Origin of the sequence: Streptomyces sp. NPDC004658 (genome assembly GCF_040609555.1) — a bacterium.
Taxonomy (GTDB): Bacteria; Actinomycetota; Actinomycetes; order Streptomycetales; family Streptomycetaceae; genus Streptomyces.
In genome coordinates, this window is sequence record NZ_JBEXKG010000033.1 from 1 (window position 1) to 57,671 (window position 57,671).

Annotated in this window: 46 protein-coding genes, 2 tRNA genes and 2 pseudogenes (1 of these 50 running past the window's edge); 39 read left to right on the forward strand and 11 right to left on the reverse strand. The window is 71.9% G+C overall.

Going from position 1 to position 57,671, the window contains the following annotated elements; translation table 11 throughout:
• The first annotated feature begins 21 nt into the window (after positions 1-21).
• The 5 genes from ABZV94_RS14505 to ABZV94_RS14525 all read left to right on the forward strand — a co-directional run bounded on the left by ABZV94_RS14505 (position 22) and on the right by ABZV94_RS14525 (position 4,756).
• The gene (locus ABZV94_RS14505) at positions 22-1,083 is read left to right on the forward strand and encodes an iron-containing alcohol dehydrogenase family protein (RefSeq protein ID WP_356340631.1); all 1,062 of its coding nucleotides are present in this window, start codon (positions 22-24) and stop codon (positions 1,081-1,083) included.
• A 188-nt stretch (positions 1,084-1,271) separates the two neighbouring features.
• Entirely contained in the window at positions 1,272-1,592 is a 321-nt protein-coding gene (gene rplU, locus ABZV94_RS14510; RefSeq protein ID WP_028422127.1) for a 50S ribosomal protein L21, read from the forward strand.
• Positions 1,593-1,606: 14 nt separating this feature from the next.
• Complete coding sequence (rpmA, locus tag ABZV94_RS14515; protein ID WP_030605064.1) at positions 1,607-1,861, forward strand: 50S ribosomal protein L27; 255 nt, start codon at positions 1,607-1,609, stop codon at positions 1,859-1,861.
• A gap of 117 nt (positions 1,862-1,978) precedes the next feature.
• Positions 1,979-3,424: a GTPase ObgE gene (gene obgE / locus ABZV94_RS14520; RefSeq protein ID WP_356340596.1), complete on the forward strand. Its 1,446-nt coding sequence runs from the start codon at positions 1,979-1,981 to the stop codon at positions 3,422-3,424.
• A gap of 228 nt (positions 3,425-3,652) precedes the next feature.
• Positions 3,653-4,756: a glycosyltransferase gene (locus ABZV94_RS14525; RefSeq protein WP_356340597.1), complete on the forward strand. Its 1,104-nt coding sequence runs from the start codon at positions 3,653-3,655 to the stop codon at positions 4,754-4,756.
• A gap of 79 nt (positions 4,757-4,835) precedes the next feature.
• Here the strand turns inward: ABZV94_RS14525 and ABZV94_RS14530 are convergent, their stop codons facing one another.
• Together ABZV94_RS14530 and ABZV94_RS14535 are read right to left on the reverse strand one after the other, a co-directional pair.
• Complete coding sequence (locus ABZV94_RS14530) at positions 4,836-8,399, reverse strand: CDP-glycerol glycerophosphotransferase family protein (protein WP_356340598.1); 3,564 nt, start codon at positions 8,397-8,399, stop codon at positions 4,836-4,838.
• A 24-nt stretch (positions 8,400-8,423) separates the two neighbouring features.
• Complete coding sequence (locus tag ABZV94_RS14535; protein ID WP_356340599.1) at positions 8,424-10,655, reverse strand: bifunctional glycosyltransferase family 2 protein/CDP-glycerol:glycerophosphate glycerophosphotransferase; 2,232 nt, start codon at positions 10,653-10,655, stop codon at positions 8,424-8,426.
• A 332-nt stretch (positions 10,656-10,987) separates the two neighbouring features.
• Here ABZV94_RS14535 and galE point away from each other — a divergent pair, with 332 nt between their 5' ends.
• The gene (galE, locus tag ABZV94_RS14540) at positions 10,988-11,959 is read left to right on the forward strand and encodes a UDP-glucose 4-epimerase GalE (RefSeq protein ID WP_356340600.1); all 972 of its coding nucleotides are present in this window, start codon (positions 10,988-10,990) and stop codon (positions 11,957-11,959) included.
• An 87-nt stretch (positions 11,960-12,046) separates the two neighbouring features.
• Here the strand turns inward: galE and ABZV94_RS14545 are convergent, their stop codons facing one another.
• Positions 12,047-12,775, reverse strand: coding sequence for a hypothetical protein (locus tag ABZV94_RS14545; RefSeq protein ID WP_356340601.1), 729 nt, complete (start codon positions 12,773-12,775; stop codon positions 12,047-12,049).
• Between the two features lie 435 nt (positions 12,776-13,210).
• On the opposite strand from ABZV94_RS14545, the gene proB reads away from it, so the two are divergent.
• The 5 genes from proB to ABZV94_RS14570 all read left to right on the forward strand — a co-directional run bounded on the left by proB (position 13,211) and on the right by ABZV94_RS14570 (position 18,443).
• On the forward strand, positions 13,211-14,317 hold the full coding sequence (proB, locus tag ABZV94_RS14550) for a glutamate 5-kinase (protein WP_356340632.1): 1,107 nt from the start codon (positions 13,211-13,213) through the stop codon (positions 14,315-14,317).
• A gap of 213 nt (positions 14,318-14,530) precedes the next feature.
• Positions 14,531-14,956, forward strand: coding sequence for a hypothetical protein (locus ABZV94_RS14555; protein WP_356340602.1), 426 nt, complete (start codon positions 14,531-14,533; stop codon positions 14,954-14,956).
• A gap of 324 nt (positions 14,957-15,280) precedes the next feature.
• Positions 15,281-16,567: a glutamate-5-semialdehyde dehydrogenase gene (locus ABZV94_RS14560; protein ID WP_356340603.1), complete on the forward strand. Its 1,287-nt coding sequence runs from the start codon at positions 15,281-15,283 to the stop codon at positions 16,565-16,567.
• Between the two features lie 117 nt (positions 16,568-16,684).
• Entirely contained in the window at positions 16,685-17,284 is a 600-nt protein-coding gene (locus ABZV94_RS14565; protein ID WP_356340604.1) for a hypothetical protein, read from the forward strand.
• A gap of 88 nt (positions 17,285-17,372) precedes the next feature.
• On the forward strand, positions 17,373-18,443 hold the full coding sequence (locus ABZV94_RS14570; protein ID WP_356340605.1) for a hypothetical protein: 1,071 nt from the start codon (positions 17,373-17,375) through the stop codon (positions 18,441-18,443).
• Between the two features lie 137 nt (positions 18,444-18,580).
• On the opposite strand, the gene ABZV94_RS14575 is transcribed toward ABZV94_RS14570, so the two are convergent.
• Positions 18,581-19,666 carry a M48 family metallopeptidase gene (locus ABZV94_RS14575; protein ID WP_356340606.1) on the reverse strand — a complete coding sequence of 362 codons (1,086 nt, stop codon included), beginning with the start codon at positions 19,664-19,666 and terminating at the stop codon, positions 18,581-18,583.
• Between the two features lie 103 nt (positions 19,667-19,769).
• Between ABZV94_RS14575 and ABZV94_RS14580 the strand changes: the two genes are divergently transcribed.
• The 7 genes from ABZV94_RS14580 (at position 19,770) to ABZV94_RS14610 (ending at position 24,203) form a co-directional block, all read left to right on the forward strand.
• Positions 19,770-19,934 (forward strand): hypothetical protein, encoded by a 165-nt coding sequence (locus ABZV94_RS14580; protein WP_132783503.1) that lies wholly within the window; start codon positions 19,770-19,772, stop codon positions 19,932-19,934.
• A gap of 167 nt (positions 19,935-20,101) precedes the next feature.
• The gene (locus ABZV94_RS14585) at positions 20,102-20,266 is read left to right on the forward strand and encodes a hypothetical protein (protein ID WP_356340607.1); all 165 of its coding nucleotides are present in this window, start codon (positions 20,102-20,104) and stop codon (positions 20,264-20,266) included.
• Positions 20,267-20,322: 56 nt separating this feature from the next.
• Positions 20,323-21,009 carry a nicotinate-nucleotide adenylyltransferase gene (gene nadD, locus ABZV94_RS14590; protein WP_356340608.1) on the forward strand — a complete coding sequence of 229 codons (687 nt, stop codon included), beginning with the start codon at positions 20,323-20,325 and terminating at the stop codon, positions 21,007-21,009.
• 16 nt (positions 21,010-21,025) lie between these two features.
• Positions 21,026-22,780 carry a LytR C-terminal domain-containing protein gene (locus ABZV94_RS14595; RefSeq protein ID WP_356340609.1) on the forward strand — a complete coding sequence of 585 codons (1,755 nt, stop codon included), beginning with the start codon at positions 21,026-21,028 and terminating at the stop codon, positions 22,778-22,780.
• Between the two features lie 124 nt (positions 22,781-22,904).
• Positions 22,905-23,348 carry a ribosome silencing factor gene (gene rsfS, locus ABZV94_RS14600; protein WP_014672675.1) on the forward strand — a complete coding sequence of 148 codons (444 nt, stop codon included), beginning with the start codon at positions 22,905-22,907 and terminating at the stop codon, positions 23,346-23,348.
• Entirely contained in the window at positions 23,348-24,016 is a 669-nt protein-coding gene (locus ABZV94_RS14605; protein ID WP_356340633.1) for a histidine phosphatase family protein, read from the forward strand. The genes rsfS and ABZV94_RS14605 overlap by 1 nt, the downstream gene beginning before the upstream one ends.
• A gap of 114 nt (positions 24,017-24,130) precedes the next feature.
• A tRNA-Ala gene (locus tag ABZV94_RS14610) sits at positions 24,131-24,203 on the forward strand.
• A gap of 85 nt (positions 24,204-24,288) precedes the next feature.
• Here the strand turns inward: ABZV94_RS14610 and ABZV94_RS14615 are convergent.
• On the reverse strand, positions 24,289-25,155 hold the full coding sequence (locus ABZV94_RS14615; RefSeq protein ID WP_356340634.1) for a helix-turn-helix transcriptional regulator: 867 nt from the start codon (positions 25,153-25,155) through the stop codon (positions 24,289-24,291).
• A 293-nt stretch (positions 25,156-25,448) separates the two neighbouring features.
• Between ABZV94_RS14615 and ABZV94_RS14620 the strand changes: the two genes are divergently transcribed.
• The 3 genes from ABZV94_RS14620 (at position 25,449) to ABZV94_RS14630 (ending at position 27,293) form a co-directional block, all read left to right on the forward strand.
• Positions 25,449-26,813: an MFS transporter gene (locus tag ABZV94_RS14620; protein ID WP_356340635.1), complete on the forward strand. Its 1,365-nt coding sequence runs from the start codon at positions 25,449-25,451 to the stop codon at positions 26,811-26,813.
• A 69-nt stretch (positions 26,814-26,882) separates the two neighbouring features.
• Positions 26,883-27,056 carry a hypothetical protein gene (locus ABZV94_RS14625; RefSeq protein ID WP_014672673.1) on the forward strand — a complete coding sequence of 58 codons (174 nt, stop codon included), beginning with the start codon at positions 26,883-26,885 and terminating at the stop codon, positions 27,054-27,056.
• 3 nt (positions 27,057-27,059) lie between these two features.
• Complete coding sequence (locus ABZV94_RS14630) at positions 27,060-27,293, forward strand: hypothetical protein (protein ID WP_030653820.1); 234 nt, start codon at positions 27,060-27,062, stop codon at positions 27,291-27,293.
• Here ABZV94_RS14630 and ABZV94_RS14635 read toward each other — a convergent pair.
• Complete coding sequence (locus tag ABZV94_RS14635; protein ID WP_356340610.1) at positions 27,283-28,494, reverse strand: glycosyltransferase 87 family protein; 1,212 nt, start codon at positions 28,492-28,494, stop codon at positions 27,283-27,285. The two genes, ABZV94_RS14630 and ABZV94_RS14635, sit on opposite strands and share 11 nt — an antisense overlap.
• Before the next feature lie 115 nt (positions 28,495-28,609).
• Between ABZV94_RS14635 and ABZV94_RS14640 the strand changes: the two genes are divergently transcribed.
• Positions 28,610-28,682 (forward strand) — tRNA-Ala (locus ABZV94_RS14640).
• 120 nt (positions 28,683-28,802) lie between these two features.
• On the opposite strand, the gene ABZV94_RS14645 is transcribed toward ABZV94_RS14640, so the two are convergent.
• Together ABZV94_RS14645 and ABZV94_RS14650 are read right to left on the reverse strand one after the other, a co-directional pair.
• On the reverse strand, positions 28,803-30,413 hold the full coding sequence (locus ABZV94_RS14645) for an NADH-ubiquinone oxidoreductase-F iron-sulfur binding region domain-containing protein (protein ID WP_356340611.1): 1,611 nt from the start codon (positions 30,411-30,413) through the stop codon (positions 28,803-28,805).
• Positions 30,410-31,693 (reverse strand): cytochrome b/b6 domain-containing protein, encoded by a 1,284-nt coding sequence (locus ABZV94_RS14650; protein WP_356340612.1) that lies wholly within the window; start codon positions 31,691-31,693, stop codon positions 30,410-30,412. Before ABZV94_RS14650 ends, ABZV94_RS14645 begins: the two co-directional genes overlap by 4 nt.
• Positions 31,694-32,109: 416 nt before the next feature.
• Here ABZV94_RS14650 and leuS point away from each other — a divergent pair, with 416 nt between their 5' ends.
• The 9 genes and pseudogenes from leuS (at position 32,110) to holA (ending at position 44,474) form a co-directional block, all read left to right on the forward strand.
• Positions 32,110-34,989, forward strand: coding sequence for a leucine--tRNA ligase (gene leuS / locus ABZV94_RS14655; RefSeq protein WP_356340613.1), 2,880 nt, complete (start codon positions 32,110-32,112; stop codon positions 34,987-34,989).
• Positions 34,990-35,126: 137 nt separating this feature from the next.
• A complete protein-coding gene (locus ABZV94_RS14660) occupies positions 35,127-35,864 on the forward strand; it encodes a hypothetical protein (protein ID WP_356340614.1) in 738 nt (245 codons plus the stop codon).
• A 72-nt stretch (positions 35,865-35,936) separates the two neighbouring features.
• Complete coding sequence (locus tag ABZV94_RS14665) at positions 35,937-36,782, forward strand: DegV family protein (RefSeq protein WP_356340615.1); 846 nt, start codon at positions 35,937-35,939, stop codon at positions 36,780-36,782.
• Between the two features lie 812 nt (positions 36,783-37,594).
• Positions 37,595-38,299: pseudogene (locus tag ABZV94_RS14670) on the forward strand (ComEA family DNA-binding protein); the annotation flags it as partial.
• Complete coding sequence (locus ABZV94_RS14675; RefSeq protein ID WP_356340616.1) at positions 38,296-41,061, forward strand: ComEC/Rec2 family competence protein; 2,766 nt, start codon at positions 38,296-38,298, stop codon at positions 41,059-41,061. The pseudogene ABZV94_RS14670 and the gene ABZV94_RS14675, both read left to right, overlap by 4 nt.
• 131 nt (positions 41,062-41,192) lie before the next feature.
• On the forward strand, positions 41,193-42,020 hold the full coding sequence (locus ABZV94_RS14680) for an arylamine N-acetyltransferase (RefSeq protein WP_356340617.1): 828 nt from the start codon (positions 41,193-41,195) through the stop codon (positions 42,018-42,020).
• Positions 42,021-42,154: 134 nt separating this feature from the next.
• Entirely contained in the window at positions 42,155-43,036 is an 882-nt protein-coding gene (locus ABZV94_RS14685; protein ID WP_356340618.1) for a YceI family protein, read from the forward strand.
• An 82-nt stretch (positions 43,037-43,118) separates the two neighbouring features.
• Entirely contained in the window at positions 43,119-43,364 is a 246-nt protein-coding gene (locus tag ABZV94_RS14690; RefSeq protein WP_356340619.1) for a hypothetical protein, read from the forward strand.
• A 120-nt stretch (positions 43,365-43,484) separates the two neighbouring features.
• On the forward strand, positions 43,485-44,474 hold the full coding sequence (gene holA / locus ABZV94_RS14695; protein WP_356340620.1) for a DNA polymerase III subunit delta: 990 nt from the start codon (positions 43,485-43,487) through the stop codon (positions 44,472-44,474).
• Positions 44,475-44,814: 340 nt separating this feature from the next.
• Here the strand turns inward: holA and rpsT are convergent, their stop codons facing one another.
• Positions 44,815-45,081: a 30S ribosomal protein S20 gene (rpsT, locus tag ABZV94_RS14700; RefSeq protein ID WP_004001350.1), complete on the reverse strand. Its 267-nt coding sequence runs from the start codon at positions 45,079-45,081 to the stop codon at positions 44,815-44,817.
• Positions 45,082-45,306: 225 nt separating this feature from the next.
• Here rpsT and lepA point away from each other — a divergent pair, with 225 nt between their 5' ends.
• From lepA to ABZV94_RS14725, 5 genes and pseudogenes are all read left to right on the forward strand, one after another.
• A complete protein-coding gene (gene lepA / locus ABZV94_RS14705) occupies positions 45,307-47,181 on the forward strand; it encodes a translation elongation factor 4 (RefSeq protein WP_356340621.1) in 1,875 nt (624 codons plus the stop codon).
• Between the two features lie 260 nt (positions 47,182-47,441).
• Positions 47,442-49,316: an AMP-dependent synthetase/ligase gene (locus ABZV94_RS14710; protein WP_356340622.1), complete on the forward strand. Its 1,875-nt coding sequence runs from the start codon at positions 47,442-47,444 to the stop codon at positions 49,314-49,316.
• Between the two features lie 187 nt (positions 49,317-49,503).
• Positions 49,504-51,324: a SpoIIE family protein phosphatase gene (locus tag ABZV94_RS14715; RefSeq protein ID WP_356340636.1), complete on the forward strand. Its 1,821-nt coding sequence runs from the start codon at positions 49,504-49,506 to the stop codon at positions 51,322-51,324.
• A 27-nt stretch (positions 51,325-51,351) separates the two neighbouring features.
• On the forward strand, positions 51,352-52,584 hold the full coding sequence (gene hemW / locus ABZV94_RS14720) for a radical SAM family heme chaperone HemW (protein ID WP_356340623.1): 1,233 nt from the start codon (positions 51,352-51,354) through the stop codon (positions 52,582-52,584).
• A gap of 60 nt (positions 52,585-52,644) precedes the next feature.
• A pseudogene (locus tag ABZV94_RS14725) lies at positions 52,645-53,147 on the forward strand (Uma2 family endonuclease).
• Here ABZV94_RS14725 and ABZV94_RS14730 read toward each other — a convergent pair.
• A complete protein-coding gene (locus ABZV94_RS14730) occupies positions 53,125-53,940 on the reverse strand; it encodes a DUF3097 domain-containing protein (protein ID WP_356340624.1) in 816 nt (271 codons plus the stop codon). The pseudogene ABZV94_RS14725 and the gene ABZV94_RS14730 sit on opposite strands and share 23 nt — an antisense overlap.
• A 67-nt stretch (positions 53,941-54,007) precedes the next feature.
• Complete coding sequence (locus ABZV94_RS14735; RefSeq protein WP_356340625.1) at positions 54,008-54,730, reverse strand: MBL fold metallo-hydrolase; 723 nt, start codon at positions 54,728-54,730, stop codon at positions 54,008-54,010.
• Positions 54,731-54,892: 162 nt separating this feature from the next.
• Between ABZV94_RS14735 and hrcA the strand changes: the two genes are divergently transcribed.
• The 3 genes from hrcA to ABZV94_RS14750 all read left to right on the forward strand — a co-directional run.
• Complete coding sequence (gene hrcA / locus ABZV94_RS14740) at positions 54,893-55,909, forward strand: heat-inducible transcriptional repressor HrcA (RefSeq protein WP_356340626.1); 1,017 nt, start codon at positions 54,893-54,895, stop codon at positions 55,907-55,909.
• The gene (dnaJ, locus tag ABZV94_RS14745) at positions 55,910-57,046 is read left to right on the forward strand and encodes a molecular chaperone DnaJ (protein ID WP_103810769.1); all 1,137 of its coding nucleotides are present in this window, start codon (positions 55,910-55,912) and stop codon (positions 57,044-57,046) included.
• A gap of 100 nt (positions 57,047-57,146) precedes the next feature.
• A protein-coding gene (locus tag ABZV94_RS14750) for a nitronate monooxygenase (protein WP_356340627.1) crosses the window boundary here: on the forward strand, positions 57,147-57,671 show its 5' portion. 552 nt of this gene lie beyond the right edge of the window; only the first 525 of its 1,077 coding nucleotides appear in the window; the start codon lies at positions 57,147-57,149; the stop codon falls past the right edge of the window.

Here is a 57,671-nt window from a genome sequence, read left to right on the forward strand (position 1 = left end):
CGCCCGCGGACGGGTGATCGCGTGCCAGTACTGACCCGGCTCATTCCCTCGCCGGTCGTCGTCGACATCCGCGCGGGTGCCCTCGACGACCTGGCGAGTGTGCTCGCCGATCAGCGGATCTCGCACTCCGGGCGGCTCGCCGTCGCCGTCAGCGGCGGCTCCGGGGCCCGGCTGCGCGAGCGCCTGGCGCCCTCGCTGCCCGGCGCGGTCTGGTACGAGGTGGGCGGCGGCACCCTGGACGACGCGGTCCGGCTGGCCGACGAGATGAAGTCGGGCCACTACGACGCGGTGGTGGGCCTCGGCGGCGGCAAGGTCATCGACTGCGCGAAGTACTCCGCGGCGCGCGTCGGTCTGCCCATGGTCGCCGTCGCCACCAACCTCTCCCACGACGGGATCTGCTCGCCCGTCTCCATCCTGGACAACGACGCCGGCCGCGGTTCCTACGGGGTACCGACCCCCATCGCCCTCCTCATCGATCTGGACGTCATCCGCGAGGCGCCGATGCGGTTCGTGCGGTCCGGCATCGGTGACGCCCTGTCCAACATCTCCGCGGTCGCGGACTGGGAGCTGGCCAACCGCGTCAACGGCGAGAAGATAGACGGCCTGGCCGCCGCCATGGCACGCCAGGCGGGCGAGGCCGTGCTGCGGCACCCGGGCGGATGCGGCGAGGACGAGTTCCTGACCGTGCTGTCCGAGGGGCTGGTGCTGTCGGGCATCGCCATGTCGATCGCCGGGCACACCCGCCCGTCCTCCGGCGCCTGCCACGAGATCAGTCACGCGCTCGACCTGCTCTACCCCAGGCGGGCGGCGAGCCACGGCGAGCAGGTGGGACTGGGCGCCGCCTTCGCCACGCACCTGCGGGGCGACACCGAGCGCGCCCTGCTGATGGCCGAGACGCTCCGCCGGCACGGCCTGCCGGTGGTGGCGGAGGAGATCGGGTTCGACGACGACGAGTTCGTCCGCGCCGTGGAGTACGCGCCGCAGACCCGGCCCGGCCGGTACACGATCCTGGAGCACCTGGAGCTGTCCCCGGAGGGCATCCGGAAGGCGTACGCCGCCTACGTGGCAGCGGTCGCCGGCTGAGCCGGAGCCCGGTTTGACCCCTACGGTCCGGGCCCGTAACCTTGACCGTCGGCGTGTCCACTGAACACGCCACATCCCCGTAAACCTCTTCCTCCCGGGCACACGGTTGGCCGGGAGAGGTCGTCCGTGGTTTTCCCGGGCGACTGGCCTGCGGGGGTGCCGTTTCTTCGAGCGAAAGTGAGATCCGCGTGTACGCCATCGTGCGCAGCGGTGGTCGCCAGCACAAGGTTGCTGTCGGCGACATCGTTGAGGTTGACAAGATTTCCACTGCCAAGGTTGGCGACACGGTCGAGCTCTCGACCCTGCTCGTTGTCGACGGCGACTCCGTGACCAGCGACCCGTGGGTGCTGGCCGGCATCAAGGTCCAGGCCGAGGTCGTGGACCACCACAAGGGCCAGAAGATCGACATTCTGCGCTACAAGAACAAGACCGGCTACCGCCGTCGGCAGGGCCACCGCCAGCAGTACACGGCGATCAAGGTCACGTCGATCCCCACGGCTGCGAAGTAAGGGACTGAGGAGAAATGGCACACAAGAAGGGCGCATCGTCCACCCGGAACGGTCGCGACTCCAATGCCCAGCGGCTCGGCGTGAAGCGCTTCGGCGGTCAGGTCGTGAGCGCGGGTGAGATCCTGGTCCGCCAGCGCGGCACCCACTTCCACCCCGGCGCCGGTGTCGGCCGCGGCGGCGACGACACGCTGTTCGCCCTCCAGGCCGGTGCGGTGGAGTTCGGTACCCACCGCGGCCGCAAGGTCGTGAACATCGTTCCGGTCGCCTGAGTCGGCTGATCGGAAGCTTTCGCGAGGCGGACCTCACTTCCCGGTCGGGAAGGCGGGTCCGCCTTTCGCGTGTTAACCCAAGACACACCCGTACGTTCCTTCTGGAGGCACCGAACCATGACCACCTTCGTGGACCGCGTCGAACTGCACGTCGCCGCGGGTAACGGAGGCCACGGCTGTGCCTCCGTCCACCGTGAGAAGTTCAAGCCGCTCGGCGGCCCCGACGGCGGCAACGGCGGCCGGGGCGGTGACGTCATCCTGACCGTCGACCAGTCGGTCACGACGCTGCTCGACTACCACCACTCCCCGCACCGCAAGGCCACCAACGGCAAGCCCGGCGAGGGCGGCAACCGCTCCGGCAAGGACGGCCAGGACCTGATCCTGCCCGTGCCGGACGGCACGGTCGTCCTGGACAAGGCGGGCAACGTGCTCGCCGACCTCGTCGGCCACGGCACCTCGTACATCGCCGCGCAGGGCGGCCGGGGCGGCCTCGGCAACGCGGCGCTGGCCTCCGCCCGCCGCAAGGCGCCCGGCTTCGCGCTGCTCGGCGAGCCCGGCGACGTACAGGACATCGTCCTGGAGCTGAAGACCGTCGCGGACGTGGCCCTCGTCGGCTATCCGAGCGCCGGCAAGTCCTCGCTGATCTCCGTGCTGAGCGCGGCCAAGCCGAAGATCGCCGACTACCCGTTCACCACGCTCGTCCCCAACCTGGGCGTGGTCACCGCCGGTTCCACCGTCTACACCATCGCCGACGTGCCCGGCCTCATTCCCGGCGCAAGCCAGGGCCGCGGCCTCGGCCTGGAGTTCCTGCGGCACGTGGAGCGGTGCAGCGTGCTGGTGCACGTGCTGGACACCGCGACCCTGGAGTCCGACCGCGACCCCGCCTCCGACCTCGACGTCATCGAGGAGGAGCTGCGGCAGTACGGCGGTCTCGACAACCGGCCCCGGATCGTCGTCCTGAACAAGGTCGACGTGCCCGACGGCAAGGACCTCGCCGAGATGGTCCGCCCCGACCTGGAGGCCCGCGGCTACCGCGTCTTCGAGGTGTCGGCCGTGGCGCACATCGGGCTGCGGGAGCTGTCCTTCGCCCTCGGTGAGCTGGTCGCCACCGCGCGTGCCGCCAAGCCGAAGGAGGAGGCGACCCGGATCGTCATCCGGCCCAAGGCCGTGGACGACGCGGGCTTCACCGTCACCCGTGAGGAGGCCGGCGGCGAGCCCCTGTTCCGGGTGCGCGGCGAGAAGCCCGAACGCTGGGTCCGCCAGACCGACTTCAACAACGACGAGGCCGTCGGCTACCTCGCCGACCGGCTCAACCGCCTCGGTGTGGAGGAGGAGTTGATGAAGGCGGGCGCCCGGGCGGGTGACGGCGTCGCCATCGGTCCGGAGGAGAACGCGGTCGTCTTCGACTGGGAGCCGACGGCCATGGCCGGCGCCGAGATGCTCGGCCGCCGCGGCGAGGACCACCGCTTCGACGCGCCCCGGCCCGCGGCCCAGCGCCGCAGGGACCGGCAGGCCGAACGGGACGACTCCCAGCGGGAGTTCGACGACTTCGAGCCCTTCTAGGCGAGCCGCTCCGGGCGCGGACGAGCGGCGCTTCGGCTGTTACAGCACCTTTACACAACGTCGCGCCGATCGTCGTACGGGTGACATCGAGCTGACGCGTGGGTGGCGTACGGTGAAATGACCGTTGCGGACGGGGAGCGGGTGACCGCGCTCCCCGCCGCCTGCACGTCGTTTTCCGTGGGGGGAAACCATATGGGCTCCGCGCCCGCCAGCAGTCCTGTCGTGTCCGTGATCATTCCTGTCTACAACGCCGTCGAGCACCTGCCGGAGTGCCTGGAGTCCATCGCCGGGCAGTCGATCGGCTTCGAGCGGATCGAGATCGTCGCCGTGGACGACGGCTCCACCGACGGCAGCGGAGACCTGCTCGACACCTGGGCCGAGCGCCACCCCGGCCGGGTCCGGGTCGTGCACCAGGACAACTCCGGTGCGCCGGGCGGCCCCCGCAACCGGGCCATCGGGATGGCCCGGGGCGAGTTCCTGTTCTTCGCCGACCCCGACGACTACCTGGGCACCGAGGCGCTGGAACGCCTGGTCGCCGCCGCCGAGCGCAACGACTCCGACGTGGTGCTGGGCAAGATCAAGGGGGTGGGGCGCAAGGCCCCGGTCACGCCGTTCCGGGAGAACGTCGACGGGGGCGACATCTTCACCTCCAAGGGCGTCTGGTCCCTCACCGCGCACAAGCTGTTCCGCCGCTCGCTGGTCGAGGAACACGGACTGCGGTTCGCGGAGGGCATACGCCTGGCCGAGGAACAGGTCTTCGTCGTGCCCGCCTACCTGCACGCGCGGTCGATCTCCGTCGTGTCCGACTACGACTGCTACTACCTGGTCCGCCGCGACGACTTCCCGCACCTGACGCGGGAGGTCCCGGACCCCGCGCCCTTCTACGCCAACGTCCGTGACGTACTGAGCATCGTGGCGGCGCACGTCCCGCCCGGCGCCCGGCGCAACAAGCTGCTGTACCGCTGGCTCACCCTGGAGATCCTCGGCCGCTTCGACGGGCGCTTCGCCGACCTGCCCGAGGAAACCCGCGCCCTGCACGTGAAGCTGGCGGGGGACCTGTTGCGCGCGTACATGCCGCAGACACTCGTGGACCAGCTGCCGCCGCTGTCCCGGCTGCGCTGCCTGCTGATCTCCCAGGGGCTCGTCGAGGAGCTCACCGCCCTCACCACGCTGGTCCCCCGGCCGGAGCCGAAGCCGCGGCAGCCGCCCGCGCCCGCCGCCGCGCCGAGCCGGCCGGCGTCTCCGCCGAGCCGGCGGCTCGGCCGCTACGCCCCCGCCCGCGTGCTCAAGGGCGTCAATCGCCGCCTGCGCCGCCTGCGCCGTCGGCCTTGACCGGCCGCCGTCCTCCCCGACGGCACAGGGCGGGGCCCGGAGGATCGACCTCCGGGCCCCGCCCTGTTCTCGTGCTCGCTCAGAGCTCCTTGGCCTGCTCCAGCATCCGGTTCACGACCCGCTCCGAGGCGTGGCCGTCGTCCAGGTCGCAGAACAGGTGGTGGAAGCGGTCGAAGCGGTCCTGGTACTCGGCGGACACGTGGTCGATGTCCAGGAGCGCGTCGATCAGCTCCTTCGACGTGAAGACCAGCGGGCCGGGCGAGTCCTGCTCGAAGTCGAAGTAGAAGCCGCGCAGGGTGTCCCGGTAGTGCTCCAGGTCGTAGGTGAAGAAGAGCATCGGCCGCTTCAGGTGGGCGTAGTCGAACATGACCGACGAGTAGTCCGTGATCATGATGTCGGCCGCCAGGTACAGCTCGGCGATGTCCGGGTACTCGGAGACGTCCCACACGAAGCCGTTGCCGGCCCCCGGCACCGCGTCCACCACGTTGGAGTGGCGGCGGATGAGCAGGACGTGGTCGTCACCCAGACGCCGCTGCGCGTCCTCGATGTCGATGCGCAGGTCGAACTTGAACTGGCCCTGGCTGTGCGCCTGGTCGTCCCGCCAGGTCGGCGCGTACAGCACGACCTTCTTGCCCTTCGGCAGGCCGAGCTGCTTCTTCACCCGCTCCGCGATGGCGTCCTTGTCCGGCGAGTACAGGTAGTCGTTGCGCGGGTAGCCCGCCTCCAGGATCTCCCCGTCGTAGGAGAACGCGCGCTTCAGGATCGGCGTGCTGAACCGGTTGGAGGACACCACCAGGCTCCACTGCTTCGCCTCCAGCGCCAGCTTCTCCTGGTAGCGGCGGTCGAAGTGCAGCGTGTCGATGTCGTGGCCGATCTTCTTCAGCATCGTGCCGTGCCAGGTCTGGACGATGACCTGGCCGGGGCGCCGCTCGATCCAGTCCGGCAGGTGGCCGTTGGTGACGATGTAGCGGCTGGAGGCCAGCGCCTCGTACCACTCGCGGCCCCACATGCGGACCCGCTCCACGCCCTCCGGCAGGAGGACCTGGCCGTCGCGCACGGCCCACAGGTGCTTCAGCTTCGAGCCGCGGGCGACCAGCTCCTCGTACATCGCCCGCGGGCTGTCGGAGAACTGCTTGCCGTTGTAGCTGAGGTAGAAGACCTGGTCCTTCAGGGGCTGCCGCCGCAGCGGCGCGTACACCTCCTCGCGCAGCTGCCGCTGGCGGTACGGGCCGCGCTCCAGGTCGTCCAGCTCCGAACGGCAGTTCAGCTGGGGGAAGTCGGCCCAGCGGTTCTCCAGCCAGTAACGGCGGCCGCCCAGTTCGGCACGGAGCGGGAACTGCGCCGCCGCGAGGCGGTCGGTGACGAACGGTACGTCGGGACCCTCACCGTCGGCCGGGCGCAGGAAGAGGTTCCAGCGGCCCGCGCGCAGCGGCACGTTGCCGTTGCCGCCGAGCGTGGAGGGGTCGAAGGCGACCTCGAAACGGCCGTCCTCGAACCAGCGCGGCTCCACGAAGCGCTCCTCGAACCGGGCCCGGGGCTTGAGCAGCAGCCGGGAGCCGGTCAGCCGGGCGTCGGTGCGTGCGCTGATGGTGATCAGGCCGTTCTCCAGGCTGACCCGGTCGATCACGGCCCGCCGGGTGCGGCCGGCCAGCTTGAGGTACCCGTTGTGCCCGCCGATCACGGCCAGTTCGCACTGGTCGGCCTGGTCGCCCAGCGAGGCCGGCAGGTCGTAGCGCCCGTCGGGCAGGCCCTCCTGGAGGACCGTGCTGAACTGGCGCTCGGTGCCCTTGGGGTCCGTGGCCACCAGCACGGTGGACCAGACGCGCTTCTCGGGCCGGGCCAGGGCGTCGACGCCCTCGTGGAAGACCAGCGCCACGTCGGCCACCGGGACCTCGACCGAGAACCGGTGCTTGCCGCCCTCCTCGGTCACGTCGACCGGGTACTCGTGGACCTCGGCGCCCTTCTGGTTCTTCACCCGCAGCGCGACGCGCTCGCCGGCGTGCAGGGGGACCCGGATGTCGCCGGTCACCCGCAGCCGGTCGCCCTCCATGCTCCAGCCGGTGATCAGCGCGCGGACCTTCTCGACACGCAGCTTGAGCGCACCGCGCTCGACCGACGGCAGCATCCGGTAGTCGGCGTCCAGCCAGCGGTACGGCGGGAAGTTGCAGGCGGCACCGCCGCTGGACTGCACGGCGGCGCGGCGCACCAGGCCGGAGGCGTACAGGCCGAGGCCGACGTGCCACAGGCCCTCCTGCCACTCACCGCCCTTGCGCAGCTTCGCCGGGTCGATGGTGACCTCCCAGCCGGCCCAGTCGTAGTTGTACCGGTCCTGGCCGGAGTCGGTGGTGCGCTCGGGGCTCTCCACGTTCCGGGTGGGCAGCACGGTGCGGCGGCGGGACTTGTCCTTGCGCAGCTGGAGGACCTTGACCGACGAGCGCTTCGAGGGCAGGTCGATCTTGTCGATCCAGGCGTGCCCGGCCAGCACGAGCCTGCCCTCGGACCAGCGGACGTCCTGGAGCGGGGCGCGCATGCGCAGGTCACGGTCGATGCGCAGGGCCTTGCGCGGGACGTCCAGGTCGGCGTCGGCCAGGGCCGGGAAGGAGGCGTACTTGCGGACCAGGCCGGTGACCTCGATGGCCTCCTTGCGCCGCTGGGAGGCCAGCAGGGTGATCAGCTCGTCGAGCTGGTGCTTGCGGACCAGCAGCCACTGCACGCGCAGGTGCGTCGGCAGCGCCATGACGACCTTGGGGTCGATGTGGTCCAGGAAGCGGTTGGCCGAGCGCAGGAACTCGGCGCGGTACTCCTCGTCGCCGTCGGGCACCACGTTGAGGAACAGCCGCAGGTCGTCCATGAGGACGCGGGTGTCGTACTCCTGCTTGAGGCGGGCGAAGGTCTCACCGGGCTGCCGGGCCAGGAAGTCGCTGATCTCCAGGACGGAGGTGACGCGGTCGCGCACACCGGCCGGGTCGGTGCGGCGCTGCGTGATGGAGGGGGCGGACTCGCCCTCGCGCAGCCGCCAGTAGTAGCAGGGCTCGGAGATGACGTCGACGGCCTCGGCGAGGTAGTGCGCCCGCATGGTGACGGGCGTGTCCTCGTACAGGCGGCCCTCGGGGAAGGCGAAGCCGTGTTTCTCCCAGAACGTCCGGCGGAACACCTTGTTGCAGGCGATCCGGTCGGCGACGAGCTTGGCGTACTGGGAGATGTGGGTGCGCTGGCGTGCCTCGCCCGCGAGCATCCGCATCAGCGGGACCTGCCAGGTCTTCTCGCCCCTGAGGTGGAAGACGTTGCCGGTGGCGAAGTCGGAGCCGGTCTCGTCGAGGCTGCTCACCATCAGGCGGTAGGCGTCCGGCGGGACGAGGTCGTCGCTGTCGACGAACGTCACGAACTCGGCCTCGGGGGACAGGTGGGCGAGGCCGGTGTTGCGGGCGGCCCCCAGCCCTCCGTTCTCCTTGCGTATCAGCCGGAACCGCGGGTCGCGCTCCGCGTAGGTCTCGGCTATCGCCGCCGAGTTGTCGGGGGAGCCGTCGTCCACCATGAGGACCTCGAAGTCCTCGAACGTCTGCGCCGCCAGCGAGTCGAGACAGGCCGGCAGATAGTGCTCGACGTCGTACATGGGGACGATGACACTGAGCCGAGGGGCCATGCTTGTCGATCTCCTTCTCGGGGGTCAGGCCCGCTCGACGGCTGCGAGCGCCTGGGCGGGGGCCGGTGCGTGGGAACGCTCTGCGAACGGCACGAAGGGCAGCGGCTCCGTCTCGCCGAGGAAGACGCGGCGCACCACGCGCTCGGCGGCACGTCCGTCGTCGAACTCGCAGAACCGACGGCGGAAGGCGTCGCGGCGCGCGGCCGCGTCCTGCCCGCGGTACTCGTCCGATCCGAGCAGGTGGATCAGTTCGGCCTGCGAGGTGGCCACCGCGCCCGGCGACTCCTGGAGCAGGTTGAAGTAGGTGCCGCGCACGGCGGAGTAGATGTCCCAGTCGGGCGCGTAGATGATGATCGGCCGGTCCAGGACGGCGTAGTCGAACATCGCGGAGGAGTAGTCCGTGATCAGCGCGTCGGCGGCCAGATACAGCTCCTCCACCCGGGGGTGCCCCGACACGTCGACGATCCGCCCGCTGCGGCGCAGCTCCGCCACGTGGGCCGAGCCGCCGTAGAAGTAGTGGCCGCGCACCAGCAGGGTCACGTCCGGCCCCAGCTCGTCGGCGAGGCGGGCGAGGTCGAGGCTCGGCACGAAGCCGGGCTGGTACTCGCGGTGCGTGGGCATGTACAGGAACGCCCGGGTGCCGTCGGCGAGTCCGAGTGCCGCGCGGGCCCGGCGCACGTCCTCCGCCGTGCCGTTGACGAGGACGTCGTTGCGGGGGTAGCCGGTCTCCAGCGAGACGTAGGAGCACGGGTAGACCCGCTCCCAGACGGCGGTGGAGAAGCGGTTGGAGCTGACGCTGAAGTCCCAGCGGTCGCAGCGCTCCAGGAGCTTGTCGAAGTCCATGTCCGTCGAGGCGGGGTACTTGCGCTGGTCGAGGCCCATGGTCTTCAGCGGGGTGCCGTGGTGGGTCTGGAGGTGGATCTGGCCCTCGCGCTTGACCACGCTGTCGGCGAAGTTCACGTTGTTGACCAGGTACTTGGCCCGGGCGAGCGCGGCCCAGTACTCCTTGGAGCCGACCCGGACGCAACTGACGCCCTCGGGCACCCGGTCCACCGCGTCCGGCCGGATCGCCCAGACCCGGCGCACGTGCGGCGCGAGCCGGGCCAGTTCGGCGTCGATGGCGGCCGGGTTGCAGGAGACGCTGCGGCTCCAGTAGGCGGAGAAGAGCGCCAGGTTCTCGTCCAGCGGCAGCCGGAGCTGCGACTGGTAGTAGACGCCCATCGCGCTGCGCTTGGACCGGTTGACGGCCGTACGGGTGCGGGTCCTGACCGCCTTGCGGAGCTTCACGGCGGCGGTGGCACCGGCCATCGCGGCGTACGCGTCCTTCTCCAGCATCGCGTACTTGTGGCCGCGGCCGCCGCCCGGCCGCTGGAAGCCCTGAGGGACCCGCGCGCGGTAGTCGGCGGAGGCGCGGTGGAAGAACTCGGCCCGCGCGTCGGCCGGCAGCCGGTCGGGCCGGTCCAGGATGGTCAGGAAGTGGTCGACCATCTTGCGGAACAGCGGTTCGCGCCACTGGGCGAACTCGGGGTGGGCGTCGAGGTAGTCGAAGACGCGGCGGTACTGGTCGAAGACGTCGAAGTGCTTGCGGCTGACCGTCTTGAGGATGTTGCCGCCCTCGCGGCGCTGGCGGTACATCACGCAGACCCGGTTCAGCACCGCGATGCGCTCGGCGCTGATCATGGAGCAGAACGTCCAGGGGGCGTCCTCGTAGTAGCCGGGCGGGAAGGTCAGCTCGTGGCGGAGGACGAAGTCCCGGCGGTAGGCCTTGTTCCAGACGATCTGCAGGAGGTCCAGCAGCTTCGGCCGCTCGGCGAGGGGGAAGGCCTCCGGCCCGTCGGGCTGGAGCAGCTCGGCGCGCTGGTTGGGCCGGACCCGGCCGTCCCAGTAACTGCGGGCGTAGTCGTAGACGAGGATCTCGGGGTCCCCGGCGGCTTCCAGCCGGTCGGCTATCGCCCGCAGCGCGCCCTCGGTCAGAGTGTCGTCACTGTCCAGGAAAAGTACGTAATCGCCCTGAACTTTCTCCATGCCCGCATTGCGCGCACGCCCCAGTCCCACGTTCTCCGTGAGGTGAATCACGTGAACACGCGCGTCCCGCTGCGCGTATTCGTCGAGAATGGCGCCCGAACCGTCCGGCGAGCAGTCGTCGACCGCAATGACCTCGAAGTCCGTGTAGTCCTGCCCGAGCACCGAGTCCAGGCACTCGGTGAGGTAGCCCTGCACCTTGTAGACAGGGATGACGAGAGAGAGTCTGGGCATCCTTACAACCTGTTCCGAGACTGATCACGAGAGCGTGGGCCGAGGCCAGAGCACGCTCCGCCCGCCGGCGGCGCAGCGCGCCGTCGCATCAGAGTAAAGGATTCACTTGATGTTTCCGTGAGCAAGGTAGCGGGGCGGTCGGGGCGTGGAACAGCCACGGAGGCCGGACCTTTACGTGCTCGGAACATTGTCCCACCCGGACCGGCGGTGCATCTCACCCCGCCTCACCGCGCTGGGTTTTTGCCGCAGTTGTCCGAAATTACCCGACTCGATTTTCCGTAATCCATGAACGAGTCTGCTCTCCTACCGACACAGACCGAGGAGGCACGGGAATGAGCTGGCTGGTCACGGGCGGCGCCGGGTACATCGGTGCGCATGTGGTGCGCGCCATGACGGAGAACGGCGAGCACGTGGTCGTCTACGACGACCTGTCGACCGGCAGCGCCGACCGGGTGCCCTCCGACGTCCCGCTCGTCGTCGGCAGCGTGCTGGACCAGGCCCTCCTGGAGCGGACGATTCGTGACCATGCCGTGACGGGTGTGGTGCACATCGCCGCCAAGAAGCAGGTCGGGGAGTCGGTGGAGCGGCCCCTCCACTACTACCGCGAGAACGTCACCGGTCTGCAGACCCTGCTGGAGGCGATGGCGGCCACCGGAGTCGGCCGGATCGTCTTCTCCTCGTCCGCCGCCGTCTACGGCATGCCGGACGTCGACCTCGTGACCGAGGACACCCCCTGCGTCCCGATGAGCCCCTACGGCGAGACGAAGCTGATCGGCGAGTGGCTGATCGCCGCCGCGGCCAGGGCGCACGGCATCCGGGCCGTGTCCCTGCGCTACTTCAACGTGGCCGGTGCCGCCGCCCCGGAGCTGTCCGACACGGGTGTCTTCAACCTCATCCCCATGGTGTTCGAGCGGCTGGAGGCCGGCGAGGCGCCGCGGATCTTCGGCGACGACTACGCCACCCCGGACGGCACCTGTGTACGTGACTACATTCACGTGCAGGACATCGCCTCGGCCCACCGGGCCGCCGCCGAGCGTCTGCGGGACGCCCCGGAGGGGACCTCGCTCGTCCTCAACATCGGCCGGGGCGAGGGCAGCTCGGTCCGGCAGATGGTGGACCGCATCCTAAAGGTGACCGGCAACGAGCGGCTGACGCCCGAGGTGACCGACCGCCGCCCCGGAGACCCGGCGAGGGTGGTCGCGTCGGCGGACCGCATCCACGCGGAACTCGGCTGGAGTGCCCGTCTCGGCCTGGACGACATGATCGAGTCCGCCTGGCTGGGGTGGCGTCACCGGCACGCCTGAGCGGACTGCCGCGCGGAGCCGGGCGCCGGCCGCGGCCCGGCTCCCCCGCCCGCCCAGGGCGCGGACCGGCCGCGCCCTGATGTCCCGTCAGGCCTTCAGCTCGGCCCTGTCACCCATCACCACGACCGGGTGCAGCCGGGGGTCGAGCGTGCGCAGCAGGTACCGCATCGCCGACTCGGACTGGCTCACACACGCCGAGGTGCCGCTGCCGTGGTCCATGTGCAGCCAGATGCTGCCGCCCTTCGACTGGCCCTGCGGCCGGGTCGGGTCGTTGGGCGCGGTGCCCTTGACGCGGTTGTAGTCGATGGCGATGACGTAGTCGAAGTCGTGCCAGTACGCCTTCTTCCAGTAGTGGGGCGCCTGGAAGGCCGCGGACCGGGTGTACGGCAGCTTGGTCCCCGGCGCGGCGAGGACGCCGCCCGCGTCGCTGAGCGTGAACACTCCCACGGGGCTGCGCAGATCGCCCTCGTGATGGTTCGTCGTCCAGCCCTTCCGCCCGTTGTGCGCCGGCCAGGAGCGTTCCTGCTTCCAGGTGGTGCCGTGCCTGGTGAAGAGGGCGACGGTGGAGTCGGGGGAGTTCTTGCCCGCGCCGTACACCGCGACCACCTGGCGGGAGCCGGACGGTACCCGCCGCCACAGCCGGTCCCCGATGCCGGGTACGCGCTCGAGGGCCGTCTTCCGCGGCTGCGTGTCGTCGGAACGGTCCCGCGCGGCGGCCGTGCCGTGGTCCGAAGTACCGCACGCCGCGGCCGACATCACCAGCAGTCCACCGAGGGCCCCGCCCAACACCGCCCGTATCGAACCTCTTTTACGCATGGGGTCCATGGTCGCAGACCCCCGCGAACGCGGCCGTACCGCCCTGTCCGCGAGCGGAGCGGTACGGCCGCGGACCGGAGCGGGGGGGGGTGTCCGGCCTCGGTTCTGGGCGACGTCGGCGAGGGTGGTCGGCCGGCGGCCTTCCTCTTCGGCGTCCCCGTCACCCGTCGCCCCGTGTCGTCCCCGACCGGTATCGAGCTTCCGCCCGCCCGCGACACCTGACCTCTCCGAGGTGAAGCCGTCCGAGACGGGTCCGGTACGCCGAGGCCGTCTCGCCGGGGCGGCGCCGGCGGGTCCCGGCTCGCGACTGTCCGGCGGTTGGGCAGCGCGGGCACGCCGCGCCCCGTTTCCCGTAGATTGAGGACGCCGGGAAGCACGGTGCCGGAACGTGCGCGTGAAGGAGACGGACCGCAGGTGGCAAGGGCAAGGCAGGCGGTGGGCGAGGCCCGCAGGATCGTCGTCAAGGTGGGCTCCTCCTCGCTGACCACCGCCGCGGGCGGCCTGGACGCCGACCGCGTCGACGCGCTGGTGGACGTCCTCGCGAAGATCCGCAGCGGTGGCGAGAAGGAGATCGTGCTGGTCTCCTCCGGCGCCATCGCCGCCGGGCTGTCCCCGCTCGGGCTGCGCCGCCGCCCCAAGGACCTCGCGCGCCAGCAGGCCGCCGCCAGCGTCGGCCAGGGGCTGCTCGTCGCCCGCTACACCGCCTCCTTCGCCCGCTACGGCGTCCGCGTCGGCCAAGTCCTCCTCACCAGCGACGACATGAGCCGCCGCGCCCACCACCGCAACGCCTCCCGCACCCTCGACCAGCTGCTCGCGATGGGTGCCTTCCCGATCGTCAACGAGAACGACACCGTCGCCACCGACGAGATCCGCTTCGGCGACAACGACCGCCTCGCCGCCCTCGTCGCCCACCTCGTCCACGCCGACCTGCTGGTCCTCCTCTCCGACGTGGACGGCGTCTACGACGGCGACCCCAGCAAACCCGGCACCTCCCGGATAGCGGAGGTGAAGGGGCCGGAGGACCTCGCCGGCGTGGAGATCGGCAGCGCGGGCAAGGCCGGCGTCGGCACCGGCGGGATGGTCACCAAGGTGGAGGCCGCCCGGATCGCCGCCGCCGCAGGCATCCCCGTGGTGCTGACCAGCGCCGTCCACGCGGCCGAGGCCCTGGCCGGCGGCGACACCGGCACCTACTTCCACCCCACCGGCAGGCGCTCCGCCGAGCGGCTGCTCTGGCTCCAGCACGCCTCCACCCCGCAGGGCGCCCTGGTCCTGGACGACGGCGCGGTGGACGCGGTCGTCAAGCGGCGCACGTCGCTGCTGCCCGCCGGGATCGCCGCCGTCGAGGGCGAGTTCAGCGCGGGCGACCCGGTCGAGCTGCGGGACGCCAGGGGCCGGGCGGTGGCCCGGGGGCTCGTCAACTTCGACGCCAAGGAGATCCCCCGGCTGATCGGGCGTTCGACCCGCGAGCTGGCACGCGAGCTGGGCCCGGCGTACGAACGCGAGGTCGTACACAGGGACGACCTGGTTCTCCTGCACACCTGAAGCTCGCAGAACCGCTCGTAAAACGGGGCGTACGGAACGACCCCGGTGGGGGACGTTCCGTAAAACCACCACGCGGAGCGCTGCGGCCTGCTCAACTTTGTCTGGGGGACGTGTTGAAGGGACGGGCTCCGTCAAGGGGCCGAGCGAGTCATACGGGCATGCGGACCGTGCCAGCCATGCGAGCCATGTGAGCCATGCGTGAAGGAGGCCGTCGTGAGACGAGTGCGCCCGGGGGCGGCGTCCCGCGGTGCTCTGACGAGCGTCGCGGCCGGGGACACCTATGAGGAGCCCAAGGACCTGCCCAGGCTGTGGCACGTCACCCTCAGCGTCTCCGGGGAGAAGGTCCCCCTGCCCGAGCTGCGGCGGGCCCTGGAACAGCTCGCCCACGACCACCCCTTCCTGCTGACCAGCAGATACGCGACCGACCACGCCGAGATCCGGTACTGGGAAGAGGCCCGCGACCTGCACGACGCCGCCGCCGTGGCACTGCGCCTGTGGGGCGAGCACCGGCAGAGTGCCGGCCTGCCGCCCTGGGAGATCGTCGGCCTGGAGGTCATCGACCGCGAGACCTACCACCTCCGCATCGCCGAGGGCTACGGCCCCGCCCCGGCGACACCGGTGGGGGTGCATCCGTTCTGAGCGGGGCCGGGCGGGCTCGGACCGCGGGGCCGCCCCGGTGAGCGGGTGCCGGGCGGGTGAGTGGGTGCCGGGCGGGTGCGCGGTGGGACGGTCGCTGGGCCGGAGCGATCGGGCGCCCGGTGGGGCGGGTGCCGGGCCGGAGTGAGCGGATGCCGGGTGGGTGCTCGGATGCGGGGCGGGTGCTCGGTGTCGCAGTGAGCGGTCCGCTGTCCCGGAGCCCGCGGGCCGGCCGTTCCCCGGCTCACGGCGGTTCACCCCTTTTGGGGTGTCTCGGGGTGTGGGACGACCGCTGAACCGCCGCGCCCCGCGCACTACCCTTCCCTCATGACCACGCTCTCGCCGTACGACTCGATGTCCCCGGTCACCCAGGCCGCCTACCGGGCCAAGGCCGCCGCCGCCGACCTCGCGCCGCTCCCGCGCGCCGTGAAGGACGACGCGCTGCTCGCCATCGCCGACGCCCTGGAGGTCCGGACCGCCGAGATCGTCGAGGCCAACGGCAAGGACGTGGCCAAGGCCCGGGAGAACGGCACCAGCGAGGCCATCGTCGACCGGCTCACGCTCACCCCGGAGCGGGTCCGCGCCATCGCCTCCGACGTCCGTGACGTCGCCAAGCTGCCCGACCCGGTCGGCGAGGTCGTCCGCGGCTCCACCCTCCCCAACGGCATCGACCTGCGCCAGGTCCGCGTCCCGCTCGGCGTCGTCGGCATCATCTACGAGGCACGCCCGAACGTCACCGTGGACGCCGCCGCCCTCTGCCTGAAGTCCGGCAACGCCGTCCTGCTGCGCGGCTCGGCCTCCGCCTACGAGTCCAACACCGCACTCGTCCGGGTGATCCGCGACGCCGTCGGCGGCGCCGGGCTGCCCGCCGACGCCGTCCAGCTCGTGCCCGGCGAGAGCCGCGACTCCGTCCGCGAGCTGATGCGCGCCCGCGGCCTGGTCGACGTCCTCATCCCGCGCGGCGGCGCCTCCCTGATCCGGACCGTGGTCAACGAGTCCACCGTCCCCGTGATCGAGACCGGCACCGGCAACTGCCACGTGTACGTCGACGCCCAGGCCGACATCGACATGGCCGTCGAGATCCTGATCAACTCCAAGGCCCAGCGGGTCAGCGTCTGCAACGCCGCCGAGACCCTCCTCGTCCACCAGGACATCGCCCCCGAGTTCCTGCCGCGCGCCCTGGACGCCCTCGCCGAGGCCGGCGTCACCGTCCACGCGGACGAGCGGGTCATGGCCTACGCCAAGGACTCCAAGGCCACCGTGGTCGAGGCGACCGCCGAGGACTGGGAGACGGAGTACCTGTCGTACGACATCGCCGCCGCGGTGGTGGATTCCCTGGACAAGGCCGTCGAGCACATCCGGCTGTGGACCTCCGGCCACACCGAGGCCATCGTCACGACCTCCCAGCAGGCCGCCCGCCGCTTCACCCAGCTGGTCGACTCCACCACCGTCGCCGTGAACGCCTCCACCCGCTTCACCGACGGCGGCCAGTTCGGTTTCGGCGCCGAGATCGGCATCTCCACCCAGAAGCTGCACGCCCGAGGCCCGATGGGCCTGCCGGAGCTGACCAGCACCAAGTACATCGTCACCGGCGACGGCCACGTCCGCCGCTGAGATTCACCCGTCCGGCCGCGGGCCCGCCCCTCCCGGGCGCCGTCCCGCGGACCGTCCCGCGGTCCGGCTGAAAAGGCGTCTCACCAGGCAGACGAATTTCCGTACCGTCTGCCCAAATTGATCCCCCAGGTCTACTCTGGAATCGTGCCGGAGGACGTGGGGGGCACGCCGTTCCCTGACGGCTGGGAGCCCGACGACGACCACGACCACGGGGTGTCGGACGAAGAGTTCGCCTCCGTGGTGTTCGACGAGGCCTTCGTGCGGGCGGCCACCTTCCACGAGCCGACCGCCGTCGAACGTCTCCTGGCCGCGGCCCAGGCCAGAGCCGAGGCCTCCGAGGCGGAGGCCCGCCGCGCCCGCGCCCGGGGCGAGCGCTACGACGACGGCTACGGCCCCGACAGCGCCGCATTCGGTCAAGATCACGACGATGACGAGCTGGACGACGCCTACGTCCTCGGCGACCGCCGCGGACCCTTCGGCGCCTACGGCAAGCAGGTCCGCTGGCACCGGCCCGTGGCCTGGGTCCTCGCCGTCGTGATGGGCATCGGCATGGTCGCCCTGGCCTTCGCCGCCGTGTACCGGGGGAGCTCCTCGGGCACCCGCGACCGCGTTCCCGCCCCCGCCTCCACCGGCCTGGAACAGGGCGGCGCGTCCGCCCCCGGCTCCGCCACCGACCACTCCCGGCCGGCCGTCTCGGCCATCCCGCCCGCACCCTGACCACCCCGCCCACGCTTGGTGAGAACCTGTCAGAAGTTGTCGGGCGGCGGGGCGTTTACCCGGGGCTCACGAGACCTACCCTGAAGGTATGGGCGGGCCTGGAGACCCACCGGAGGGGACACCCGAGGGCGGCCCCGGCGGTGCGGAGGACGAATACCGATCCGTCGTCTTCGACGAGTCGTTTGTCCGCGCTGCCCGCCTCCAGGAGTTCTCCGCCGAGGAGCGGATGGCCGACCACGCCCCCGCCGTCCGCCGCCGCCCGCCCCTGCACCGGGGCCTCACCCGGCAGGCCCTCGTCCTCGTCCTGCTGATCGCCGTCGCCTTCGCCACCGCGATCTACCTGGGTGTCCGCCACCCCTACGGCTCACCGCAGAGCCGGCGGCCCGTGGAGGCCCTGAGGATGACCGTCATCCCGCTCGCCCCCCAGGGCAGGGTGCCCGGCGCCCCGGACCCCGAGAGGCTGTACGCGCACAGCCCCGCCGCCCCGTACGAGGCCGGCGCCGAGGGCATACCCCTGCCGGCCTCGCGCGGCACCGCCCACTTCTCCGACAGCCAGGTGGTGGCCGCCCTCACCACCGCCAAGGACTACATCGTCCGCTCCTCGCTCTACCCCGAGGTGCTCACCGGCCGCGAGGTCCGGCCCGCCCGGTCCCTGATCGACCCCGACCAGCTCGACCAGTTCGACCAGAGCTTCGACCACCCGGCGGCGGACGGCCGGCACGCGGCCACCGGCTGGGTCGTCCGCATCGACCCCGCCCGGGCCCAGCTGGCCGACGACCGGATCCGCGTCTTCGGCAGCCTGCACGCCGCCGAGACCGACCCGGCGACACTGGAGGTCACCGCCGACCACACCTTCGTCTACGCCCTGCGCCCCACCGGCGCCGCCGCCGACGCCCCCGCCTCCCTCTTCACGGTCCGCCGCGAGGTGACCTTCCACTTCGACCGTGACGACCTGCGCACCCACCAGGTCCAGCTGGTCATGTCCTACGTCCAGGCGGGCCCCCTCGCCTGCGCCGAGGACACCTCGGCCTACCTCCGCCCCCTGCTGGCCGGTCAGACGGCCCGGTCGGGCAGCCCCGCGGGCACCAATCCCTACGAGACGGACAGTGCCACGTCCCTGTGCGGAACGCTGGCCCCCGAGGCCCAGCCGAAGGTGTGAGGGGCGCGCAGCGGGAGCGAGCCGTGAGCGGCGCCCGACGGGGCCGGCGGTGTGCGGAAGGCGGAGGGGAAACGGCACCGGAGGCAGCGGCTCCCCCCGGACGGACCCGACGGTCGCTCCCCGCTCCCGGTCCCGCGCTACTCCTCGCCGCCGCCCGCAGTGTCCCCCTTGGCCGACGGCGGGCTCCGGAAGCCGTCGAAGCCCCGCCGGACCCGGCCGCCCAGGTCGCCCGCGCCTCCCGCGAGGTCCGTGACCAGCTTCATCAGCGGGTCCTTGGAGGTCTTCACATCGCTCGCGTAGCTGGCCGCCGACTCCCGGAAGGAGTCGCCGACGGAGGCGTCCCCGTCCTCGCTGCGCCGCGGGTAGTGGCCGTCCATGATCCGCTGGTAGTCCCGGGACTCGGCCCACTTCTTCAGCTCGGCGGCCCGCACGGTGGTGAACGGGTGCGAGCGAGGCAGCACGTTCAGGATCTTCAGCACCGAGTCGCGCAGATCGCCGCCGGAGTCGTACTCCTCGGCCTGCTCCAGGAACGCGTCCACGTTCATCTCGTGCAGGTGGTTGCCGCCCGCGATCTTCATCAGCCCCCGCATCGACGCCCGGACGTCCTGGCCCACCAGCAGGCCCGCCCGGTCGGCGGACAGCTCCGACTTGCGGAACCACTCCCGCAGCGCCGTGATGATCGCCATGACCGCCAGATTGCCCAGCGGGATCCACGCCACCTTGAGCGCGAGGCTGGTCAGGAACAGCAGGACGGTGCGGTACACCGAGTGCCCGGACAGCGCGTGCCCCACCTCGTGCCCGACGACCGCCCGCATCTCCTCCTCGTCGAGCAGCTCCACCAGACCCGTGCTGACCACGATGATCGGCTCGTCGAGGCCGATGCACATCGCGGTCGGCTGCGGGTCCTGCGTGACGTACATCGGCGGGACCTTCTCAAGGTCCAGGATGTAACAGGCGTCCAGCAACATGTCGTGCAGATGGGAGAACTGCCGCTCGGAGACCCGCACCGAGTCGGACAGGAACAGCAGCCTGAGACTCCGCTCCGGCAGCAGCCCGCTGAGCGCCTTGAAGACGGTGTCGAACCCGCTCAGCTTGCGCAGCGCGACGAGCGCCGAGCGGTCGGCCGGGTGCTCGTAGGCGCGCGTGGAGATCCCGGGGAAGCGCCTGCGCTGCCTGCTCGGCACCCGCTCGTGCCCGGTGTGCTGCCGGCCGTCGTCGGACATGTCTTCCCCCATGTGCGTGTGAGTGCCCACTGTGCCCCCGAGGCGGAGCCCAGCCTAGGCGGAGATACCTTGGACGGGCAGTACACCCGAAGGAGTCCACGCCATGGAGCACCACCCCGCAGCCGCCTGGCTGACCGAGGCCGCCACGAGCGCCGTCCAGCAGCACGGGTCAGGAAATCTGCTCCGCGTCGTACTGATCGTGATGGTCCTCGGCTGTGTACTGACCGCCTGGTTCCTGCTGCGCGGCTACAAGCGGAAGGACGACTGAGGAGCGGCGAAGGTTCCCCGTCGCCGGATCTTGACCGCTGCCCGCCGCCCGCGAGCCGCAGGCGCCGTCCGGTGCCAACGGCGGAGTCGGCGTGATCGCCGCACGGCCGCCCGCTTACGATGAGCCGACATCTTTATTCCGCCCACACGCGATAGGTCCTGCCGAAGATGAGCTTCCACAGCGCAGCTGCCCAGTTGGTCACCCTTGCCGCCGAGGGCGAGCAGCACGGCGGAAACCACAACAGCCTGAACCCGGCCGTCACCGGCGGCGGCGCCCTGTTCATCCTGCTCCTGCTGCTGTGGATCACCACGCGCTTCAACCGCGACCGCTGAGCGGGGAACCCGTCCCCGGCCGGACGTCCGAGGCCGGGCCGGTAGGGTCTGCACGCATGGGAGAGCAGGACATGCCTACCGGTCCGGCGCACGAGACCGCCGACGACACGGTGAAGCACCCGCAGCACGGACCGGGCAACGGCCCCGCCCACACCGGCAAGCGGCGCCTCGGCGTCATGGGCGGAACGTTCGACCCGATCCACCACGGGCACCTCGTGGCGGCCAGCGAGGTCGCCGCGCAGTTCCACCTGGACGAGGTGGTGTTCGTCCCCACCGGCCAGCCGTGGCAGAAGTCCCACCGCAAGGTCTCCCCGGCCGAGGACCGCTACCTGATGACGGTCATCGCGACCGCCGAGAACCCGCAGTTCTCCGTCAGCCGCATCGACATCGACCGCGGCGGCCCCACCTACACCGTCGACACCCTGCGCGACCTGCGGGCCCTCAACCCCGACACCGACCTGTTCTTCATCACCGGCGCCGATGCCCTCGCCCAATTGCTGACCTGGCGCGACTCGGAGGAGCTGTTCTCCCTCGCGCACTTCATCGGCGTCACCCGACCCGGCCACCACCTGACCGACCCCGGCCTGCCGGAAGGCGGGGTCTCGCTCGTCGAGGTGCCCGCGCTCGCCATCTCGTCCACAGACTGCCGTGCGAGAGTCGCCAAGGGAGACCCCATCTGGTACATGGTGCCGGACGGAGTCGTGCGCTACATCGACAAGCGCGAGCTGTACCGCGGCGAGTGAGCCGAGAGGGGCACCGGTGAACGACCGATACGACGCGGGTGACGCAGGCTACGGTGGCGGCCCGTACGAAGTCGTCGGCTACGACGAGTACGGCCGACCCGTGTACGGGCAGGTCCCGGCACAGCCGGCTCCACAGTCCCAGCAGGCGACCTACGACCCGTACGCCCAGCAGCAGGGCTACGGCTACGACCCCTACGCCACCGGCCGGCAGCCGCAGCCGCCCTCCTACGGCTCCGTCCAACAGCCGCAGGCCTACGACCCCTACGGCACCCAGGCCCCCTACGACCCGTACGCCACCGGCACCCAGGACGCCACGGGCTACGACCCCTACGGGCAGGCGGCGAACAGCGGACAGCAGCCCCGGGTCGCCGAGCAGACCGCCTACATCCCGCAGCAGGCGGGCCCCGCGGAGGACACCCGAGTCCCGGACGACACCCGGATCCCGCAGGACACCCGGACGCCGGGGGAGAACGACGCCCCCATGGGGGAACGGGACTACCGCACCGAGCAGTTCGCCTTCGTCGAGGAGCCGGACGGCGACTCCGAGGACGTCATCGACTGGCTGAAGTTCACCGAGAACCGCACCGAGCGCCGCGAGGAGGCCCGCCGCCGCGCGCGCAGCCGGATCATCGCCCTTCTCGTCGTCCTCGCCCTCGTCGCGGTCGGCGGTGTCGGCTACCTCTGGTTCGCCGGAAAACTGCCCGGACTCTCCTCGTCCGACGGCAAGGCCGGCACCGCCACGCCGGTCGCCGCCCAGAAGCGCGACGTGATCGTCGTCCACCTGCACAACACCGGCAAGAGCGGCACCTCCACGGCGCTGCTGGTCGACAACACCACCACCAAGCAGGGCACCACGGTCCTGCTGCCCAACTCCCTCGCGCTGACCGACGACGACGGCTCCACCACGACCCTCGCCAAGTCGGTGGACGACGACGGCGCCTCCGGCACCCGCGACCAGCTCGACACGGTCCTCGGCACCAGCATCCAGGGCACCTGGCGCCTCGACACCCCCTACCTGCAGAACCTCGTCGAACTCGTCGGCAACATCGAGATCGACACCAACACCGACGTGCCCGACCCGGACACCAAGAAGAAGGGCACCGCGCCGCTCGTCCACAAGGGCCAGGACCAGACCCTCAGCGGCAAGATGGCCGTCGCCTACGCCACCTACCGCGCCGCCGGCGAGTCCCAGAACGCCCAGCTGGAGCGGTTCGGGCAGGTCATCCAGGGCGTCCTGCGCAAGCTGTCCTCCGACCCGTCGTCCGCCACCACCACCGTGCAGACGCTCGCCCAGATCCTGGACCCGCCGCTCACCGACAAGGACCTCGGCGGCTTCCTCGCCAAGCTCGCCGACCTCGCCAAGAGCGGCGACTACAAGACCGCCCTGCTGCCCGTGCAGTCCGACGGCACCCTCACCGCGCAGACCAGCGACAGCGTGGTGAAGGACATCCTCGGCGGCACCGCCAAGAGCCCCGACGCCGGCTCCACGGTCCGGGTCTCCGTCCAGAACGCCACCGGGGTGAAGGACGACACGGAGAAGGCGCGCGTCGTGCTCCTGAACGGCGGTTTCACCTTCCTGGAGGGCGGCACCGCCTCCGGCACCCAGACCGCCTCGAAGGTGCTCTACGCGGACGCCGCCGACAAGGCGAACGCCACCGAGGTCGCCAAGACCCTCGGGCTGCCCGCCGGCTCCGTGGCCAAGGGCAGCGTCTCCTCCGGCGCCGACGTCTCGGTGATCCTGGGCAGCGACTACAAGCCGTCCTCCTCCTGACCCGGGCCGCCTCCGAAAGGGAGCGCCCGAGGGGGCACCCCACGTGATGCCGTAATCACGTGGGGTGCGCCGGGCGGTCCGTGAGACCCTTGATGACAAAAGACCGCCGACGGAAAGCCATGTAGTGACCGCCACCGACCGTTCCCTTGAGCTCATCAACACCGCCGCCCAGGCGGCGGCCGACAAGCTCGCCCACGACGTCATCGCCTACGACGTGAGCGACGTGCTGTCGATCACGGACGCCTTCCTGCTGGCGTCCGCGCCGAACGACCGCCAGGTCAAGGCCATCGTCGACGAGATCGAGGAGCGCCTCCTGAAGGACCTCGGGGCCAAGCCGGTCCGCCGCGAGGGCGACCGGGAGTCCCGCTGGATCCTGCTCGACTACGTCGACATCGTCGTCCACGTCCAGCACAGCGAGGAGCGGGTCTTCTACGCGCTGGAGCGCCTGTGGAAGGACTGCCCCGAGCTGGAGCTGCCCGCCGACGCCAAGGCAACCCGCGGAAAGGCGGAGGAGCACGCCAGGGCGCAGGCCGCCGAGGCCGACCAGGAACCGGGCGGGGCGTGGTGATGAGCGCCACCGGCGAGGTGACCGACCGCAAGGGCCGGGGCCGCCGCATCATCCTGTGGCGGCACGGCCAGACTTCCTGGAACGTGGAGCGCCGCTTCCAGGGCACCACGGACGTCGAGCTGACCGAGACGGGCATCGGCCAGGCCCGCCGCGCCGCCCGGCTGCTCGCCTCGCTGCGGCCCGACGCGATCGTCTCCTCGGACTTGCAGCGGGCCGCGCACACGGCCGCCGAGCTGGCCGCCCTCACCGGCCTGGAGGTCACCCGCGACGAGGCGCTGCGCGAGACCTACGCGGGCGTCTGGCAGGGGCTGACGCACGAGGAGATCATCGCCCGCCACGGCGAGGAGTACGCCGCCTGGAAGCGCGGCGAGGCGGTCCGCCGGGGCGGCGGCGAGCTGGAGACCGAGGTCGCCGACCGCGCCGCCCCCGTCGTGCTGCGGCACGCCGAGAAGCTGCCCGAGGACGGCACGCTGGTCGTCGTCAGCCACGGCGGCACCATCCGCACCACCATCGGCCGGCTCCTCGGCCTGGAGGCCCGGCACTGGGAGAGCCTCGGCGGGCTGTCCAACTGCTGCTGGTCCGTGCTCGGCGAGGGCGCTCGCGGCTGGCGCCTGCTGGAGCACAACGCGGGCACCCTCCCGGAGCCCGTCCTCGGCGACGACGACTGACCGTCCCGAGCCCCCGACCCCGGATTTCACTTTCTGGCAGGTCACAGGCTAAAGTTCTTCTTGTTCGCCCCGCCGAGCGGGAAGCGGACACCATGCGGCTCCGTCGCGTGGCAAGGGGCTATAGCTCAGTTGGTAGAGCGCCTGCATGGCATGCAGGAGGTCAGGAGTTCAATTCTCCTTAGCTCCACTGATCGACACTCTGTTGAGTTGTCAAAGATCGGTGATGAGGATCCCGTCCCCCAGGGGGCGGGATTTTCTGCATCCCGCCGCCGTCAGCTCGTCAGCGCCGGAGGCCACAGCCGCTCTCGTCGCTCCCGCAGCACCGCGATCTTCGCCCGCGTCTCCTCGTCCTCCGGCGTGTAGACCACGATCCGGCACTCGGGCATCCCGTCGATGGACAGCGACTGCGAGGTCATCCGCATCTCGCCCACGGCCGTGTGGCGGAACACCTTCACCCTCGGCCTCGGAGGCACCACCTCACCGCTCGCCCACAGCTCGGCGAACCAGGGGCTCGCCGCCGACAGCCCGCGTATGTACTCCTCCCAGGCCGGCTCGCCCACGTGTCTGCCGTAGGAGGACCGCAGGGTCGCGACCATCAGCGGCAGCTCCTTCTCCGGGTGCACCAGCGGACAGGCCCGCCTCGGCAGCGTGAACAGCGTCCACAGCACGTTCGGCACGCCGATCCCGCGGGTCTCGGGGACCGAGAACAGGTCGCGGTAGGCCGCGTTGGTGGCGAGCACGTCGTAGCGCGAGTTGTAGACCGTCGCCGGCATCGGGGCGAGCGCGTCGATGATGGCCTGCACCTCCGGGCTGATCCGCCGGGTCAGCCCTTCGGGGTCCGGCTCGAACGGGACCTCCGCGAGCCGGTACAGGTGCTCCCGCTCCGGCGGGTCCAGCCGCAGCGTGCGCGCCACCGCGTCCAGCACCTGCGGCGAGGCGTTGATCGGCCGGCCCTGCTCCAGCCACGTGTACCAGGTCACGCCCACGCCCGACAGCTGGGCGACCTCCTCCCGGCGCAACCCGGGTGTGCGCCGCCGCAGGCCCGGCGGCATCCCGACGTCGGCCGGTGTGACCCGGGCCCGCCTGCTGCGCAGGAAGGCGGCCAGCTCGGGCCTGCGTCGCTGTGTCCTCGTCCCCATCGTCATGCCCCCGTCGTCCCCGTCTCATCGTCGGCGCCCGGACCCGCCCCTGCCAGGTGCTGGCAGTACCAGCATCCGCGGGCACTCGGCACCGGTACCGGACCGTCGTCACGCTCGACGCCATGACGACGACATCCCGTACCGGCCCGGGCGCCGAGGCGGTCCCGAACCCTGCGAACAGTGAAACACCCGCCACTGACAGTGACGGCCCGGCTGTCACTGGTCCGGCTTCACCCGTCACGGACAGTGAAGCACCCGCCACTGACAATCGGCCCCGGCTGCTGCTCGGCGTGCTGCTCGCCGCCCTGTTCATGGCGGCCCTCGACGTCTTCATCGTCAACGTCGCGGCCCCCACGATCGGTTCCGAACTGCACGCCTCCGGCGCCGACCTGCAACTGGTCGTCGCCGGGTACACCATCACCTACTCCGTGCTCCTGATCACCGGGGCCCGGCTCGGGGACCGGCTCGGCCACGGCCGTGTCCACTTCGCCGGACTCGCCCTGTTCACCGCGGCCTCGCTCGCCTGCGGACTGGCACAGGGCTCGACCGAACTCATCGCGTTCCGGCTGGTGCAGGGCATGGGCTCGGCGCTGATGATCCCGCAGGTGCTCAGCCTCATCCAGCGCACCTTCACCGGGGAGGCCCGGGCGCGGGCGCTCGGCGCCTACTCGGCGGTCCTGGCCGTCGGCGCGGCGGCCGGGCAGGTCGCCGGCGGCGTCCTGGTCAGCGCCGACCTGTTCGGCACCGGCTGGCGGCCGGTGTTCCTGGTCAACGTGCCGGTGGGCGCCCTGCTGCTCGTACTGGGCCGACGGGTCCTGCCGCTGGGCCGCGCGGGCGGGCGGGAGCGCGCCCGGGCGCTCGACCTGCCCGGACTGGTGCTGCTCGGCGCCGCCGTGTCGCTGCTGACGGTGCCGCTGGTGCTCGGGCAGGAGGAGGACTGGCCGCTGTGGTCCTGGCTGTCGCTGGCCGCGGCCGCGGTGCTGTTCACCCTGTTCCGCGGCTACGAGTCCCGGCTGGCCCGGCGCGGCGGCGCGCCGCTCATCTCGCCCCGGGTGCTGCGGCATCCGGGCATCGCGACGGCCGTCTTCAGGATCCTCGCCGTGATGTCGGTCAACGCCGGCTTCCTGTTCGCGCTGACCCTGCACGTCCAGGGCGGCCTCGGCTACGGCGCCCTGCGGGCCGGACTGGGTTTCGCGCCGACCGCGGTCGTCTTCGGCGCCGTCAGCCTCACCTGGCGGAAGTGGCCGGCCGCCTGGCAGCGGGTCCTCGTACCGGCCGGGTTCGCGCTCACCGCGGTGTCCGTCGCCTTCGTCGGGCTCGCTCTCCACGGCGGCGGGGGCGGGGGAGCGGTCCTGTACGCGGGGTACGCGGGCACGGGTGCGGGGCTGGCGCTCGCCTTCAGCCCGACGCTCACCGGGGCCCTGGCCACCGTGCGGCCCCAGGACGCGGCGGACGCCAGCGGCCTGCTGGCCACCGTCGCGCAACTCGGTCAGCTGATCGGCGTGGCGGCTTTCGGCACACTGTTCCTGAACCGGCTTGAGTCGTTCGGGGCGGTGCGCTCGTATCCCTCTGCGGAGGCGTTCTCGGTGTGCGCCTGGGCGCTGGCCGGAACCGCCGCGGCGGGAGCCGTGTCCGGACTGGTACTGAGGCGTCGCTGACCGTATCGGTCCGGTCGTGGCAGAATCAAACGGCCGGAAGGGGGCGCGGCCCGACGGGAGGGAGTAGCGATGCCTGCGAGCATCCTTGAGGAGGTCGGCCACCTCCTTGGTGCGGCGTTGATACGGGACACCACCACCCGGCTGAGCTGCCCTTCCTGCGGTTCCGCGCATGTGGCGCAGGTCCTCGGCGACAACGGCGGAATCTCCTACGTGTGCACGGCCTGCGGCCACAGCTGGAGCTGATCGATGGGTGCACACAGGCGAAAGTGCGACTGGTGCGGGAGCGGTACCCCGATCGTCCGCGACATGGAGCCGATCAATCCCGATTACCAGTACTGGTGCGAGGAATGCGCGCGGGCGCTGATCATAAAAGGCGACCCGATCGAGACCTACCGGGAGCTGGAGGGCGAGCCGATCTACGGCCGCCTCCTGGAGGAGCACTGCACGCTGAAGCGGTTCTACCAGTTCGTCACGGCTTGACGCGGACCCCGCCCGGCCCGGTCGTCGGCAACGATGTCCGGGCCAGCGCGAGGAAGACCGCGCCGACGGCCCCGTAGACGGCCGAGAGCGCCAACTCCCCGCCCGACTGGTGCAGTTCCGGTCGTCCGGTCCCGTGCGGCACCCACCACGGGGCGTACGAGCAGAACACCAGCACGGTGCACAGGGCCGCCGCCCGGTGCCCGCGCGTCCACAGCAGCAGCACCAAGGGCACGCACCACACCCAGTGGTGCGTCCAGGAGACAGGGCTGATCAGCAGTGCGGTGACCGCGCAGGCGCACACCGCCCAGGCCCGCTGTCCCCGCAACTCCGCCCGGACGGCCACGGCGAGGCCCAGGGCGGCCGTCACGGCCCCGCAGGCCACCCAGAGGGCCCCCGGCTCGGGTGCGTGCAGAAGGCGGGCCAGAACCCCGCGCAGGGCCTGGTTGGCGGTGTCCTCGGCATGTCCGACCCGGCTCGCCCGGAACAGCGTGTCCGTCCAGAACCGCCAGGAGTCGTACGGCAGGACGGCCGCCGCCAGCAGCGTCGCCGAGGCGAACACGACGGCCGCCCCGCGCGCGTGCCGCAGCCACGGCTCCCCGTGACCGCCCCTCAGGCGGGCCACCAGGCCCGTGGCGAGCAGGAACACCGGGAACAGCGCGGGCGTCAGCTTGACCGCCGCGGCCAGCCCGAGGCCCACCCCGGTCCAGCGGTCGTACCCGCCGGCGGGGCGGCGGGTCATGTCCCACAGCACCAGGACGGCCAGCAGCAGGTTGATCTGGCCGTAGCGCACCGTCGTCCACACCGGCTCGCACCACACGGCCGGCGCCGCGATCCACCAGACGGTGTCCACGCGCGCGTGGCCGACGAGTTTCAGCGACAGCCTGACGAACACCACCAGGAGCGCGAGGTTCCCGGCCGTCGCCAGTGCCCGCAGGAGCGCGGTGTCCAGCAGGGGCAGCGGGGTGAACAGCAGGGCCGCGAACGGCGGGTAGGTGGTGGGCAGGTGTGCGGCCGTCGCGCGCAGCGCGTACAGGTCGCCGCCGGCGCGCACGGTGGCGCCCTCGGCCCGGTAGACCATCAGGTCGATCATGGACACGTGCGCGGCCCGCTGAGCGGCCCAGAAGGCCGCGAAGGACACCAGGCACACGCCCAGCGCGACCGGGACCCCGCGGTGGGCTGAGGGTGACACGATCATGGCCATGAAAACCGACATTAGCGGTCGTATCGGTGCAGAGCCGAAACCGATTTTGTGCTGCGCCCTCCGGCCTGTAATGTTTACGTCGTCGCCGGGGGAACCAGGCGGAACAACAGAACAAGGGGCTATAGCTCAGTTGGTAGAGCGCCTGCATGGCATGCAGGAGGTCAGGAGTTCAATTCTCCTTAGCTCCACAGAAGTCGAAGGCGGACCATCCCGACGGATGGTCCGCCTTCGGCGTGTTGCGGCACGGCACGGCCGGGCGAAGGGGGGCGGGTCACCCGCGCCGGGTGACCCGCCCCCTTCCCTTGTGCTCAGCGGCCGAGGGCGCGCCGGCCGCGGCCCTGCGAGAGGACCGGCAGGTTGCGCGACGGCGCCTGCCCGCGCGTGTCCTCCTCGATGCGCAGGGCCAGGGCCGGGCAGCGACGCACCGCGCGCAGCGCCTTGGCCTCGGCGTAGCGCGGGACCTGCGCCTGCGCCACCGTCGGGAAGCCGTCGGCGCCGAGCTCGAACACCTCCGGGAGGATGTCCGCGCACAGCCCATGGCCCCGGCAGAGCGTCCAGTCGACGTAGATCTTCTGCCGGCTGGCGCCGGTCTCCGCGGGCTCTGCGCCGCCCGGGACCCCCGTGGGGGCCCTGCCCCCCTCGAAGAGCGGCAGAACGCCCTCCACGGGCCGTCCGCAGCCGTTTCCGAGGACGTGCGCGGCCAGGTCGTCGGTGAACGCCTTGATGGTCGACTCCAGGAACATCGCCGAGCCGTCCGGGTGCGAACACGCCCCCCGCCGCTTCACGTTCTTCGCGACCTGCTTCAGTGCCTCCAGAGCGGCCGGCCCGCCGCCGTTGAGGATGTCCTCCATGCCGCGCGCGGCGGCCGGCAGGCCGAGGTAGCAGGGCCCGCACTGGCCCGCGCTCTCCTCGGCCAGCCACTGCGCGACCCGTAGCGACTCGCCCAGCGGGCACGTCTCCTGGCTGATCGGCAGGATCGCGCCCGCGCCCAGGGAACCGCCCACGGCGTCCAGCGAGTTCCGGGAGACGATCGCCTCGTTGACGGTCGCCGCGTCGATCCACTTGCCGTGGTAGCCGCCGGTCAGCACGCCCTGCGGCACCGGCGGGGCGCCGGCCAGCTGCAGCACGTAACGCAGCGGCACACCCGTGGGCACCTCGATCACCATCGGGCGGGCGACCGCGCCGGACACCGTGAGCATCACCGTGCCCGGTTCGTCGTACAGGCCGGTGTTGCCGTAGCGCTCCGGGCCGATGCGGGCGGCGATGGCCAGCTGCGCGAACGTCTCCGCGTTCGACAGCAGCGTGGGCGCGCCGCCGACGCCGCTCTGCGAGGCGCTGATCTTGCGGCCGGGCGGGATCGCCGGCCCGCCGTCGACGGAGCGGATCAGCGAGGCGGCGGCGCCGGTGACCATGCGCACCGGATTGCGCTGCACCCACGCGCGCAGCGCCGATCTACGGCTGTTGCTCAGCCCGCGTTCGGCGAGCGCGGCCTCCATGGAGCGCTGCGTGGACTCCCGGGTGACGCCGATGACGAGCGTGCGCGCGCCGAGCGCCTCGGCGCACAGCAGCGCGCCGTCCAGGATGAGGTGCGGGGCACGGTTGATCAGCACCGTGTCCTTGCGGCAGGCCGGTTCGTCCTCGCTGCCGTTGACCACGATGACCGGCCGCACCCCGCGCTTGATCGCCGACTCGGCGACCGAGCGCAGCTTCTTGTGGAAGGGGAAGCCGGCGCCGCCGCGGCCCCTGAGGTTGATGCGTTCGGCGAGCTGGGCGAGCTGTTCGCCGCCCAGCGGGTCGAGCGGCCCGTGCACCTTCAGGTGCATGGGCAGATCGAGCCGCTCCACAAGGTCGAAGCCCGACGTGAGCTGGGGAAGCCCGACCACGCGGACTTCGGGGACGTCGGGCAGGGCCTCGTTCACTTAAAGCCTCCGGAAGGCGTGTTCCAAGGTTCGCCCGAACCCGGTGTCTCGTAGGACGAGCCGGGCAGCGTTTCGGTGGCGGGACCGCTGTTGAACGTGTCACTCGGGTTGTACGTGCCGTAGAGGCCGTTTGTCTCACCGGTGTCGTACACGTCACTTCCGCCGTATCCGGGCGTGCCCGGATTGCCGTAGACCGGGATGGTGTATCCGGTGTCCTGGAGCGGGTCGTAGGCGGACGGCGGGGCCTCGCCGACCGGTGGCGGGGACGGGATCGGCCAGCTGCCCGAGGTACTGGAGGGGCCGTCCACGCGCGGGATGGCCTCCGTGGGCCGCAGATCCATCGGCACGTCCATGCGGGCCGTCTGGTCGGCCATGTACGGCGGCTGGGGGCGGTCCGGCGTGGGGACCGCGCGGTAGGCCGCCGCGAAGCCGGAGGCGGGCTCGGCCGCGGGGGCGGCCGGGGTCTGGTACAGCGGCGACGCGGCCGTGTCGGCGGACGCCCTGCGCGGCTCGCGCCGGCTCTCGGAGCCGGGCAGCGCCGACTCGGCCACCCGCGAGCGGCTCGCGTCCAGCTCGTCGAGCCCGGGCCGCTCCGAGCTGCCGAACAGGGACACCAGCCGGTCGGCGACCTTGCGCTTGACCGGGCGCGGCGCGGCGCGCAGCGCGAGGGCCCCCATCACGCCGAGCAGGGACAGGCTGTAGAGGATCACGAAGACCGGCTTGGCCGAGCGACCCGCGTAGAGGCCGTGGACCAGTGCCGCACACCAGGCCGGGTAGGCCAGCATGTGCATGGCCCGCCAGCGGGCGGCGACCGGGGCCGGGGTGGCGAAATTGCTGCGCAGGGCGCCGGTGACGCCCACGAAGATCATCAGCAGGCCCGCGAGCGAGCCCAGTCCGATCAGGCCGCCGATCCCGGTGACGCCGAGCGAGAACGGAATGATCGCGGCGACCAGTTTCGTGTGGCCGAGCGCGATCTTCGTGGTGATGTGCAGCAGCAGGAACGCGATCGAGGCGACCGCGGTCGTCCGGTGCACCGCCTGGCCGATGATCCGCTGCCGTGTGTTGAGGAAGATCCGGTCCTGGGCGAACAGGCCCCAGATCACCGAGCAGCTCAGCGAGACGAGGGACAGCACGCCCGCGCCGAAGTTCAGGAACTCGCGGAACTGGCTGCCTCCGACCAGCACGACCACGGGTATGAGCAGCAGGACGACAGCGGACGCCACCCCATAGGCCGAACGGCCCGGTTTGGGGAGCGAGCTGGTACTACGACGAGGGTTCATGGGGGCAACTCCGAGCAGTTTCGGGAAAGCGGTCCCGCTGCCGCACTCTAAGTGGCGCCATACCGATCAGTACGGGGTTTGAGTTATTGCGTTGTTATCAACGGATCATGCGACTGAGGGAGGTGTCCTCTAGGGGACGTTACGCGAAGTAATCATTGACCTTCGTTCAGTTCCGGTGGGCTTCGTGACATGTCCACCAGGGATACGGAAGCGCCTCGCGGCTTGCTCAAGGGCTGCGGTACCCTAACGCCATGCGTGCCGTACGCCTTCTGCTTAGCGGGCCGCGCTGATCAGTACCGACCCCGGTCCACCGTGAGGTCGGCATCGGCGCGGCGTCCCCTCCTGTGCGAGGGGTTTTTTCGTTTCTTTGGATGTCACAGCCGCAGGCAGAGACGATCGATGGAGCTTTGAGGATCATGAGCGAGACGAACCCCGCTGCCACCGCCGCGTCGGCGGAGGCCGCGCCGCACCGCTACACGGCCGCCATGGCAGCCGAGATCGAGGCACGCTGGCAGGACTTCTGGGACGCCGACGGCACCTACGCGGCGGCGAACCCCACGGGCGACCTGGCGGGCGATCCGGAGCTGGTCGCGAAGCCCAAGAAGTTCATCATGGACATGTTCCCGTACCCCTCCGGTGCGGGCCTGCACGTCGGCCACCCGCTGGGCTACATCGCCACCGACGTCTACGCCCGGTTCCAGCGCATGACCGGCCACAACGTCCTGCACACCCTGGGCTTCGACGCCTTCGGCCTGCCCGCCGAGCAGCACGCCGTCACGACCGGCGAGCACCCTCGGATCACCACCGAGGCCGCCATCAACAACATGAAGTCCCAGCTGCGCCGGCTGGGCCTGGGCCACGACAAGCGCCGGTCGTTCGCCACGATCGACCCCGAGTACTACAAGTGGACCCAGTGGATCTTCCTGCAGATCTTCAACTCCTGGTACGACGAGGAGGCGCGCAAGGCCCGCCCGATCTCCGAGCTGATCGCCCAGTTCGCATCCGGTGAGCGAGCGATTCCGGGCTCCACGCGCGCGTGGAGCGAGCTGACCGCCACCGAGCGCGCCGACATCCTGAGCGAGTACCGCCTGGCCTACGCGTCCGACGCGCCGGTCAACTGGTGCCCGGGCCTGGGCACCGTGCTGGCCAACGAGGAGGTCACCGCGGACGGCCGCTCCGAGCGCGGCAACTTCCCGGTCTTCAAGGCCAAGCTGCGCCAGTGGAACATGCGCATCACCGCCTACGCCGACCGGCTGCTGGAGGACCTGGAGGAGCTGGACTGGCCCGAGGCCATCAAGCTGCAGCAGCGCAACTGGATCGGCCGCAGCGAGGGCGCCCGCATCGACTTCCCGATCGACGGCGAGCGCATCACGGTCTTCACCACCCGCCCGGACACCCTGTTCGGCGCGACCTACATGGTGCTGGCGCCCGAGCACCCGCTGGTCGAGAAGTTCACCCCCGAGGCGTGGCCCGAGGGCACGCACGAGGTGTGGACCGGCGGCCACGCCACCCCGGCCGAGGCCGTCGCCGCCTACCGCGCGCAGGCCGCCTCGAAGTCCGACGTCGAGCGGCAGGCCGAGGCCAAGGACAAGACCGGCGTCTTCACCGGCGCGTACGCGACCAACCCGGTCAACGGCGAGCAGGTCCCCGTCTTCATCGCCGACTACGTCCTGATGGGCTACGGCACCGGCGCGATCATGGCCGTCCCCGCGCACGACAGCCGCGACTTCGCCTTCGCGCGCGCCTTCGAGCTGCCGATCCGTTGCGTGGTCGAGCCCACCGACGGCCGCGGCACCGACCCGTCCACCTGGGACGACGCCTTCGTCTCCTACGACGCGAAGATCGTCAACTCCGACAGCGACGGCGTCGAGCTGAACGGCCTGGGCGTCGTCGAGGCCAAGGCGCGCATCACCGAATGGCTGGAGCGCGAGGGCATCGGCGAGGGCACCGTCAACTTCCGGCTGCGCGACTGGCTGTTCAGCCGCCAGCGCTACTGGGGCGAGCCCTTCCCGATCGTCTACGACGAGGACGGCGTCGCCCACGCGCTGCCCGAGTCGATGCTGCCGCTGGAGCTGCCCGAGATCGAGGACTACAGCCCGCGCACCTTCGACCCGGACGACGCCGACACCCAGCCCGAGACGCCGCTGTCGCGCAACGAGGAATGGGTCAACGTCACCCTGGACCTGGGCGACGGCCCCAAGAAGTACCGCCGCGAGACCAACACCATGCCCAACTGGGCCGGTTCCTGCTGGTACGAGTTCCGCTACCTGGACCCGCACAATGACCAGAAGCTGGTCGATCCCGAGATCGAGCGGTACTGGATGGGCCCGCGCGAGGGCCGGCCGCACGGCGGTGTCGACCTGTACGTCGGCGGCGCCGAGCACGCCGTGCTGCACCTGCTGTACGCGCGCTTCTGGTCCAAGGTCCTGTACGACCTGGGGCACGTCTCCTCCGCGGAGCCGTTCCACAAGCTGTTTAACCAGGGCATGATCCAGGCCTACGTCTACCGCGACAGCCGGGGCATCGCGGTGCCGGCCGCCGAGGTGGAGGAGCGCGACGGCGCCTACTACTACCAGGGCGAGAAGGTCAGCCGGCTGCTGGGCAAGATGGGCAAGTCCCTGAAGAACGCGGTGACTCCGGACGAGATCGCCGCCGAGTACGGCGCCGACACGCTGCGCCTGTACGAGATGGCCATGGGCCCGCTGGACGTCTCCCGCCCGTGGGACACGCGCGCGGTGGTCGGCCAGTTCCGGCTGCTGCAGCGGCTGTGGCGCAACATCGTCGACGAGAACACCGGCGAGGTCACCGTCACCGACGCCGAGCCCGGCGAGGAGACCCTGCGCGCCCTGCACAAGGCGATCGACGGCGTGCGCCAGGACCTGGAGGGCCTGCGCTTCAACACCGCCATCGCCAAGGTCACCGAGCTGAACAACCACCTGACCAAGGCCGGCGCCGCCGTGCCGCGGTCCGTGGCCGAGCCGCTGGTGCTGATGGTCGCCCCGCTGGCCCCGCACATCGCCGAGGAGCTGTGGCGCAAGCTGGGCCACACCGACTCGGTCGTCCACCAGGACTTCCCGGTCGCCGACCCGGCCTACGTCGTGGACGAGACCGTGACCTGCGTCGTGCAGATCAAGGGCAAGGTCAAGGCCCGGCTGGAGGTGCCGCCCACCATCTCCGAGGACGAGCTGGAGAAGGTGGCGCTGGCCGACGAGAAGGTCGTCGCGGCACTGGACGGCGCGGGCATCCGCAAGGTCATCGTGCGGGCGCCGAAGCTGGTCAACATCGTCCCGGCGTAACGGCCGCGGGCTTTTCACCGGCTCGGGGTAGTCCCCTACGGGCAGGTTCGGGGTTCTTCCGGAACTCCGGGCCTGCCCGCTGCGTTTACCGTGGAGAGCACAGCGGCTCGTGCCGTACCGGCCGGAGGAGGAGCGTCATGGAAATCGTTCTGACCGTGTTCGCCCTGCTCTTCGTGCTGTTCGTCGCCCTGGGCGCGTACGCCACGGTCAAGGCGGTCGGCGCCGCCAAGCGCGGCGTGGACCGGACCATCGAGCAGGCCCGCCGCACCGTCGAGGACCACACCCTGCGCGCCAAGTCCTTCGCCCAGACCGGACCCGCCGGCGAGATCGCCCAGCTGCGGCTCGCGCTGCGCACCTCCATGCGTGCCACGCAGGACGCGCTGCACGCGGGCGTGTCCGAGGACGAGTCGCTGAAGGAGTCCCTCGGCCTCTTCGAACGGCTCAGCGCGCACGGACACGAGCTGGACGCCGACCTCAAGCGTCTGGAGTCCGAGCCGGACCGGGCCACGCTCACCGCGCGCCTGCCCGAACTGCGCAGCCGCACCGAACGCATCACCAAGTCCGCGGACTCGCTGCGCTGGGCCGTCCGCGACCGGGCCCGCCGCTTCGCCGACGACGACCTGGGCACCCTCAGCGCACAGATCGACATGGAAGCGGACGCCCTGCGCCACTGGACGCGGGCCGAACCCGGCCGGGCGACCCAGCCGTGGCCCGACGCGTCCGCCACCGCCGACGGCCGGTCCACTGGGCAGACCTGGCGCACGGCGCCCGGGGCCCCCGCCGCCGAGGAGCCCGCTCCCGAGGCGATCGCCCCGCCGTCCTGGCGTCCGACCGCCCGATGGCAGAAGAAGCCCCGCCCCGAGAGCACCACATGAGCGAGCCGCACCCGGCCCGCGGGACAGGGGCCGGGCTGCCGAGTGCGCACTACGCCAGGTAACCTCCAGCTCATGTCCCGCCATGTCGCGATCGTCACCGATTCAACGGCCTACCTGCCACCCCGGGCGACGGAGCGTCACGGCATCACCACGGTCCCGCTGACCGTGGTCCTCGGCGACCAGGCCCTGGAAGAGGGCACGGAGATCTCGACCCGCTCCCTGGCCCAGGCCCTGCAGAAGCGGCGCTCTGTCACCACCTCCCGCCCCAGCCCCCAGGTGTTCGCGGAGACCTACCGCAAGGTCGCCGAGTCCGGCGCGTGCGGCATCGTCTCGCTGCACCTGTCCGCCGAACTGTCCGGCACCTACGACGCGGCGGTCCTCGCGGCGCGCGAGGCACCGGTGCCCGTGCGGGTCGTGGACACCGGAATGGTCGCGATGGCGCTCGGCTTCTGCGCGCTCGCCGCGGCCCAGGCCGCGGAGTCGGGCGGCACGGTGGACGAAGCCGTCACGGCCGCCGAGAAGCGTGCCGACGGCACCTCCGCCTTCTTCTACGTCGACACCCTCGACTACCTGCGCCGCGGAGGCCGTATCGGCGCCGCGCAGGCACTGCTGGGCTCCGCACTCGCCGTCAAACCCCTGCTCCAGCTGGACGGCGGCCGTATCGACCTGCTCGAAAAGGTGCGTACGGCGTCCAGGGCGATCGCGCGTCTGGAGGAGCTGGCCGCCGAGCGGGCGGGCAGCGCCGAGGTCGACATCGCCGTCCACCACCTCGCCGCCCCCGACCGTGCCGCCGCGCTCGCGGACCGGCTGCGGGCGCGCGTCCCGGGCCTGGCCGAGCTGCATGTCAGCGAGGTCGGAGCGGTGATCGGGGCGCACACCGGGCCCGGGCTGCTGGGCGCGGTCGTCTCGCCTCGCTGACCGTGGTGATCCCGCGTACGGCCCGTCTCCGTTGATGCGGAGGCCCGGTCGGCTTCACCCGTGTGAGTGGCGGATTTTTCCACAACCGGGCGGTCGTCCACGGGAATTCACCAAGATCATCGCGATGCGGCGGAATCCCCCATCCTCGTCGCATGGCACTTCGATCTCGTTCACGCGCAGCAATCGCGACCAGTGGGCCCGGCCGCGGCCCCGCCTCCGACGGCCGCGTCCGGCAGCGCCGCCCCAGCGGCCGTCGCGGCGCCCGCCGTCACCCGTCCGCACCGGCGGAGGAACTGCGCCGCCGAGCGGAACTCCTCTTCGGGGAACGCGCGGTGCAGTGGCGGGAGTCGGGGAACGCGCCGCCGGTCCTGGACGACTCCGGGGGCGCGCTGTCGGTCCCGGGCGACTTCGGGGACGTGCCGTCGGTCCTGGACGACTCCGGGGGCGCGCCGTCGGGTCCGGGCGGCTCCGGGGGCGCCCTGCCGGTCCCGGGCGGCTCTGGGGACGTGCCGTCGGTCCTGGACGACTCCGGGGTCGCGCTGTCGGTCCCGGGCGGCTCCGGGGGCGCCCTGCCGGTCCCGGGCGGCTCCGGGGATGCACCGACGGCGACGGTGACGGGCCCGGCACCCGGCCTGGGCCGGCGGTCGGGTTCCGTGCGGACGGTGGCGGCGGCCACGTCGGTGCCCGGTGGGATCCGGGAGGGAGCGGCGACCCCGGCCGGGCCTGAACAGGGTGCTGCGGCGCGGGTGTCGGGGCGGGAGCCGGCGTCGGACCCGGACCAGGAGCCGGCGTCGCAGGAGCCCGGGGCTCCGGGCTGGCGGGAGCGGGCCGGGCTGGCGCTGCGCGAGCGGATGCCGGTGTGGCTCCAGACCCGGTACGCGGTGGAGCGGCGGGGAGCCGTCGCGCTGGCCGTGGTGCTGGTGGCCGCCGCTGTCTTCGCCGTGCAGCACTTCTGGGCGGGCCGGCCCCAGCAGGTGAGCGCCCCTCAGGTCGTGCGTGCCCAGGCGCCGTTCGGCAAGAAGGAGGGGGGAGCGACGGCCGGACCGGCCGCGGGCGCCTCGTCGACACCCGGCGCGCAGATCGTCGTGGACGTCAGCGGCAAGGTCCGCAAGCCGGGGATCCGGCGGTTGCCGGCCGGCTCCCGGGTGGCCGACGCGCTGCGGGCGGCGGGCGGGGTCCGGCCGGGCGTGAGCACGGAAGGACTGAACCGCGCCCGCTTCCTGGTCGACGGCGAACAGGTCGTCGTCGGCACCTCCGCCGGTGCCGCCGCCCCGCCCGCGCCGGCGGCCGGGCCGCTCACCGGCTCCACCGGCACGGGTCCGCAGGCGCCCGTCTCCCTGAACACGGCCACGGCGGATCAGCTCGACACCCTGCCGGGAGTCGGCCCGGTACTGGCCCAGCACATCATCGACTACCGCACCCAGCACGGAGGTTTCCGCTCGGTGGACGAGCTGCGCGAGGTCAACGGCATCGGAGACCGCCGATTCACCGATCTGCGCGACCTGGTACGGCCATGAGCAGCGTGCTCGACAGGGCCGGCCCGTGCTCGGAGTCCGAACCGGCCGGCACCGCGCGCACCGACCGGAGCGGTCCCATGGATCTGCGCCTGGTGCCGCCCGCACTCGCGGCCTGGGCCACGGCGGCCCTGACCGTCGACGCACCGGGGGCGTGGACCGCGGCGACCGCCGTCGTCGGCCTGGCCGGCGGAGTGCTCCTGCTGTCGGTGCGGCGGCTGGGCCGGGCAGGGGGGAGCGCAAGGGCTGACACGAAACCGCCGCCCGATGACGCCGTAGGTGCTCGGCGGACGGCGTCGACAGCGACGGCGGTACCGGGGCAGGGGCGCTGGAGGGAGCGGGTCCGGTGGGTGCGCGCTCGGTTCGGATGGGCGCGTGCCACCGTCGCCGCGGTGTTGCTCTGCGTCGCCGCGGCAGCCGCCTCCGCCGGACTGCACGGGGCCGACGTGCGGCGCGGGCCGGTGCCCGAGCTGGCCCGGCGGTTCGCGACCGTGACCGCCGAGGTCGAGGTGAGCGGCGATCCCTGGCTGAGCAGGCCGCATGTGCGCGGCGATCACGCGGCACCCGTGGCGGTGCTGGCCCGGGCCGAGGTGCGGAGCGTCGAGGAGACCGACGGGAGACGTGTGCGGACGCGGACGCCCGTGCTGTTGATCGTCGACCCGGACGTCCCGGCACCGGAACGGGGCGCCTCGGGGGGCTGGAGCCCCGGGACACCACCGGACCGCGCCGAACAGGGCGTGTCCGCGGGGCGAGCCGCGTGGCTGGGGCTGCTGCCGTCCACGCGGCTGCGGGTGGCCGGGCGGTTGGCGCCCGCACTGACGGGAGGTGACCGGATCGCGGCCGTGCTGCGGGTGCGCGGCCGTCCGCAGCCGCGGATCACGGCCGGACCGAGCGGGCCGCAACGCGTGGCGGGGCGGCTCCGAACGGGCCTGCGGGACGCGACCGAGGATCTGCCGGGAGACGCGCGGGCGCTGCTTCCCGGGCTGGTCGTCGGGGACACCTCGCGGATCACGCCCGAGCTGGACCACGCCTTCGAGGAGACGGACCTGGCGCACACGCTCGCCGTGTCCGGCAGCAACCTCACCGTCCTGCTGGTGCTGCTCATCGGACCGCCCGGCCTGGCTCAACGCGCCGAGCGCCGTGGCCTGGCGCGACGCCTGGGGCTCTCCCTGCGGGCGACGGCCCTGCTCGCGGGAGCGCTGACCCTGGGCTTCGTGGTCGTCTGCCGTCCCGACCCCAGTGTGCTGCGGGCCGCCGCCTGCGGCTCGGTCGCGCTGCTCGCCCTGGCCACCGGGCGCCGCAGATCACTGGTGCCGGCGTTGGCCACGGCCGTCCTGCTGCTGGTGCTGTACGACCCGTGGCTGGCCCGCAGTTACGGCTTCCTGCTGTCCGTGCTGGCCACCGGCGCGCTGCTGGTGCTGGCGCCGGGCTGGAGCGAGGCGTTGCGGCGGCGCGGGGTGTCCCCGCGGCTCGCCGAGGCGCTGGCGGCGGCGGGCGCGGCGCAGGCGGTGTGCGCGCCCGTCGTGGCGGTGCTGTCGGCCCGGGTGAGCCTGGTGGCGGTGCCGTGCAACCTGCTGGCCGAGGCGGCGGTGGCTCCGGCGACGGTCCTGGGGTTCGCGGCGCTCGCGGCGGCGCCGGTGGCGATGCCGGTGGCCAAGGCGTTGGCCTGGTGCGCGAGTTGGCCGACGCGGTGGATCGCCGGCGTCGCCCGGACCGGGGCGGCGCTCCCGGGCGCGGGAGTGGACTGGCCCGGGAGCTGGCCCGGTGCCCTGGCGCTGGCGGTGGTCACCGTGGCCGTGGTACTGGCCGGGCGGAGACTGCTGCGGCACCCGGGGCGGTGCGGGCTGCTCGGAGCGCTGCTCGTCCTGCTGGTCACCCGGCCCGCCCCGCTGACCCGGGTGATCACGGGCTGGCCACCACCGGGCTGGCGCTTCGCGATGTGCGATGTCGGGCAGGGCGACGCGACCGTGCTCGCGGCGGGCGAGGGAGCTGGCGTGGTGGTGGACGCCGGACCCGATCCCGCACGGGTCGACGACTGCCTGCGGCGGCTGGGCGTCACACGCGTCCCCCTCCTCGTCCTGACCCACTTCCACGCCGACCATGTGGCGGGCCTGCCCGGCGTTCTGCGGGGCCGCTCGGTGGCCGCGATCGAGACGACGGCGTTCACGGAGCCGGCGGAGCAGGCGGAGTTCGTCCGACGAGAGGCGGCCGAGCGGCACATCCCGGTCACGACGGCCGTCGCGGGAGAGGAACGGCGCACCGGACCGCTCACCTGGCGGGTCCTGTGGCCACCGGCTACGCCCTCGCCGACAACGCCGCCGCCGTCACCGTGGAGCCCACGCGTGCCCCCGGCAGGGCAGGGGGCGGGTGCCGGGTGGAAGCCGGAGGGCCCGAACGACGCCAGCGTCGCACTGCTGGTCCGCACGGGCGGGCTGCGGCTGCTGCTGCTCGGGGATCTCGAACCCCCGGCCCAGCAGGCGCTGGTGCGGTCCCCGGCGGCGGCGGACCTGGCCGGAGTGGATGTCCTGAAGGTGGCTCATCATGGCTCGGCCTATCAGGAACCGGAGTTGCTGCGCCTCGCGGCACCTCGGGTGGCGCTCGTATCCGCCGGTGCCGGCAACCCCTACGGCCATCCCGCCCCGGCGACCGTGGCCGCGCTGCGGGCCGGCGGCGCGGTGGTCCTGCGCACCGACCGGGACGGGGCGCTCGCGGTCACCGGGACCGGAGGGCGGAACGGGCGGATAGGGGTGCTGAGAGAGGACTGACGGGGAGGGCAGGCGCAGGGATGGGACGGGGACGGCGGGATCGGCCGGCGAGCCCGCGAGAATCCGGCCGGAGAGAGAGGGGGAGAGGCCGTCCGGGAGGGGACGAGCAGACGCTGGAGCAGACTGGGCCCATGACCTCGGTACAGATCGACGCCTATCTCCGCCGGCTCGGCATCCCGCGCCCGGCACGGCCCACCAGCGAGGCGCTGCGCGAGCTGCACGTGCGCCATCTGCGGACCGTTCCCTTCGAGAACCTGTCGGTCCACCTCGGACAGGAGATCACCCTGGAGGAGGAGCCGCTGCTGGAGAAGGTGACCGAGGCCCGTCGGGGTGGCTTCTGCTACGAACTGAACGGCGCCTTCGGGACGTTGCTCGCCGCCCTCGGTTACGAGGTGGAACTGCTGGCGGCACGCGTGTACGGGGACGAGGGGCGGCTCGGGATCCCGTACGACCATCTCGCGCTGCGGGTGCGGACGGCGGACGGGGACACCTGGCTCGCCGACGTCGGGTTCGGGGCGCACAGCCACTGGCCGCTCGCCTATGCGGAACGCGGGGAGCAGAAAGATCCCGGTGGCGGGTTCCGGGTGGTGGACGCGGGGCCGGATCCGGCCGGGACGCGGGGTGGTGCCGCGCCGGGCACCGGGGACCTGGACGTCGTGCGGGACGGCGAACCGCAGTACCGGCTGGAGACCCGTCCCCGGGCGCTCGGGGACTTCGCGGCCGGCGCCTGGTGGCACAGCACGTCGCCGCGGTCGCACTTCACCCGGTCGCTGGTCTGCTCGCGGCTCACGGAGGGCGGAGGGAGGATCACGCTCAGCGGGCGCAGGCTGAAGACGACCACCGTGGACGGCAGGCACGAGACACGGGAGCTGGAGACGGACGAGGAGGTGCTGGCGGTGTACCGGGAGCGCTTCGGCATCGAGTTGAGCTGTGTGCCGACTGTGCGCAACCCGGCCTGAACGGCTGATTCGGATCAGTTCCGGCGCATGCCCCTGGATACGCGTGATGTGGCCCGTGTTGCCTCGAAAGCCGCATCGGTGATCGAATGGATCTTCGGCAACGGATGATGTCGAGGCGTACAGGGGTGTCGTAGATGTTCGGCCGCTGGCTGGGTAACCGGACGAACCGGATGCAACGGACGAGTCCCCTGGCGGCGGTCCGGACGCCGTCGGACGCCGGAGTGCTCAGCTGCCGGGTGGTCGACCCGGTCAACGAGCCGATCGTCGGCGCGGAGTTGGCGGTCAGCGATCCCATGGGCCGCAAGGTGGTCACCGGTGGAACGGACCCCTACGGCTCGTTCCTGGCCACGGTGCCGGCGGGGGAGTACCGGCTGGCGGTGTCGGCGGAGGGGTACGCGCCGTACCGGGCCACCGTGCTGGTCGGCGAGAACTCACTCGCCTCGCTGGGCGATCTGACCCTGCAGGTGGCCCAGCCGCCGGAGCCCCCGGCGCCGGGTGACTGGGAGATCGAGCCCATGCACTCCTCGATCGGCTTCACCGCCCGGCACATCGGGCTGGCCCGGATCCATGGGCGGTTCAACTCGTTCGCCGGGGTGGTGCGGATCGCCGAGCGGATGGAGCAGTCGGCGATGCACGTGGTGATCGACGCGGCGTCCATCGACACGGGGGTCCGGATGCGCGACGACCATCTGCGGTCGGGGGACTTCCTGGATGTGGGGCGGTTCCCGACGCTGGAGTTCTACGGCGACCGGTTCGTGCACAAGGGCGGCAGCCGGTGGGGGGTGACGGGGGCGCTCTCGCTGCACGGGGTGACCCGCACGGTGACCCTCGACACCGAGTACCTCGGGCTCGGCAACGGCATGGAGGGCGAGGTGCGGGCCGCCTGCCGGGCCACCACCGAGCTGCACCGGGACGACTTCACGGTCAGCTGGCAGTCCATGCTGGCCAGGGGCATCGCGGTGGTCGGACCGAGCATCCAGGTCGGCCTCGACGTGCAGATCGTGCCGAAGCGCTGAGATGCGGAGCGCGCGGAAGGGCTGAGACGCGGAGGGCGCCCTCCCCGAGGGGCTGGCGTGCGGAAGCGCTGAGAATGGTCCCGTGAGTGATGTGAGACATGTGCTGGTGCTGCCCGATCGCGACGCCGCCGAAGAGGCGGCCGAGGCGCTCGGGGAGCGGTTCGGGGTCGACGAGGAACCCCGGCTGGTCCGGGACGCCCTGGCCGGTGAGGACGACGCCGAGGACGCCCAGTGGCTGGTCGTCCTGCGGGACGAGGACGAGCGGCTCGACCCGGCCGAGCTGGACGCGTTCGCAGGGGAGTGGGACGGCTGGCGCGAGGAGCCGTGACCCCTGTTCGGCGCGCGCTCGCGTCGGGCCGGTCCCCGAGCCGCACTCGGGGTCCGCTCCGGGACCGGTCGGGGTGCCGGGAGCGCTTCGTTGTCAGTGCCGCGTGGGATGCTGTAGGCGATGGCCAGGAAGACTGCGAATGACGACCCTCTCGCCCCGGTGACCCTCGCCGTGGGCCAGGAGGACCTCCTGCTCGACCGTGCCGTGCAGGAGGTGGTGGCCGCCGCCAAGGCCGCCGACGCCGACACGGACGTACGCGACCTCACCCCGGAGCAGGTGCAGCCCGGCACGCTCGCCGAGCTGACCAGCCCGTCGCTCTTCGCCGAGCGCAAGGTCGTGGTCGTACGCAACGCGCAGGACCTGTCCGCCGACACGGTCAAGGACGTGAAGGCGTACCTCGGTTCGCCCGCCGAGGAGATCACGCTGGTGCTGCTGCACGCCGGTGGTGCCAAGGGCAAGGGGCTGCTGGACGCCGCGCGCAAGGCGGGTGCTCGGGAGGTGGCCTGCCCGAAGATGACCAAGGCGGCGGACCGGCTGGCCTTCGTGCGGGGGGAGTTCCGTTCGTCCGGGCGCTCGGCCACACCGGAGGCGTGCCAGGCGCTCTGCGACGCCATCGGGAGTGATCTGCGGGAGCTGGCCTCGGCGGTCTCGCAGTTGGTCGCCGACGTGGAAGGGACGATCGACGAAGCGGTCGTCGGGCGGTACTACACCGGGCGCGCCGAGGCGTCCAGCTTCACGGTCGCCGACCGGGCCGTGGAGGGCCGGACGGCGGAGGCGCTGGAGGCGCTCAGATGGTCGCTGGCGACGGGCGTGGCCCCCGTGATGATCACCAGCGCCCTGGCGCAGGGGGTGCGGGCGATCGGGAAGCTGTCCTCGGCCCGGGGCGGCCGGCCGGCCGATCTGGCGCGTGAACTGGGCATGCCGCCGTGGAAGATCGACCGGGTCCGGCAGCAGATGCGGGGCTGGACGCCGGACGGGGTCGCGGTGGCGCTCAGGGCGGTCGCCGAGGCGGACGCCGGTGTGAAGGGAGGCGGGGACGATCCCGAGTACGCGCTGGAGAAGGCGGTCGTGACGATCGCCCGGGCCGCGCGGTCCAGGGGCCGGGGCTGACCCAGCCGCCACGCTGTCGCCGGTGAGGAGATCGGCAGGTGACGGCCGCGCCTCGCCGACGCCGTGCGACGCCTCGAAGAGGCGCTGGCGCGTGTCGGCAACCGCGTCGTGCATGGTCTCGGTGCCGGCGCTTACCTGATGCTCGGCGACGCGGAGCCGGAAAGACCGAAGGCCCCGCCGCCCACCCTGGGGAAGGGAGGGCGCCGGGGTCCTCGGTTGAAGCTGGTGAGCCCGTTCCCGCGTGGCGAACGCAGGCCGCGAACGGGCTCGGGGTGCCGGGCGGGAGCGGATGAGAGAGGGCCCGCTCTGGGTCCTTCCGGCGGTCAGATCAGAAAGAGGTTCAGCCCTTGAGGGACGCGACCTTGGAAGCAAGCGCCGACTTCTTGTTGGCGGCCTGGTTCTTGTGGATGACGCCCTTCGAGACGGCCTTGTCGAGCGCACGCGCGGCAGCGCGCTGCAGCTCGGTGGCCTTCTCGACGTCACCCGCGGCAGCGGCCTCACGGGCCTTGCGGATCGCGGTCTTCAGGGAGGACTTGACGGCCTTGTTGCGCAGCCGAGCCTTCTCGTTGGTCTTGATCCGCTTGATCTGGGACTTGATGTTCGCCACGAAGGAGCCTTTTCAGGTTCAGGCGCGGGGCCGCGGGGGTCCCGTACCGGTGATCCAAAATTATCTGCCGTGCCTCGCGCTGAGAGGGCATGAGGCACAGCCATCTACAGTACCAGTGGCCCTCCGGACGGCCCAAAACGGCCCCCGGTCCCTGCGCGTGGGACCATGGAGACTACGTAACGATCCGACCCGAGGCATAAGGCGCCTCAAGAGACAGGACCCTGCGTGCCCGCGACCCCTAACCATGTGCCCGAGCCGAGCCGTACCGACCCGGCTCTGATCCGCAATTTCTGCATCATCGCGCACATCGACCACGGCAAGTCCACGCTCGCCGACCGGATGCTCCAGCTGACCGGTGTGGTGGAGCAGCGGCAGATGCGTGCTCAGTACCTCGACCGGATGGACATCGAGCGCGAGCGCGGCATCACGATCAAGTCCCAGGCGGTGCGGCTGCCCTGGGCCCCGACCGAGGGCCCCGACCAGGGCACGACCCACATCCTCAACATGATCGACACCCCGGGGCACGTCGACTTCACCTACGAGGTCTCGCGGTCGCTCGCCGCCTGCGAGGGGACCATCCTCCTCGTCGACGCCGCCCAGGGCATCGAGGCGCAGACCCTCGCCAACCTCTACCTGGCGATGGAGAACGACCTCACGATCATCCCGGTGCTGAACAAGATCGACCTGCCGGCCGCCCAGCCGGAGAAGTTCGCGGAGGAGCTGGCGAACCTGGTCGGCTGCGACCCGGAGGACGTGCTCAAGGTCTCCGCGAAGACCGGGCTCGGCGTGGACGCGCTGCTGAACAAGGTCGTCAAGGAGATCCCGGCGCCGGTCGGGGTCGCCGACGCCCCCGCCCGCGCGATGATCTTCGACTCGGTCTACGACTCCTACCGGGGTGTCGTGACGTACGTCCGTGTCATCGACGGCCAGCTCAACAAGCGCGAGCGCATCAGGATGATGTCGACGGGCGCCACGCACGAGCTGCTGGAGATCGGCGTCAACTCGCCGGAGATGCTGCCGGCGGACGGTCTGGGCGTCGGTGAGGTGGGTTACCTCATCACCGGTGTGAAGGACGTCCGGCAGTCGAAGGTCGGTGACACGGTCACCAGCCAGAGCAAGGGCGCGACGGAGGCGCTCGGCGGCTACAAGGACCCGAAGCCGATGGTCTTCTCGGGGCTGTACCCGCTGGACGGCTCCGACTATCCGGAGCTGCGCGAGGCCCTGGACAAGCTCCAGCTCAACGACGCGGCGCTGGTCTACGAGCCGGAGACCTCGGCGGCCCTCGGCTTCGGCTTCCGCGTCGGCTTCCTCGGTTTGCTGCACCTGGACGTGATCCGGGAGCGGCTGGAGCGGGAGTTCGGGCTCGACCTGATCGCCACCGCCCCCAACGTGGTCTACCGCGTGATCATGGAGGACGGCAGCGAGGCCACCGTCACCAACCCGAGCGAGTTCCCCGAGGGGAAGATCGCCGAGGTGTACGAGCCGGTCGTACGGGCGACGATCCTGGCGCCCACCGAGTTCATCGGCGCGATCATGGAGCTGTGCCAGACCCGGCGCGGCACGCTGCTCGGCATGGACTACCTCTCCGAGGACCGGGTCGAGATCCGCTACACGCTCCCCCTCGCGGAGATCGTCTTCGACTTCTTCGACCAGCTGAAGTCCAAGACGCGCGGGTACGCCTCGCTGGACTACGAGCCCACGGGCGAGCAGTCGAGCAGCCTCGTCAAGGTCGACATCCTGCTGCACGGCGACAAGGTGGACGCGTTCTCGGCGATCACCCACAAGGACCAGGCGTACGCGTACGGCGTGCGGCTCGTCGCCAAGCTCAAGGAGCTGATCCCGCGGCAGAACTTCGAGGTGCCGGTGCAGGCCGCCATCGGCTCCCGGGTGATCGCCCGCGAGACCATCCGCGCCATCCGCAAGGACGTCCTCGCCAAGTGCTACGGCGGTGACATCTCCCGTAAGCGGAAGCTGCTGGAGAAGCAGAAGGAAGGCAAGAAGCGGATGAAGATGGTGGGTTCCGTGGAGGTTCCGCAGGAGGCCTTCATCGCCGTGCTGTCCAGCGATGACAGTGCGGGGTCGACCAAGGGCAAGAAGTAACCAGGGGTTACAACTGGTGACGCCCGTAAACCGGGCATGTGGGGCCCGTCGTGCGAAAGTGCGGCGGGCCCCTACGCGTGCGTAACGTCGCTGTGAGTGGAAAGTGACAGGCCGAAGCCCCTTACGCGGCGGCCGGTCGCCCCTTACCCTGATCCCTGCTCGATAGTTACTCGCGAGTTAAACAACAGCCCGAAACCCCACCGTGAGTTAACCCAGCCGCACCGAGTCAGCCGCACCGTCGCGGGCCCCCGGAGGATGTCGTGAGCGACACACAGACCCTGATCGAGAACCGTCCGCCGTCCGTTGCGGCCCTCTTCCTGGAGCGCGTGTCGGCGACACCCGACGCCGAGGCCTACCGCTACCCCGTGCCCCCTGCCTCGGGGCAGGGCCCCGACGACTGGAAGTCGCTCAGCTGGGCGCAGGCGGCCGACCGGGTGTACGCCATCGCGGCCGGGCTCATCGACCTGGGCGTCCAGCCCGAGCAGCGGGTGGCGCTCGCCTCCTCCACCCGTGTCGAGTGGATCCTGGCCGACCTCGGCATCATGTGCGCCGGCGGTGCGACGACGACCGTCTACCCGCAGACCAACGCCGACGAGTCCGCGTTCATCCTCTCCGACTCCGAGAGCCGGGTGCTGATCGCCGAGGACGCGGCCCAGCTCGCCAAGGCCGTCGAGAAGCGCGCGGAGCTGCCGGATCTGACCAAGGTCGTCGTCATCGACCCGGCCGGCGTCGAGACGGACGACTGGGTGATCACCCTGGCCGAGCTGGAGCGGCGCGGCACCGCCTACCTGGAGCAGCACCCGCAGCTGATCAAGGAGCGGGTCGACGCGATCACCAAGGACCAGCTCGCCACCCTCATCTACACCTCCGGCACCACCGGACGCCCCAAGGGTGTGCGGCTGCCGCACGACAACTGGGCCTACATGGCGAAGGCCATCGCCGCGACCGGCCTGGTGACCATGGACGACGTGCAGTACCTGTGGCTGCCGCTGGCGCACGTCTTCGGCAAGGTGCTCACCTCCGGACAGATCGAGGTCGGGCACGTCACCGCCGTGGACGGCCGCGTGGACAAGATCATCGAGAATCTGCCGGTGGTGCAGCCGACGTACATGGCGGCCGTACCGCGCATCTTCGAGAAGGTCTACAACGGCGTCGCGGCCAAGGCCCGCGAGGGCGGCGCGGCCAAGTACAAGATCTTCCAGTGGGCCGCCGAGGTCGCCCGCGAGTACGCCAAGGCCAGCCAGGACAACTTCCGGCGCACCGGCACCGCCTCCGTGCCGTTCGGGCTCGCCAGCAGGCACAAGGTCGCCGACACCCTCGTCTACGGCAAGCTCCGGGAGGCCTTCGGCGGCCGGCTGCGCGCCTGCGTCTCCGGTGCCTCCGCGCTCTCCCCGGAGATCGGCTACTTCTTCGCCGGAGCCGGCATCCACATCCTGGAGGGCTACGGCCTCACCGAGACCTCCGCGGCCTCCTTCGTCAACCCCGGTGAGGCCTACCGCACCGGCACGGTCGGCAAGCCGCTGCCCGGCACCGAGGTCCGCATCGCCGACGACGGCGAGATCCTGCTGCGCGGCCCCGGCATCATGGAGGGCTACCACAAGCTGCCCGAGAAGACCGCCGAGGTGCTGGAGTCCGACGGCTGGTTCCACACCGGGGACATCGGCGAGCTGTCGCCCGACGGCTACCTGCGCATCACCGACCGCAAGAAGGACCTCATCAAGACGTCCGGCGGCAAGTACGTCGCCCCGGCCGAGGTCGAGGGGCAGTTCAAGGCGGTGTGCCCGTACGTCTCCAACATCCTGGTGCACGGCGCCGACCGGAACTACTGCACCGCCCTCATCGCCCTGGACGAGATCGCGATCCAGGAGTGGGCGAAGGAGAACGGGCTGGAGGGGAAGTCGTACGCCGAGATCGTCGCCGCGCCGCAGACGGTGGAGATGGTCGACGGGTACGTGCGGCAGCTCAACGCCGGGCTCCAGCGCTGGCAGACCATCAAGAAGTTCCGGCTGCTGCCGCGGGACCTCGATGTGGAGCACGGGGAGATCACGCCGAGCCTGAAGCTGAAGCGGCCGGTGGTGGAGCGGGAGTACAAGCACCTCATCGAGGAGATGTACGCGGGGACGAAGGAGGCGTAGAGCGGGGCCGGGACCGCCGGCGGCTGCGCGTGCGCCGTGGTCGGTCGCGCTCCCGCGGCGGAGCCGCAGGGTGGCGCGGCCCCCGCCCCGTTCCTGCTCACCCACGCCCGAAACGTTCCGTCTTCTGGTCACTTCCGTGACTCAGTGCTTATAGGTGCCCTCCGTCTGTCACCCTGACCGCATGGATATGGCGGCCATACCCACGCAGCGGGAGAGCGGCGTCCAGCCCGGTGAGACGACGGGGCGGGCCACGCTGCCCGGGAGTCCCCTCGCCCCGGGCTCGGCCCGCGCGCTCGTGCGGGCCGCGCTGGACGGGATGCCCGGGGTCTGCGCGCGGCTCGCCGACGACGCCATGGCCGTCGTCAGCGAGCTGGTCACCAACGCCGTCGTGCACGCCGGCACCGAGGTGCACGTCGAGTGGCGGCTGGAGGACACCGGCGCGCTCGTCGTCGAGGTGCGCGACCAGCACCCGTCCCGTGCCCCGCGGGACGCCACGAGCGGCGAGGCGCCGTACGACACCCCCGAGTACGGGCGCGGCCTGCGTCTCGTCGCCACCCTCGCCGAGTCCTGGGGCGTCACGTACCGCACCGGTGCCAAGACCGTCTGGGCGCGGCTGCCCCCGGGCGGCAGCGAGGCCCTGGACGGACCCGGCCCCGACCCGGCCCTGGAGGTCGCCGAGGACCTCGCCCCGCAGCCGCATCGCGCCGAGGGCGACCGGGACTGGCTCGGCCGCGGCGCCCTGTCCTTCCTCGCCGAGGCCTCCGACCTGCTCGCCGGCCAACTGGACGAGAACCTGGTCGCCGCGCTCACCGGCCAGCTGATCGTGCCCCGGCTCGCGGACTGGTGCGCGGTCTGGCTGGAGGACGAGGCGACCCTCCGCGGCGGCGCCGCCGGCGGGCCCGCCCGGGTCTGGCACGCCAGCGAGGCCCGCATCGAGGAGCTGCGGTGCGCCCTGGAGAAGGAGCCGCCGTGCCCGCCGGGCGGGCTGCGCTCCGGTCCCGAGCCCTACCCCTGGCCCGGCCACGCGCTGGGCCCGCAGGGCACCCACGGGACGGCGCTGTCGTACCGGCTCATCGCGGGCGGCCGGCCGCTCGGCACGCTGGTCATCGGCCGGTGCGGGCTGACGGGCTTCCCGGACGAGGTGACCGGGCTGGTGGAGGACCTCAGCCGCAGGGTCGCCCTGGCCATCGGCGCGGCACGGCAGTACGCCCGCCAGGCCACCATCAGCGCCGTCCTCCAGCGCGGCCTGCTGCCCGGCGCCGTCGCCGAGATCCCCGGCGTGCGCAGCGCGCTCGTCTACGAGCCCTGCGACAAGGGCGGTCCCAGCGGCGACTTCTACGACCTGTTCCCGGCGGGCGACGGCCGCTGGTGCTTCGCCGTCGGCGACGTCCAGGGCAAGGGCCCGGAGGCCGCCGTGGTGATCGGCCTCGCCCGCCCCTGGCTGCGCCTGCTGGCCCGCGAGGGCTACCGGGTCGCCGACGTCCTGGACCGCCTCAACCAGCTCCTCCTGGACGACGCCACCGAGGCCGCCGACGCCGCCGCCCGCGCCCTGGTCGCCGTCGGCGGGCGGCCCCTGGCCACCGGGGAGGGCCCGCAGACCCGCTTCCTGTCCCTCCTGTACGGCGAGCTGACGCCGTACGACGGCGGGGTCCGCTGCACCCTCGCCTCCGCCGGGCACCCCCTGCCGCTCGTCCTCAGCCCCGACGGCACCGTGCGCACCGCCGCCCGTCCGCAGACCCTCCTCGGCGTGGTCGAGGACGAGACCTACACCAGCGAGACCCTCGACCTGCGCCCGGGCGACAGCCTGCTCTGCGTCACCGACGGCGTGACCGAGCGGCGCTCCGGCACCCGGCAGTTCGACGACGGCGACGGCCTCGCCCGCGCCCTGTCCGGCTGCGCAGGGCTCGGAGCCGAGCGGATCGCTGAAAGGATCCGCCGCCTGGTCCACGACTTCGGCGGCGGCCTGCCGGAGGACGACCTGGCCCTGCTGGTGCTCCAGGCGGAGTAACGCCCGCGGTGCTGGACAATGGAAGGCATGCCTTCCGCACTCCCCGACGGCGAGCCCGTCCCCGCCGACGGCGCGCTGCCCGCGCAGGCGCTCACCGGGGCCGCCGCCCGCCCGCTCGGTTTCTACCTGCACGTCCCGTACTGCGCGACCCGCTGCGGCTACTGCGACTTCAACACCTACACCGCGACCGAGCTGCGCGGCACGGGCGGGGTGCTGGCCTCCCGGGACAACTACGCGGACACGCTGACCGACGAGGTCCGCCTGGCCCGGAAGGTGCTGGGCGACGACCCGCGCGAGGTCCGCACGGTGTTCGTCGGCGGCGGTACGCCGACGCTGCTGGCCGCCGACGACCTCGTACGGATGCTCGCGGCGATCCGGGACGAGTTCGGGCTGGCACCGGACGCGGAGATCACCACGGAGGCGAACCCGGAGTCCGTCGACCCCGCCTACCTCGCCACCCTCCGCGAGGGCGGCTTCAACCGGATCTCCTTCGGCATGCAGAGCGCCAGGCAGCACGTGCTGAAGGTCCTCGACCGCACCCACACCCCCGGCCGCCCCGAGCGCTGCGTCGCGGAGGCGCGGGCGGCGGGCTTCGAGCACGTCAACCTCGACCTGATCTACGGCACGCCGGGGGAGAGCGACGACGACTGGCGGGCGTCCCTGGAGGCCGCCCTGGGCGCCGGACCGGACCACATCAGCGCCTACGCGCTCATCGTGGAGGAGGGCACCCAGCTCGCCCGCCGCATCCGCCGGGGCGAGATCCCGATGACCGACGACGACGTCCACGCCGACCGGTACCTGATCGCCGAGGAGACCCTGAGCGCGGCGGGCTTCGACTGGTACGAGGTCTCCAACTGGGCCACCTCCGGGGCGGGCCGCTGCCTGCACAACGAGCTGTACTGGCGGGGCGCGGACTGGTGGGGCGCGGGCCCCGGCGCCCATTCGCACGTGGGCGGGGTCCGCTGGTGGAACGTGAAACACCCGGGCGCGTACGCGGCGGCCCTCGCGGCGGGGCGTTCGCCGGGTGCCGGGCGTGAGCTGCTGTCCGAGGAGGACCGGCGCGTGGAACGCATCCTGCTGGAGCTGCGGCTGCGGGAGGGGGTCCCGCTGTCCCTGCTGAAGGAGGAGGGGCTCGCGGCGTCCCGGCGCGCGCTGGCGGACGGGCTCCTCCAGGAGGGGCCGTACGAGGAGGGGCGGGCCGCGCTGACCCTGCGCGGGCGGCTGCTGGCGGACGCGGTGGTGCGGGACCTGGTGGACTGATCAACCCCGGCGGGTGGATCCCCCCGGAACGCCGGTTCGGTCCCTAACCTGGTTCGTGGGCTGCCGCCGTGGGACGCGGCGGATGTGGAGGCCACGGAGATGACCGCTGTGGACGAGCTGCACACACAGCGGCAGATGCCCCTTGAGCGGTGGTACCCCCTTCAGACCCAGGACGTCGACATCGCCGGTGAGTCGAGCGAGCCGGTGCCGGACCTGGTGGTCATCTCGCCCGACGTCCTGCCGGGTTCGGGGCGGCTGTTGCCCAGTCGGCTGATCACGATGGTGCTGGAGGTCGTCTCGAAGTACAGCGCGTCCACCAGGATTACGTGGTCAAGCGCTCGATCTACGCGGCGGGGAAGATCCCTGCCTACCTCGTCGTCGACCCGATCATGGCCCAGTGCGTTCTGCTGACGAAGCCGGCGGGCCAGGGGGAGGACGCCGACTACCTCAGCCAGGAGATCGTCAAGTTCGGCGATCCGGTGCCCCTGGAGGTTCTCGGGGTCGAACTGGACACCACCGAGTTCGGAACGTTCCCCGACGTCAGGCCCCACCGCTACCCGTGACGAAGTCGATCAGCTCCTCCACCCTGCCCAGCAGCTCCGGCTCCAGGTCCTTGTAGGAGCCCACCCGCTTCAGGATCGCCTGCCACACCGCCCCGGTGTTCTCCGCCGGCCAGCCCAGCGCCCGGCACACCCCCGTCTTCCAGTCCTGCCCCTTCGGCACCGCCGGCCACGCCTCGATGCCCAGCGACGCCGGCTTCACCGCCTGCCAGATGTCGATGAACGGGTGGCCGACGACCAGCGCGTGCTCGCTCGTCACCGACTGCGCGATCCGCCACTCCTTCGTCCCCGGCACCAGGTGGTCCACCAGGACGCCCAGGCGCGCGTCCGGGCCCGGGGCGAAGGACTCCACGATCGACGGGAGGTCGTCCACGCCCTCCAGGTACTCCACGACCACGCCCTCGATCCGCAGGTCGTCGCCCCACACCTTCTCGACCAGCTCGGCGTCGTGCCGGCCCTCCACGTAGATGCGGCCGGCGCGGGCCACGCGCGCGCGTGCCTGGGGGACGGCGACCGAGCCGGACGCCGTGCGGGTGGGACGTGCCGGGGTCGAGGAGGCGGGGCGGACGAGCGTCACCACCCGGCCCTCCAGCAGGAAGCCGCGCGGCTCCAGCGGGAACACCCGGTGCTTGCCGAAGCGGTCCTCCAGGGTCACCGTGCCCGCCTCGCAGCGGATCACCGCGCCGCAGAACCCGGTGCCGGGCTCCTCCACCACCAGACCCGGCTCGGCCGGGACCTCCGGTACGGGCTTGGGCTTCTTCCACGGTGGGGTCAGGTCGGCGGAGTACTGGCGCATTCGGATGACGATAGGAGAAGCCGCGCGGCGAGGCGTACGACACGCCGGAACCCCGGAGAAGAGCCGCTCAGATCACGCCGAACCGCGTTGCCAGGGCGTCCCGTTGGCGGCGGACGAACCCCGCGTCCACGACCGCCCCGTGACCGGGCACGTACAGCGCGTCCCGGCCGCCGAGCGCCAGCAGCCGGTCCAGCGCGTCCGGCCAGCGGGACGGGACCGCGTCCGGGCCGGCCTGGGGTTCGCCGGACTCCTCCACCAGGTCGCCGCAGAACACCACCTCCGGGTCGCCCGGGACCAGCACGGCCAGGTCGTGCGCGGTGTGGCCGGGGCCCACGTTGGCCAGCAGCGCCTGGCGGCCGCCGCCGAGGTCGAGCGTCCACTCGCCGGAGACCGCGTGCCGGGGCGGGACCAGCGCGTCCACCGCCTCGTCGGCGTCGGCCACCGGCAGCCCGTTGCGGATCGCGTCCAGCCGCAGGTCCGCCCGCTCGTACGCGAACACCGCGTCCAGGCCCACCGCCCCGTACACCTCCGCCCCCGCGAACACGGCGGCGCCGAAGACGTGGTCGAAGTGGGGATGGGTGAGCGCGAGATGGGTCACACGGCCGCCCGCCAGCCGCTCGGCCCCGGCGCGCAGCCGGGCGCCCTCCGCGAGGCTCGAACCGGCGTCCACGAGCAGTGCCGTACCCTCGCCCAGGACCAGCCCCACCGTGCAGTCCCAGCCCGGGAGCCGGCACCGGCCCACCCCGGCGGTCAGCCGCTCCCACCCCAGCTCTTCCCAAGTCACGGTCATACCCGCGACGCTAGCGGTACGAGCCGGTACGGCGGCCCGACCTTGCCCTGGGTGTACCCGGCAGCCGTACACTGGGCCGGGGAACGCTGGCACTCGCGAGGGAAGAGTGCCAGGCGGACGACCCGGAGGGACGAGGGGACGACGTGCTGGAGGTGCGCGCGAATGCTGAGTGAACGCAGGCTTCAGGTACTGCGCGCCATCGTCCAGGACTACGTGGGCACCGAGGAGCCGGTCGGTTCCAAGGCGCTCACGGAGCGGCACAACCTCGGCGTCTCCCCGGCGACCGTCCGCAACGACATGGCGGCCCTGGAGGAGGAGGGGTACATCGCCCAGCCGCACACCAGTGCGGGGCGGATCCCCACCGACAAGGGCTACCGGCTGTTCGTGGACAAGCTGGCGGGCGTGAAGCCGATGACCGCGCCGGAGCGCCGGGCCATCCAGAACTTCCTGGAGGGCGCCGTCGACCTCGACGACGTCGTGGCCCGGACCGTGCGGCTGCTCGCCCAGCTCACCCGGCAGGTCGCCGTCGTGCAGTACCCGTCCCTGACCCGGTCCACGGTCCGGCACGTGGAGCTGCTCTCGCTGGCTCCCGCGCGCGTGATGCTCGTGCTGATCACGGACACCGGCCGGGTCGAGCAGCGGATGGTCGACTGCCCGGCGCCGTTCGGCGAGGCGTCCCTGGCGGATCTGCGGGCGCGGCTGAACAGCCGGGTCGCCGGCCGCCGGTTCACGGACGTGCCGAAGCTGGTCGAGGACCTCCCGGAGGCGTTCGAGCCGGAGGACCGCGGTACGGTCTCCACGGTGCTCTCCACTCTTCTGGAGACACTCGTGGAGGAGAACGAGGAGCGGTTGATGATCGGCGGCACCGCCAATCTGACCCGCTTCGGGCATGACTTCCCCCTCACGATCCGGCCCGTCCTGGAGGCCCTGGAGGAGCAGGTCGTGCTCCTCAAGCTCCTCGGCGAGGCCAAGGACCCGGGCGTGACCGTGCGCATCGGCCACGAGAACGCCCACGAAGGACTCAACTCCACCTCCGTCGTGTCGGTCGGCTACGGTTCGGGCGGCGAGGCGGTTGCCAAGCTCGGCGTGGTCGGACCGACCCGCATGGACTACCCGGGAACGATGGGAGCGGTACGCGCAGTGGCACGGTACGTCGGACAGATCCTGGCGGAGTCGTAAGTGGCCACGGACTACTACGCCGTTCTCGGCGTGCGCCGCGACGCGTCGCAGGATGAGATCAAGAAGGCGTTCCGCCGGCTCGCGCGCGAGCTGCACCCGGACGTCAACCCGGACCCGAAGACCCAGGAGCGGTTCAAGGAGATCAACGCCGCTTACGAGGTGCTGTCGGACCCGCAGAAGAAGCAGGTCTACGACCTCGGCGGCGACCCGCTGTCCCAGTCGGGCGGCGCGGGCGCGGGCGGCTTCGGGGCCGGCGGCTTCGGCAACTTCTCCGACATCATGGACGCGTTCTTCGGTACGGCGTCGCAGCGCGGGCCGCGCTCGCGCACCCGCCGCGGCCAGGACGCGATGATCCGGATCGAGGTCGAGCTGGACGAGGCGGCCTTCGGGACCACCAAGGACATCCAGGTCGACACCGCCGTCGTCTGCAACACCTGCAACGGCGAGGGCGCGGCGCCCGGCACGTCCGCCCAGACGTGTGACATGTGCCGCGGCCGGGGTGAGGTCTCCCAGGTCACCCGGTCCTTCCTGGGCCAGGTCATGACCTCCCGCCCGTGCCCGCAGTGCCAGGGCTTCGGCACGGTCGTCCCGACCCCGTGCCCGGAGTGCGCCGGCGACGGCCGGGTGCGCTCGCGGCGGACGCTGACCGTGAAGATCCCGGCCGGTGTCGACAACGGCACGCGGATCCAGCTCGCCGGTGAGGGCGAGGTCGGCCCCGGCGGCGGCCCGGCGGGCGACCTGTACGTCGAGATCCACGAGCTGCCGCACCCGACGTTCCAGCGGCGCGGCGACGACCTGCACTGCACGGTCACGATCCCGATGACGGCGGCGGCCCTCGGCACGAAGGTGCCGCTGGAGACGCTGGACGGCCTGGAGGAGGTCGACATCCGGCCCGGCACCCAGTCCGGCCAGTCGATCCCGCTGCACGGCCGGGGCGTGACGCATCTGCGCGGCGGCGGCCGGGGCGACCTGGTCGTGCACGTCGAGGTGACCACGCCGACCAAGCTGGACCCGGAGCAGGAGCGGCTGCTGCGCGAGCTGGCCAAGCTGCGCGGCGAGGAACGGCCGCAGGGCCAGTTCCAGCCCGGTCAGCAGGGGCTGTTCTCACGGTTGAAGGACGCGTTCAACGGGCGCTGAGCGGTGACGTACGGGGCGCCTCGGCACCCCGTATGCCACGGGCCTATGCCGGGGGATGCCCGGATTCGGACTTGTACGGAGGACGTGACACCATGCGGTCATGTCCTCCGCGCTGACCGATCTCTTCCCCCACCCGATCGTGCAGGCCCCCATGGCGGGCGGTGTCTCCGTCCCGCAGCTCGCCGCCGCCGTCTCCGAGGCCGGTGGCCTCGGGTTCCTCGCCGCCGGGTACAAGACCGCCGACGGCATGTACCAGGAGATCAAGCAGCTGCGCGGGCTCACCAGCCGCCCCTTCGGCGTGAACCTGTTCATGCCCCAGCCCGAGCACGCCGAGTCCGGGGCCGTCGAGGTCTACGCGCACCAGCTGGCCGGCGAGGCCGCCTGGTACGAGACCGAGCTGGGTGACCCGGACAGCGGCCGGGACGACGGCTACGACGCCAAGCTCGCCGTCCTGCTCGACGACCCGGTACCGGTGGTCTCCTTCCACTTCGGCGTGCCGCGCCGCGAGGTGTTCGACAGGCTCCGCCGCGCCGGCACCTTCACCCTGGTCACCGCCACCACCGCCGAGGAGGCCCGCGCGGTCGAGCGGGCCGGGGCCGACGCGGTGATCGCGCAGGGCGTGGAG

Coding starts and splice junctions, on each gene's coding strand:
- galE (WP_356340600.1), top strand. CDS start 10,988: ATGAGCTGGCTGGTCACGGGCGGCGCCGGGTACATCGGTGCGCATGTG.
- ABZV94_RS14530 (WP_356340598.1), bottom strand. CDS start 8,399: ATGGCCCCTCGGCTCAGTGTCATCGTCCCCATGTACGACGTCGAGCAC.
- ABZV94_RS14575 (WP_356340606.1), bottom strand. CDS start 19,666: ATGTCCGACGACGGCCGGCAGCACACCGGGCACGAGCGGGTGCCGAGC.
- rpmA (WP_030605064.1), top strand. CDS start 1,607: ATGGCACACAAGAAGGGCGCATCGTCCACCCGGAACGGTCGCGACTCC.
- ABZV94_RS14730 (WP_356340624.1), bottom strand. CDS start 53,940: ATGCGCCAGTACTCCGCCGACCTGACCCCACCGTGGAAGAAGCCCAAG.
- ABZV94_RS14680 (WP_356340617.1), top strand. CDS start 41,193: ATGACCTCGGTACAGATCGACGCCTATCTCCGCCGGCTCGGCATCCCG.
- nadD (WP_356340608.1), top strand. CDS start 20,323: ATGGGAGAGCAGGACATGCCTACCGGTCCGGCGCACGAGACCGCCGAC.
- ABZV94_RS14615 (WP_356340634.1), bottom strand. CDS start 25,155: ATGGGGACGAGGACACAGCGACGCAGGCCCGAGCTGGCCGCCTTCCTG.
- ABZV94_RS14685 (WP_356340618.1), top strand. CDS start 42,155: ATGTTCGGCCGCTGGCTGGGTAACCGGACGAACCGGATGCAACGGACG.
- ABZV94_RS14560 (WP_356340603.1), top strand. CDS start 15,281: ATGACCACGCTCTCGCCGTACGACTCGATGTCCCCGGTCACCCAGGCC.
- ABZV94_RS14735 (WP_356340625.1), bottom strand. CDS start 54,730: ATGACCGTGACTTGGGAAGAGCTGGGGTGGGAGCGGCTGACCGCCGGG.
- obgE (WP_356340596.1), top strand. CDS start 1,979: ATGACCACCTTCGTGGACCGCGTCGAACTGCACGTCGCCGCGGGTAAC.
- ABZV94_RS14570 (WP_356340605.1), top strand. CDS start 17,373: ATGGGCGGGCCTGGAGACCCACCGGAGGGGACACCCGAGGGCGGCCCC.
- ABZV94_RS14635 (WP_356340610.1), bottom strand. CDS start 28,494: ATGGCCATGATCGTGTCACCCTCAGCCCACCGCGGGGTCCCGGTCGCG.
- ABZV94_RS14580 (WP_132783503.1), top strand. CDS start 19,770: ATGGAGCACCACCCCGCAGCCGCCTGGCTGACCGAGGCCGCCACGAGC.
- ABZV94_RS14585 (WP_356340607.1), top strand. CDS start 20,102: ATGAGCTTCCACAGCGCAGCTGCCCAGTTGGTCACCCTTGCCGCCGAG.
- hrcA (WP_356340626.1), top strand. CDS start 54,893: ATGCTGAGTGAACGCAGGCTTCAGGTACTGCGCGCCATCGTCCAGGAC.
- ABZV94_RS14630 (WP_030653820.1), top strand. CDS start 27,060: ATGGGTGCACACAGGCGAAAGTGCGACTGGTGCGGGAGCGGTACCCCG.
- ABZV94_RS14660 (WP_356340614.1), top strand. CDS start 35,127: ATGGAAATCGTTCTGACCGTGTTCGCCCTGCTCTTCGTGCTGTTCGTC.
- ABZV94_RS14545 (WP_356340601.1), bottom strand. CDS start 12,775: ATGCGTAAAAGAGGTTCGATACGGGCGGTGTTGGGCGGGGCCCTCGGT.
- ABZV94_RS14535 (WP_356340599.1), bottom strand. CDS start 10,655: ATGCCCAGACTCTCTCTCGTCATCCCTGTCTACAAGGTGCAGGGCTAC.
- leuS (WP_356340613.1), top strand. CDS start 32,110: ATGAGCGAGACGAACCCCGCTGCCACCGCCGCGTCGGCGGAGGCCGCG.
- ABZV94_RS14675 (WP_356340616.1), top strand. CDS start 38,296: ATGAGCAGCGTGCTCGACAGGGCCGGCCCGTGCTCGGAGTCCGAACCG.
- ABZV94_RS14625 (WP_014672673.1), top strand. CDS start 26,883: ATGCCTGCGAGCATCCTTGAGGAGGTCGGCCACCTCCTTGGTGCGGCG.
- holA (WP_356340620.1), top strand. CDS start 43,485: ATGGCCAGGAAGACTGCGAATGACGACCCTCTCGCCCCGGTGACCCTC.
- ABZV94_RS14665 (WP_356340615.1), top strand. CDS start 35,937: ATGTCCCGCCATGTCGCGATCGTCACCGATTCAACGGCCTACCTGCCA.
- ABZV94_RS14715 (WP_356340636.1), top strand. CDS start 49,504: ATGGCGGCCATACCCACGCAGCGGGAGAGCGGCGTCCAGCCCGGTGAG.
- ABZV94_RS14650 (WP_356340612.1), bottom strand. CDS start 31,693: ATGAACCCTCGTCGTAGTACCAGCTCGCTCCCCAAACCGGGCCGTTCG.
- ABZV94_RS14605 (WP_356340633.1), top strand. CDS start 23,348: ATGAGCGCCACCGGCGAGGTGACCGACCGCAAGGGCCGGGGCCGCCGC.
- hemW (WP_356340623.1), top strand. CDS start 51,352: ATGCCTTCCGCACTCCCCGACGGCGAGCCCGTCCCCGCCGACGGCGCG.